Raw genomic sequence first — 55,838 nt, 5'->3', positions numbered from 1 at the left:
AGATTCCGGAGGAAGGTCTGGCGCGTGAGCGCCGCATCATCCTCGAAGAGTGGCGGACCAAGCTGGGCCTTACCGAACGCATGGAGCGCCAGCGCCGTGCCCTGCTGCGCGCGGGCTCGCTCTACCCGGAGCGGCCCACCATCGGCAATGACGAAAGCATCCGCACCCAACCGGCCGGCACGCTGCGTGCGTTCTATTCGGACTGGTACCGGCCGGGCAACATGGCCCTGGTGATCGTGGGGGATGTGGAGCCTGCGCAGCTCGTGCCACAGATCCGGACGCACTTTGGCGCACTGGTTCCGGCAGCACTGCCGGTGCGCAACCCGGCCTCACCGGCGCTCTCGGCGCAGCTGCGCATCGCCCGCATCCAGGATGCCGAGAGCGGAACCAGCCAGGTCGGCTGGGTCTTCCGTTTCGCCAGCGATGAAGCGCAGGACCGCGCCGGATTCCGCAACCGCCTGATCGACCGTCTGGCCGAGCGTGCGGTGCGCCAGCGGGTGCGCAGCCGTGCGGCCGGCCTGCCGGCCGAGGTGGAATCCCTCAGCAGCACGCGCGGCGAGCTGGGCGGCAATGTGGCCTCGCTCGGCTTTGCCAGCAGCGTGTCGGTGAGCGGTCATCAGGAAGGCCTGCGCCAGATCCTGCTCGCGCAGGAAAGTCTGCGTCGGGAAGGCGTCGACCGCCAGGCGCTGGCCGCAGAGATCGCCGAAATCCATCGCCTCAATGACCGCTCGCTCGAAGTGCATGACAAACGGGAGGCCGCGAGCTGGCAGCAGCTGCTGGTGAATGCGGTGGTCGAGGGGCGCATCCTGCAGGATCCGAAGCAGAAGCAGGCCGAGGTGCGGGCCATCATGGCGAGCATCACGCCAGCCGATGTGGAGGCACGCGTGCGCGAATGGCTCGCCAGCCCGGACCAGCTGCTCTTCCTGCTGGCCCCCGGTCTCAGCCCGCTGCGCCTGCCCACCCAGGCCGAGGTGGAAGCGCTGCGCGCACGCATTGCGGCCGAGCCCCTGCCGGCTCCGCTGCTCGCCGCGCCGGAAGCACCGGCCCGCGCACCCGAGCCGGGCCCGGCAGGTCAGCTCGTGACCGAGGAGAAGGACGAAAAGAACCATGTCATACGCTGGAAGCTTTCAAACGGCGATGAGTTCGTCTGGCATCGCACGTCTGACGCGCAGCTCCGCTTTGCTGCCCGCTCGGCAGCCGGCTATCGCCAGCCGGGTGCACCGGCCTGGCAGTGGCAGATCGCGGCCCAGCTTGCACGCGAGGCCGAGCCGGCCACCCAGCCGCCGGGCAGCCTGAGCCGCTGGGCAAGCGAAGAGAAGCTGAACCTCAATCAGGAACAGCGCGAGGACAGCCTGAGCTGGAGTGCGCAGACGACGGCGGCCCGGCTGGAAGATCTGCTGCGGCTCTACGCGGCGCGGCAGACCGCCAGCCTGATCGATGCCCAGGCGCTGGGCGGCAGCCTGCGCCAGCTCGCACGCCAGATCGCGCGGCAGCCGGCCAGTGTGAGTGCCGCGCTGGCACGCGAGATGGCCACGTTGCGTTTCGCAGCTACCGAGCTCGACGCTTCCCCCACCGCCGAGGCGCTGCTGGCGCTGCAAGGCGAGGCGGGGCAGGCGCAGATCGAGGCGCTGGTGCGGCAATTGTCTGCCGCGCCGGTGCGCTACTTCCTGGCTGGCGAGATCGAGCCGGGCGTGCTGCGCGAGCTGCTGGTCCGGCATCTCGCGGGCATTCCGCGCGACCCCGCGGCGGTGGCGGCCGAGCCGCTGCTGCAGCGCGCCGGCCGGCATGAGTCCCGGCTGGCCATCGGCATCGAGCCGCAGGCCAGTGTGCGGGCCATCGGCAGTCAGCCGATGAGCTGGTCACCGGAACGGGCCGCCGGTGTGGCCATGCTCTCGCGGGCGGCCTACCGCCTGCTGCGCAACGAGCTGCGCGAGGCGCAGAACGGCATCTATCGCCTGAACTTCACGATGACGCTGGACCCCGCAAGCGGGCGTCTGGCCAGCGAGCTGTATTTCACCACCGACCCGGCGCGCATCGACGAGCTCTGGGGCCGTGCGCAGCGCGTGCTGGCGACGCTGCCGGCAAGGCTCGACGATGCACTGCTCGAGACCGAGATCCGGAACATGAAGGCCGCTGAAGCACGCCGGCGCGACGATGCGGCCTCGCGCTTTGCCCGCCTGCAGCTGAGCCATGCGCGCTGGGGGGATGCCCGCTATCTGGCAGACAGCCAGCACCTGCTCGACGGCGTCGATGTACGCAGCCTGCGCGCACTGGCCGCCGAGCTCGCCCTCACGCGGGACATGGCCAGCGTGATCCTGCTGCCTGCCGCCGCAGGCAAGGGGGCTGGCCAATGAGCGTGCTGCGCGACTTCTGGGTGCTGGCGCGCCCGTTCTGGGGCACGCGGCACAGCCGCATCGCCTGGCTGCTGCTGGCGAGCGTGATCGGCATCGGCGTGCTGCTGGTGCAGCTCAATGTGTGGTTCAGCTACTGGAACAAGGATTTCTACGATGCGCTGGCGGTGGTCGACACTGCGCGCATCTATCCGCTGCTGGGCACATACTGCGGTCTGGTCGCGGCTGCGGTGGTGATGTCGGTCTATCTCGACTGGCTGCGCAAGCTGCTGATCCTGAAGTGGCGGGCCTTCATGACCGAGCAGCTGATGGCGGACTGGCTGCGCGACAACGCCTTCTACCGTCTGGGCCTTGCCGGCGAGCCGGACAACCCCGATCAGCGCATCGCCGAAGACGTGAATCTGCTGGTGACCGACAGCCTCGACATCCTGCGCTCCTTCATCAGCGCGGTGACACGCATCGTGTCTTTTGCCGGCATGCTGTGGGGGCTCTCCAGCGCACTGGTGCTGCCTTTCGTGGATCAGACCCTGCGCATTCCGGGCTACCTCGTGTGGTTTGCGATCCTCTACGCCATCTTCGGCAGCTTCGTCGCCGAGCGCATCGGCCATGTGCTGCAGTCGCTCAACTACGCGCAGCAGCGCCGCGAGGCCGATCTGCGTGCGGAGCTCCTGCGCCGGCGCGATCATGCCGAGCAGATCGCTTTCTACGGCGGTGCCGCGAACGAGCATCAGCGGCTGATGCAGCGCTTCGGCGAAATCGCCGCCAACTGGCGTGCGCTGATGGATCGCGAACGCGCGCTGGGCTTCTTCTCGGTGAGCTACAACCGCATCAACGGCCTGGTGCCGACCTTCGCCGCGCTGCCTTCCTTCATGGCGAAATCGATCACCCTGGGCGGCCTCATGCAGATCAGCACCGCCTTCACCCAGACGGCCTCCGCGCTGAGCTGGTTCATCCACGCCTATGACGAGATCGCCAAGTGGAAAGCCACCGTCGCGCGGCTGACCCAGTTCAGTCAGGCCATCGAAGCCACCCGTCATGGCCGTCAGGCGCTGCCGCAGGCCGCACAGCTGGAAGCCCGCGGGCTGTCACTGCAGCGGCCGGATGGCCAGACGCTCCTGCCCGCGCTGGACTTCAGCGTGAAGCCGGGCCAGTGGGTGCGGATCGCCGGTCGCAGCGGGCTGGGCAAGTCCACGCTGCTGCGCTGCCTGGCCGGCCTGTGGCCGTTTCATCAGGGCGCGCTGAGCCTGCAGCGCGGGCGCAGTCTCTTCCTGCCGCAGCAGCCTTACCTTGCCAGTGGCAGTCTGGCGGCGCTGCTCTCCTATCCGGACCCTGCGCTGCAGCCGGAGGCGGCCATGCGCCGCGCGCTGACGCTGTGCGGCCTGCCGGCGCTGGCCTCCTGCCTCGCGCAGGAGGCGGAATGGTCAAGGGTGCTCTCCGGTGGCGAGCAGCAGCGGGTCTCGCTCGCCCGCGCGCTGCTGCAGGCGCCGGACTGTCTCTTTCTGGACGAAGCCACCAGCCAGCTTGACGAGGCGGCCGCCGTGGCGCTGCTCGACGTGCTCCGCCGCGAATTGCCGCAGGTCACGCTGGTCTGCGTCACCCATCAGAGCCGCCTGAGCAGCCTGTTTGATGCGCAAATCGATCTGGCCGCACGTCTTACTCCCGGTCTCGAGCCCGAGCCCGAGGGCGCCTGCGTGCCGGCCTGAGTGGAAGCACGGGCAGGGGCCGCGGCTCGCTGCTGCCCCGCTCCGGCAGGGTGATCCTCATCGGGCAAACAAACGTTCATTCCTGTCTGGCCTGCCGCTCGCCGCCCGGCTGGACCGCAAAATATCCATCTGTCGTGATGCTGCGGGCAAAGCCTTACCCGGTCTTGTTTCAGGCGAGAAACGGAGCGTGGACCTGCAAGGCGTTGAAAATTATTACTAAAGTTTTATAAGGGTTTGTCCGTACTGAAAGCTATGTCCCGTACGGAGCGAATCGTGAAGCTGTCTACCCGCCTGATCCTGTTGGTCCTCACCACCCTTTTCGGCGTGCTGCTTGTCGGCGGCTACGGCGTGATCCAGTTGCGTCAGAGCATGCAGGAAGCGCGGCGCGCGCAGATCGAGAACCTGCTTGGCATGGCGGTCGGCATGCTTGATTCGCTGCACAAGCAGGAAACGGCCGGCAAGCTCAGCACGGCCGACGCCCAGGCGCGCGCGGCTGAAGCCATCGTCGGCCTGCGCCGGGGCGACAACTATCTGTTTGCCCGCGATGCGGAAGACCGCTTCGTCGCACATGTGAATCCCGATCGTGTCGGCAAGCTCGACAAGGGCACGAAGATGCCGGATGGCCGTTATGTGGTGGAGCTCTACCGCGCGGCGCTGGCCAAGCAGGGCAAGACGGCTTTCGTCGAGATCCTCCAGGCCAAGCCCGGCGAGAAGGCGCAGGTCGCCAAGCTCAACGGCGTGACGGTGTACGAGCCCTGGGGCTGGACGCTGGGCACCGGCTTTTTCGTGGATGACATCGAGGCTGCGATCCGTGCCCATGTGCTGCGCATGGCGGGCGTGGCGCTGGCGGTGCTGGTGTTCGCGATTGGCTTTGCGCTGCATTTTTCGCGCTGGATCCGCGCCACGCTGGGCGGCGAGCCGGCCTATGCATCCAGCATGGTGACCGCAGTGGCCCGGGGCGACCTCAGCCAGCATCTGGCGCCTGCGCCGGCGGGCAGCCTGATGGCGGCACTGGGCGCCATGCAGCAATCCCTGCGCAGCATGGTGGGCGAGGTGGTGGAGCAGGTTGGCGAACTCAATGCCTCGGCCCATCGCATTGGCCAGACCATGCAGGACATCGCGCGTGCCTCCGAGACCTCGGCCGAGGCCACCACCGCGACCGCGGCTTCCGTTGAAGAGATGGCCGTCAGTGTTGGTCTCATCGCCGAGAGCGCGATCGAGACCGAAACCCATGCGGGGCGCTCGGTGAGCACCGCCGCACAGGGTGACCGGCAGGTGAGATCCGCCGTCGACGAGATCCGCCAGATCTCGCGTCTGGTGGAGTCCGCTTCCGGGCAGATCGTCGATCTGGCCGGCCGCACGCAGGAGATCGGCAGCGTGGCGCGCGAGATCCGCGAGATCGCGGATCAGACCAATCTGCTGGCCCTCAACGCCGCCATCGAAGCCGCGCGGGCCGGCGAGGTGGGTGCGGGTTTCGCGGTGGTCGCCGACGAGGTGCGCAAACTGGCCGAGCGCACGACGCGCGCCACCCAGTCGATCAGCGAAACCATCCGGGTGATCCAGTCCGATACCGGCGCGATGGTGGAGAGCATCCAGGCCATCGGGCCGCGCGTGAATACCGGGGTGGAGCTCGCGCAGGCGGCTTCGGCCTCGCTGCAGGCCATCAGCGACGTGGCCGAAGCCACGCTGGCCGAGATTCGCGATGTGGCGCAAGCCACCACCGAGCAGCGCACGGCCAGCAACGGGCTGGCGTCGCAGATCGAGCGCATCGCGGCCATGACGGAGGAATCCGACCGCGCCGTGCATGGCGCCAGCCAGGCGGCGGCCTCGCTGGGCAGCATGGCAGACAGCATCAGCGCTTCGGTCGGCCGCTTCAGGCTCTGAGAGGCCGTTCTTCATCCTGCGGCCGGCCTCTCGCCAAGGTTCGTGAGCAGGCTCTGAGTGCCGCGCGGGTCAGGGCCCGCGTGGCTCGTGCCGCTTACTTGCCCAGCGCCTTGCCGAGCGCCTTCTGATCAACGAATTCCTGGAAGGCGCCGCTGGCCTTCTGCACGTCCGGACTGCTCATGATTTCCTGCAGGGCCAGTCGGCCGAGCTGCTCGAAGGCCGGGCGGGTGCCGGCCTCGCCGTCCGCTTCATAGGCCTTCCTGAACAATGTCGCGCAGTCGGTACTGACCAGCCGGGTGAAGAGCGTGCCGACGGCGCGGCTGTCCGCCTCGCGTTCGGCCGCGGTGATTTTTGCTTCACCGGCCAGCCCGGCATGGGTGCCCATGGCGCTGTAGAGCCAGCGCGCCAGGGCGGTGCGATCCTTGTCGGTCGCCTTTTCGGCAAGGCAGCTCGCAAGCGCGTCACTCGCCGGGCCGGCATGAGCGGGCAGGGCGAAGCCCATTGCCAGAATGAAGAACATCGGGCGGGTGAGGTGTTTCAGGTCGTGCATGAATCAGTCCTTGTAGAAAAGAACCGGAAGCGCCGCCCGCAGGCCTGACGCTTCCGGCTGTGGCCGGCAGGGCGGTTGCACCGGCCGGGTGATGCGGGGCTCAGGGCGTGACGGTGTCGCCCAGCACCAGGCCTTCGCGGCGGGGATCGGTGCTGCCGGCCAGCACTGACTGGCCATTTACCGTCATCCGGATGATGCTGCCGATGCCGCTTGCCTGCGCACTGGTCGACACCGTGTGGCCCAGTGCCTTGAGCCCGGTAATGAGGCTGTCATTGGCGCCGCTGTTGCTGGTGTCGAGGTTCGGGTGCTCGCCGCCGAGCGACGTGGTGGCGCTGTTGCTCGCTCCGAAGTCGATCATGTTGGTGCCGCGCTGCGCGTCCAGGCCCCAGTCCAGCGAGGCCACCAGCGTCTTCACGACGTACTGGATGATGGTCGAGCCGCCCGGTGAGCCGGTGGCCATTACGAAGTCACCCATGCCGCCGGCACTTGTCTTGCGGAACACCAGGGTCGGAGACATCGAGCTGCGCGGGCGCTTTCCAGCCGCTACCCGGTTGGCATAGGGTGTGCCGCTGGCGTCAGCCGGTGCCGACGAGAAGTCGGTCAGCTGGTTGTTGAGGATGAAGCCCTTGGTGAAGTGGAAGGAGCCCAGGCTCGACTCCACCGTGGTCGTCATCGTCACCACATTGCCCTGCTTGTCGACAATGGTCAGGTGGCTCGTGCCCTGTTCCGGCGTGTGGTCAGCCGCCAGTACCGAACTGCTCGGGAAGCTGCCGGCGGAAGCGGTATGCATGCTGGCGCTGAGGCTGATCAGGTTTGCGCGGTTCTTGAGATAGGTCTTGTCCAGCATCGCGCTCCAGCTGCCCCCGGGCAGGGCGACGAAATCGGTGTCGGCCACATACTGATCGCGGTCGGCATAGGCCAGGCGCTCCGCTTCCGAGATCAGATGCACGCCCTGCACCGAAGGCCGGCCGCCTTCCACGTCGTAGCTGGTCGGCAGATTCGCTGCGGCGCCGAGATCGAAGTTCTCCAGGATGCCCAGTGTCTGTGCCACCGCGATGCCGCCGGAGGAGGGCGGCGGCATGCCGCAGATGTAATAGTCGCGATAGGTCGAGCAGACCGCCGTGCGACGTTTGGCCTCGTAGCCGGCCAGGTCAGCCAGCGTGGTCTTGCCCGGCGTCATCACCGAGCCGTCTTCGCCGGTGCTTTGCGCCACCTTGTCGACGATGGCCTGGGCAATGCTGCCGGTATAGAAGGCATCCACTCCGCTGTTTGCGATGGCGCTCAGGGTGGCTGCGTAGTCGGGGTTTTTCAGTGTCGTGCCCTGAGCTTTGCCGCTTCCATCCGCGTTCAGGAAGTAGGCCTTGGCTTCGGCATCCCGGCTCAGCGAGCTGGAGGCGCCCGAGATGGCCGAGGCCAGACGCGAGCTGATCTGGAAACCCTCTGTCGAGAGCGTGATGGCGTTCGAGAACAGCCCCTTCCAGGGCTTGGCACCATGATCCTGCCAGGCCGCATCCAGCATGCGCAGCACGCCCGGCGTGCCGATCGAGCGACCGCTGGCGCGCGCACTCGGCTTGGGCGTGGTCTGGTCGCTGGCGTCGTCGATGTAGCGCAGGTAATTCTCGGTTGCAGCAGCCGGCGCGGTCTCGCGTCCGTCATAGGCTTGCACCGTTTTGTTCGTTGCATCGTAGTAGAGCATGAAGGCGCCGCCGCCGATGCCGGTGGCTTCCGGCACGGTGAGGCCCAGCACTGCCTGCACGGCGACCGCGGCATCCACCGCATTGCCGCCTGCGGCCAGAATCTCGCAGCCGGCCTTGCTGGCCAGTGCGCTGGCGCTGGTCACCATGAAGCTGCCGGCGTAGCGCGTGGTTTTGCCGGTGCGGTAGCCCGAAGCGGCTTCAGGTGCGGCCGGGTCTCCGGCCAGACCTGAGCCCACGACAACCGTGCTGCCGTCGCTGGCGAGCACCGTGCAGGCATTTGCTGCGGTGATCGAGGACGCACTGCTTGATGCAGCGCCCGAGCTGCTGGAAGCCGCGCTTGAAGCACTTGAGGCCGCGCTGGCTACGGAACTGCTGCTGGCGGCGCTGCTGGTGGCACTGCTGGCCGGGCTGCCACTGTTGCTGCTGCCGCCACCACAGGCGCCGAGCAGCGCGAGGGTGAGGGCGGTCAGTGCGAGGGCGCCGGGGGCGGCGCCGATCTTTCTTTTTCTCATTCCCTGGTTCTCCTGATCTGTTGAGGGCTGCGGGCAGGAGGCCCGCCGGACAGCCATAGCAGAAGCCGGGCCAGCTTCATGACGCTTGCCTGAGCGGAGCCGGCGCACGACCTGCCTGTCGGGACAAGGCCCCCTGCTTCCAGCCTGATTGCACCTGCCCTTCCGGGCAGTTCGGCAAGTGAGGGCCCGGACCGGCCGGTGGCCGCAGCAGGAGGATGAACGCAGCCGGCCGGATATCCGGTCAGCATGAAACCGGCACGAAAAGCTGACCGGATGATCCAATCTGATGCGCCGGAAGGCGTGTTGCGCACCAGCGCAGCGCAGGTGCTCCGGGTCCTGGCGTTTGCGCAAACGGCGGTTCCGCGTGGCATCAGCGTTTCAGGGAACTGGCACGGATCTGGCTAACGGGTTGTTCTGAAACCTAACCAAACGGTCAGGATTTGGAGCGCAACCCGCGCTGCTTCCAGACCGCTTCCAGGAGCGCTGTCGATGAACCATCCGGAGCAGGTCCCGACGCTGGGGGCCAGTGTGGCGGGGCTGGAGAACAGCTGGCTGCCCTTCACGCCCAATCGCTATTTCCATGAGCATCCCAAGCTCATGGCGAGCGCGCAGGGCGCGTATTACACCAATGTGCAGGGCCAGAAGCTGTTTGATGCGCTCTCGGGGCTGTGGTGCTGTCCGCTGGGCCATGCGCATGCCGGCATCGCTGCGGCGATCAGCCGTCAGGTGCTGGAGCTCGATTACTCGCCGGCTTTCCAGATCAGCAATCCGCTGACCCTGAACCTGGCCAGGCGCATTGCCGGTCTGGCCCCCGAAGGGCTGGATCGCGTGTTCTTCACCAACTCCGGTTCGGAGGCGGTCGATACCGCACTGAAGATCGCGTATGGCTATCAGCGCCTGCGCGGCGAGGGCAGCCGCACCCGTTTCATCGGTCGCGAAAAGGGCTATCACGGTGTGGGCTTTGGCGGCATGTCGGTCGGCGGCATGCCGGCCAACCGCAAGATGTTCGGCCCGGTGATGGTGCCCGGTGTCGATCATCTGCCGCACACCTACAACCTCTCCGAGATGGCCTTCTCGAAGGGCATGCCGAAGTGGGGCGCGCATCTGGCGGACGAGCTGGAGCGCATTGTGGCCCTGCATGACGCCTCGACCATCGCAGCGGTGATCGTTGAACCCATCCAGGGCTCGGTGGGCGTAGTGGTGCCGCCCGAGGGCTATCTGCAGCGGCTGCGCGAGATCTGTACGAAGCACGGCATCCTGCTGATCTTCGACGAGGTGATCACAGGCTTCGGCCGCATGGGCACGCCTTTCGCCGCACAGTTCTTCGGCGTGACGCCGGACATCCTCTGCTTCGCCAAGGGCGTGACCAACGGGATCATTCCGATGGGCGGGGTGATCGTGCGCGAGGAAATCTTCCAGGCCTTCATGGGCATCAACGCGCCGCAATATGCCGTTGAGCTGTGTCACGGCTTTACCTACTCCGGCCACCCGATGGCGGCGGCCGCCGGCCATGCGGCGCTGGACGCCCTTGAAGGTGGCGCCATCGCGGCGGCTGCCGCGCTGATCCCGGTGCTGGAAGAGACCATTCACAACCTTCGCGGCGAGCCCGGCGTGATCGACATCCGCAACATCGGTCTTGCCGCTGCGGTGGACCTGGAGCCCATCGCCGGCAAGCCCGGCGCGCGGGCGCTCAAGACCTTCGAGGCAGGCATCGAGGAAGGTGTGCTGCTGCGTTTCACCGCCGACACGATTGCCATGGGCCCGCCCTTCATCAGCACGCCGGACGAAATCCGCGCCATGGGCGACATGCTCCGGCGCGCCATCCGCAGTGCGATGGCTGCCTGAGGCTGCTGCACCGATTTCTTCCCTTCCGCACGCCCCGCCCCTCATGACGCACGGAGAGACTGCATGAACCGACCGATTGAAAACCCAGGAGCGATGGACCTGCCCGGCATGGTGGCCGGCCGTCTTTCGCCCGAAGCCTGTGCCGTGAATTTCACGGACGCCCGTCCGCCGCTCAATGCACGGCAGGCGCTGATCGAAGCCGAGCGCTGCTATTACTGCTACAACGCGCCCTGCATCGAAGCCTGCCCGACCGGCATCGACATTCCGCACTTCATCCAGCGCATCGCGCAGGAAAACAACCGCGGCGCGGCCGAGACCATTCTCGAATCCAATGTGCTGGGCGGCATGTGCGCCCGCGTCTGCCCCACCGAGAACTTGTGTGAAGGCGCCTGTGTGCGCCAGACCAACGAGAGCAAGCCGGTCGAGATCGGCCTGTTGCAGCGCTTCGCCACCGATGCCTATTTCGCCGCACCGGGCGCGCCGATGTTCAGCCGCGCCGAAGCCACCGGCCGCCGCATTGCGGTGGTCGGTGCCGGGCCGGCGGGCCTGTCCTGTGCGCATCGCCTTGCCATGCTGGGCCATGAAGTGGTGGTCCATGAAGCCCGCAGCAAGCCCGGTGGCCTCAACGAGTACGGCCTTGCCCGCTACAAGACGCCTGATGGCTTCGCCCAGCGCGAGATCGAATGGCTGCTCTCCATCGGCGGCATCGAAGTGCGCTGCGGCCAGCAGCTCGGGCGGGATTTCACGCTCGCTTCGCTGACAGAGGCTTATGACGCCGTCTTTCTCGGCATGGGCCTGGCCGGCGTGAATGCCCTGGGTGTGAGTGAGCAGTTGCTTGACGGCTTGCGTGCCGCGGTCGACTTCATCGCCGATGTGCGCCAGGCCAGCGATCTCTCGCAGGTGCCGGTAGGCCGCAAGGTGGTGGTGATCGGTGGCGGCATGACGGCGGTGGATGCTGCCGTGCAGGCGAAGAAGCTGGGCGCACGCGAAGTCACCATGGTCTATCGCCGCGGTGCTCGGGCGATGAGTGCTTCCGCCTACGAGCAGCAATGGGCGCAAATCAATGGCGTGACGATCCGCCACTGGGGCGCACCGCGCGAAGTGCTGGGTCAGGATGGTGTGGTGAGCGGCGTGGTGTTTGCCGTGACGCGCGACGAGGACGGTCGTCTGGTCGAGACCGGCGAAACCTTCACCCTGGAAGCCGACATGGTGCTCAAGGCCATCGGCCAGAGCTTCGTGGCCGAGCCGCTGGACATCACGCTCGCGCTGGAGAAGGGCCGCATCGCGACCGACGCGTCAGGCCAGACCTCGCATCCGAAGATCTGGGCGGGCGGTGACTGCCGTGCCGGCGGCCTGGATCTGACGGTGGAAGCCGTCGAACACGGCAAGCAGGCCGCCATCGCAATCGATGCCGCCCTGCGCACCTGAACCGGAACATTCGAGGAGATTTCGCGATGGCTGACCTGAGTACCGATTTCCTGGGCATCAAGAGCCCGAACCCTTTCTGGCTGGCCTCCGCGCCGCCGACCGACAAGGAATACAACGTGGTGCGCGCCTTCGAGGCGGGCTGGGGCGGCGTGGTGTGGAAGACGCTGGGCGAAGACCCGCATGTGGTGAACGTGAGCGGCCCGCGTTATGCCACCTTGATGGGGCCGGATCGCCGCGTGCAGGGCCTCAACAATATCGAGCTGATCACCGACCGCTCGCTGGCGATCAATCTCGAAGAGATCGCCCGTGTGAAGCGCAACTGGCCGGATCGCGCGGTCGTCGTTTCGCTGATGGTGCCCTGCCAGGAGGAATCCTGGAAACGCATCCTGCCGATGGTGGAAGACACCGGGGCAGACGGCATCGAGCTCAACTTCGGCTGCCCGCACGGCATGAGCGAGCGCGGCATGGGTGCGGCGGTGGGCCAGGTGCCGGAATATATCGAGATGGTCACGCGCTGGTGCAAGCAGTATTCGAAGATGCCGGTGATCGTGAAGCTCACCCCCAACATCACCGACATCCGCTTTCCGGCCCGTGCGGCCAAGGCGGGCGGGGCGGATGCGGTGTCGCTGATCAACACCATCAACTCGATCATGGGCGTGGATCTCGACACCATGATCATGAGCCCTTCCACCGGCGGCAAGGGCTCGCACGGTGGCTACTGCGGGCCGGCGGTGAAACCGATTGCGCTCAACATGGTGGCCGAGATCGCGCGTGACCCGCAGACCGCTGGCCTGCCGATCTCCGGCATCGGCGGCATCTCGACCTGGCGCGATGCGGCCGAATACATCGCGCTGGGCTGCGGCACGGTGCAGGTGTGTACCGCCGCGATGGTGTATGGCTTCCGCATCGTGGAAGACATGATCTCCGGCCTCTCGAACTTCATGGACGAGAAGGGCTATCGCTCGATTGCCGACTTCCAGGGCAGCGCGGTGCCGACCGTGTCGGACTGGCGCTACCTGAACCTCAAGCACATCGACAAGGCCGTCATCGATCAGGACAAATGCATTCAGTGCGGCCGCTGCCATGTGGCCTGCGAAGACACCTCCCACCAGGCGATCACCGCCTTCAAGGATGGCCAGCGCCATTACGAGGTGAAGGAAGAGGAATGCGTCGGCTGCAACCTGTGCGTGTCGATCTGCCCGGTGCCCGGCTGCATCACGATGAAGAGCCTCAAGCCGGGTGAAGTCGATACCCGCACCGGCGTCACCGTGACCGGCGAATACCAGAACTGGACCACCCACCCGAACAACCCGATGCGCGAAGTCACTGCCTGAGAGTCGAACGAATGAGCGAACGCTACGAAGTCTGTCACTGGATCAACGGTCAGCGCGTGCAGGGCACGCCAGTGGCCACGCAGGACATTTTCAATCCCGCCACCGGCGCCGTGCAGGGCACGCTGCTGCTGGGCGGCCGCGCCGATCTCGATGCGGCGGTGGCCGCGGCGGCAGCGGCCTTTCCCGCCTGGGCGGCGAAATCCGCATTGGCCCGCGCACGGGTGTTCTACAAGTTCCTCGCCATCGTGCAGGAGCGTTCCGCGGTACTGGCGGATTGCCTGGTCCATGAACACGGCAAGACCTTTCCGGATGCGATGGGCGAAGTCGCACGCGGCATCGAGAACATCGAGTTTGCCACCGGCATTCCGCAACTCCTCAAGGGTGACTACAGCGACCAGATCGCCACCGGCATCGACGCCTGGACGATGCGCCAGCCGCTCGGCGTGGTGGCCGGCATCACGCCTTTCAACTTCCCGGCGATGGTGCCGCTGTGGATGTTCCCCTTGGCGATTGCCTGCGGCAACACCTTCGTGCTGAAGCCCTCCGAGCGCGATCCGTCGGCCAGCCTGCTGCTGGCGGCCTGGCTCAAGGAAGCCGGCCTGCCGGATGGCGTGTTCAACGTGGTGCAGGGCGACCGCAGCATCGTCGAAGCGATCCTCGAACACCCGCAGATCGAGGCGGTGAGCTTCGTGGGCTCCACGCCGGTGGCCGAATCCATCTACCGCGCCGGCACGGCAGCCGGCAAGCGGGTGCAGGCCCTGGGCGGCGCCAAGAACCATCTGGTGGCGATGCCGGATGCCGATGTCGCCATGGCGGCGGACGCACTGATCGGCGCCGCCTTCGGTGCGGCCGGTGAGCGCTGCATGGCGATCTCGGTCGCGGTGGCGGTGGGTGACGTGGCCAGCCCGCTGATCGAGGCGCTCAAGACCCGCATCGCCGCACTCAAAGTGGGCGAAGGTCATCAGGACAAGGTCGACATGGGGCCGGTGATCACGGCCGAAGCCTGTGCCCGCATCAAGCGCCTGATCGGCGAGGGCGTGGCGGCCGGCGCCGAGGCGGTGGTGGACGGCCGCAGCCTCAGCGTGCCCGGTTATGAGTCCGGTTATTTTGTCGGGCCCACGCTGCTTGATGGCGTGACGCCGGACATGGTCGTCTATCGCGAGGAGATCTTCGGCCCGGTGCTGTGCATCGTGCGGGTGCCGGATCTGCCGGCCGCGGTGAAGCTCATCAACGATCACGAGTTTGGCAACGGCGTGGCGATCTTCACGCGTGACGGCGGGGTGGCGCGAGAATTCGTCCGGCATATCCGCGTCGGCATGGTCGGCGTGAACGTGCCGCTGCCGGTGCCGATGGCCTTCTCCAGTTTTGGCGGCTGGAAGCGCAGCCTCTTCGGTGATCACCACGCCTACGGTCCCGAAGGCGTGCGCTTCTACACCCGGCAGAAAGCCGTGATGCAGCGCTGGCCCGACAGCCAGTCAGCCAAGGGCCCGGAATTTGCATTCCCGCAGATGGGTTGAATTTCAGCTTTCAAGGAGACACGCATGAGCCAGAGCATCCTGATCCGTGGCGGCACCGTGGTGAATGCCGACTGTGAAACCCGTGCCGACGTGCTGTGCATCGATGGCGTGATCGCGGCCGTGGGCGAGGGCGCTGCGGCGCTGGCACCGGCCGGCTGTGAAGTGCTGGACGCCAGCGGCCAGTATGTGGTGCCGGGCGGCATCGATCCGCACACCCACATGCAGCTGCCCTTCATGGGCACGGTGACGATGGACGATTTCTATACCGGCACCGCAGCCGCACTCGCCGGTGGCACCACCTCGATCATCGACTTCGTGATCCCGAACCCGCAGCAGCCGCTGATGGAGGCCTACCGCACCTGGCGCGAGTGGGCGGAGAAGTCTGCCTCCGACTACAGCTTCCATGTGGCAATCACCTGGTGGGACGAATCGGTGCGGCATGACATGGGCACATTGGTGCGTGAGGAAGGCGTCAACAGCTTCAAGCACTTCATGGCCTACAAGAACGCCATCATGTGCGACGACGAAACCCTGGTGAACAGCTTCCGGCGCGCGCTGGAACTGGGCGCCATGCCCACCGTGCATGCCGAGAATGGCGAGCTGGTCTATCTGCTGCAGCAGGAAGTGCAGAAGATGGGCATCACCGGGCCGGAAGGCCACCCGCTCTCGCGCCCGCCGATGGTGGAAGGCGAAGCCGCCAACCGGGCGATCGCGATTGCCGATGTGCTGGGCGTGCCGATCTATGTGGTGCATGTCTCCTGCATCGAATCGGCCGAGGCGATTGCCCGCGCCCGCGCACGCGGTCAGCGCGTGTATGGCGAGGTGCTGGCCGGCCATCTGATCGTGGATGACAGCGTCTATCGCGATCCGGATTTCACCAAGGCCGCCGCGCATGTGATGAGCCCGCCTTTCCGCCCGAAGGAACATCAGGAAGCGCTCTGGCGCGGCCTGCAGTCCGGCCAGCTGCACACCACGGCGACGGACCACTGCACCTTCTGCGCCGAGCAGAAACGGGCGGGCGCGGAGAACTTCGCCAAGATTCCGAACGGCACCGGCGGCGTCGAGGAACGCATGGCCGTGCTGTGGACTGCTGGCGTGAATACCGGCCGCCTCACACCCAGCGAATGGGTGGCGATCACCTCGGCCAACGCCGCGAAGCTCTTCAACATCTATCCGAAGAAGGGCTGCATCGCGGTGGGGGCGGACGCTGATCTGGTGCTGTGGGATCCGGCTGGCACAAAGACGCTGTCGGTAAAGACCCAGCACTCCAAGGGCGACTACAACATCTTCGAAGGCATGGCGCTCACCGGCGTGCCCTCTCACACGATCAGCCAGGGCCGCCTCGTGTATGCCAATGGCGATCTGCGTGCGGTGCGCGGCGCGGGCCGCTACATCAAGCGCCCGGCCTTCGGCTCGGGATTTGCGGCAGCCGAAAAGCGCGCCCGGGAACTCGCGCCGACGGCCGTCGTGCGGACTTGAAACAGGATCAGGGGCCAATCATGGACATGAAGACAAGCACGGATAGCACGGAAGTGAGTGACGCACTGCGCATCAACGGCGAGCGCCTGTGGGATTCGCTGATGACGCTGGCGCAGATCGGCGCCACCGAGAAGGGCGGCGTGTGCCGGCTGGCGCTCACCGACCTGGATCGCCAGGGGCGCGATCTGGTCGTGGGCTGGGCGAAGGAAGCCGGCATGAGCGTGACGGTCGACAAGATCGGCAACGTGTTCATGCGCCGCGAAGGCCGCAATCCGGCGCTGCCGCCGGTGATGACAGGCAGCCATATCGACACCCAGCCCACCGGCGGCAAGTTCGATGGCAACTACGGCGTGCTCGCCGGGCTGGAAGTGATCCGCACCCTCAATGACCTCGGCATCGAAACCGAAGCGCCGCTGGAAGTGGCGTTCTGGACCAACGAGGAAGGCTCGCGCTTCGTGCCGGTGATGATGGGCTCGGGCGTGTTCGCCAAGGCCTTCACGCTGGAGCACGCCTATGCCGCGACCGACACCGAGGGCAAAAAGGTCGGCGAGGAGCTCGCCCGCATCGGCTACATCGGCGAAGAAGAGCCTGGCGATCACCCAATCGGCAGCTACTTCGAGACCCACATCGAGCAGGGGCCGGTGCTGGAAGACAATGACAAAGTCATCGGCGTGGTGCAGGCGGTGCTGGGCATCCGCTGGTATGACTGCACCGTGACCGGCATGGAAGCCCACGCCGGCCCTACGCCGATGCCGCTGCGCCGCGATGCGCTGCAGGTCGCCACCCGCCTGATGCAGGAAGTGGTGGCGCTCGCCAATCGCCACGCGCCGCACGGGCGTGGCACGGTGGGCATGGTCCATGTGCATCCGAACAGCCGCAACGTGATTCCGGGCCGGGTGAAGTTCTCCATCGACCTGCGCAACGAGAGCGATGCGGCAGTCGACGCAATGGATGCCGAGATCCGCGCTTACGCCGCCGCGCTGGCGGCCGAAACCGGGCTGGGCATCCAGATCGACCTGGTCTCGCAATACCCGGCCCAGCCCTTCGAGCCGGGCTGCATCGCGGCGGTTGCGAAGGCCGCAGAAAAGCTGGGTTATTCGTCGATGCCGGCGGTGTCCGGCGCCGGTCATGACGCGGTCTACATGGCCCGCCTCGCGCCGGCCGGCATGATCTTCATCCCCTGCAAGGACGGCATCAGCCATAACGAGATTGAAGATGCCAAGCCGGAGCACATCACCGCCGGCTGCAACGTGCTGCTGCATGCCATGCTGGAGCGCGCGGGCGTGGCGGGCTGAAGCGCCTCAGGTGCGGAAACGGCCGACGCTGCCGAGCAGGGCGTCGGCCAGTTCATGCAGCTCGCGCGTGCCGCTGACGACTTCGTCCGCCACCCGGAAGTTGGCTTCGCTGTGGCGGGCGATCCGTTCGATTTCGCCGGCGATTTCCTGACTCGCGGTTTCCTGCTCGCGCAAGGCGTTCGCGATGCGGCCGGACGCTTCCAGCGCCTGGGCGGCGGCACTGCCGATATGCTCGATCGATTCAGTGGCCTGGCGGGCGTGTAGCTGCTGGCTGGCCACATCCTGCACCACGGCCTGCACGTCATGGATCGCCCGCGCCGAGCTTTCCTGGATCAGGCTGACCACCGTATTGATCTCTTCGGTCGAGCGCGTCGTGCCTTCGGCCAGTTTGCGTACTTCATCGGCCACGACCGCGAAGCCGCGCCCCTGCTCACCCGCGCGGGCGGCTTCGATGGCGGCATTGAGCGCGAGCAGATTGGTCTGGTCGGCGATTTCCTTGACCGTCTGCACGATGCCGGCAATCGCTTTCGAGCGCTCGCCCAGCTCACCCAGCACCGAGGCGGTTTCGCCCACCCGGGTGGCGACCTGCTGCAACTGGGCATTGCCCCGGCTCACCGCTTCGCGGGAGCTCTCCGCACCGCTGCGCGAGGCCTCGGCGAGCTTGCGTGATTCGTCGGCCGCGTCGCTGACCTGGCTGACGCTGACCGACATTTCTTCCACCGAGGCCGCCATGCCAGAGGCGGAGCTGCTCTGGCTCGCGGTGGCCTTGCTGATGTCCGCGATGTGGCGGGCGATTTTCTGGCTGTGCGAGCTGAGCGCGTCTGCCCGCTGATGAATGTCCGTCACCACGCTGCTGAAGCGCTCGAACATGGAGTTGAAGGCGGCTCCGCATTGACCGATTTCGTCGCGGCTCACCGCGGCGCGCAGGCTCAGGTCCCAGTTCTGTTCGGCCTGGCGCATGGTTTCGCGCAGCTGGTTGAGCGGACGCATGATCGAGCGCAGCAGATGCGGGCCGGCGAACGCGAAGACCATCAGCAGTGCGAGCGCGCCGCCGAGCATGGTCAGGCTCGCCTGCCGGGCGACGGCCGCCGATTCGGCCGTATGCTGCTCGGCCTGGTCGGCCACGAAGCCGGAGACCTGTTTTTCGAGTGCACCGAGCGCATCGGTCAGCGGCCGGTCCATGCCCTTCACGGCGGCATCGACCTTCTTGCCGGTTTCCGGGTCGGCTGCGTCGAAGCCTTGCAGCGCGTCGCGATAGCGCTTGCCCAGTGTGTCGAGTTCGGACCGGGCCGTGCGCGCCGGCGCGGGATCCATGCCCACCGCCGCCATGCCCTGGGCTGCATGGTCGAGCGCAGCACCGGCTTTCTGCTCCTCGTCGCCGAACTGCTTGAGATATTTGTCGAAGGCGGCCTTGTCGTTGCCGCGGATCAGGATGTTCTTCCACTCCTGCACCTGGGTCTTGAACCGAACCTGTGCTTCGAGCACCGACCCCTGCATCTGGCTGATGGTGATGGTCTGCCTCAGGGCTTCGCCCATTGCGTTGGCCATGCTGCGTGCATGCCAGGCCGCATAGCCGCCGAGTGCCAGCAGCGAGACGCTGGCAAAGAGCAGCAGGGAGATCAGTCGGGAACGAATGCTCATGGGGGGCTCCGGCGGGCAGGGCGGGGAAAGACATTGACTACGACGGCAGGGCCGCCAGGCTTGAGCGCAACGGGACGAACGTCGCGGCGCTCCTGGCGCAGCGCCGCGGCGGCGGAACGGGTCTTTTCGCGTTCTGTCGGTTCTTTGCCTGCCTTCATGCCCTTTCGGGTTTTCTCGCTGCGGACTTCATGGCACATTGGCGGGCATGGCCGCAGCGCGTGTCGCATGACGGCTCCCCCGCAAGACAGGTCGATGAAGCAGGAATAAAACATGAAAAAATTGTTCTCAGTCAGCGTGTTGTGTGCAGCCTTGCCCTTCAGCGTACATGCACAGGAAGCTTCGCCTGCCGCGCAGCCGGAAGCGTCCGCCGCACCGAGCTGGATGCTGGGGGTGGCCGCCAGCGTGCAGAAGAAGCCCTATACCGGCGCCGACACCAGGTACCGCGTGCTGCCCTTCGTGGCCTATGAGAACAGCTGGTTCAAGCTGATCGGGCCCGGCGTGGGCCTCAAGCTGGGCCGCACTGGCGGTTTCAACTATCTGCTCAATGCGCGTTACGGCTTGGGCGAGGGCTACAAGTCGTCCGACGCCTGGGTGCTCGAAGGCATGAACAAGCGCAAGCCCAGCGTCTGGGTCGGGCCGGAGGTGAACTGGGATTCGATGCTGGGCCGCTTGAGCGCCAGCGCTTCTGCCGATGTCGCGCAGGAGAGCAAGGGCTACCAGGCCACGCTCTCGCTCTCGCATGAATACCGCTTCGGCCGCTTCAGCCTCACGCCCACTGCCGGCCTGACCTGGTTCAGTGCCAGCTACATCGACTATTACTATGGCGTGACCGACGCCGAAACCACCAGCTGGCGCCAGCGTTATGACGGCAAGGCCAGCCTGGATCTGGGTATCGGCCTGCGCAGCCGCTACATGATCGACGCGCATCAGTTCCTCTCGCTCGACCTCGGCGTGAAGCGCCTGGGCGCCGGCATTACCGACAGCCCGCTGGTGGATCGCACCTATGTGCCGCAAGTCGGCGTCGGCTATGTCTATCGTTTCTGAGCCCGACAGGGTCGGGCGCCGCCTGGCCCGGCCGAGCCGGGGCGCGGTGCTTCAGGCCAGCTCGACGCGGTTGCGGCCGCCCTGCTTGCCGCGATAGAGCGCTTCATCGGCCCGGGCGACACTGGTCTGCCAGGGCTCGTCGCCCTCGCGCCCGGTGACGCCGAAGGTCATGCTGACTTCGATCAGCCGGTCTTCGTATTCGATCCGGGTTCCGAGTACGGTTTGCCTCACGCGGTCCGCGATCGCCGCGGCGGTGGCCGGTGCCACGTCGGGCAGCACGATCAGGAATTCCTCACCGCCCCAGCGCGCGATGCCGTCATAGCCGCGCAGCACGGATTTGAGCACCGCGGCCACGCGCTTGAGCACCTTGTCTCCGGCGGCATGGCCCCAGGTGTCATTGACGCGCTTGAAGTGGTCCACATCGCAGATCACGAAAGAGAGTTTTTCGCCCTTGCGCAGACAGCGCGCCGCTTCCGAGGCGGCGAAATTGCTGATCGCGCGGCGGTTGAGCAGGCCGGTCAGCACATCGGTAGTGGCTGCACGGCTCAGACTGTCCTGCGCTTCCTGCACGGTCAGCGCCTGGGCATGGGCCAGCCCGGCCAGCATCGCGCAGGTGCCCACCGCATTGACATGCGCAAAGGCCTGCAGCACCCAGGCCGGCTGCGGGTAGAGGCCGATGTCGGTATCCAGCCAGATGTCGCAGGCCAGGAAGAAACCGACGATGACGGACGCCTGCAGGAGTTTCTGCAGCATCGGGCGCTGCAAACTCTGGAAGCCCGCGGGCAGGGTCGCCAGCAGATAGTTCTGGAAGTCGGCCGCCGGCCCGAGCATCAGCACGGCCAGCATCGACTGGATGAAGATCAGCACCCAGCTCCATTGCAGCACCCGGCGGATGTCACCGCCCGGTGTGTTGACCTGCCATGCAACCCAGAGGTGGAAGCCCAGTGCGCCGCACCAGGCGAGCACCAGCGGCCAGACGTGCAGCAGCGCAAAGAGGATGGCAAAGAAGGCGTTGAAAAACAGGGCCAGCGGACGCACCCTGGCGGCGAACCTCCGGGCATGGCCTTCGTCCGCGGACGATGCTTCTTCGAACAGGGCATCGGCCATATTCGTCATTCTCTGTCTTGTTTTGGGGATGCCGGTGTATCGGCCGCGCAAGGCCGATCTTGAGCCGTCTGCCGGGAGGAATACCCACGGGGCCGGCGCCTTCTGCCGTGCGGCAGGAAACAGGGCCGCTCAGGCGGGCGGTGCGGTTGGGGGCAGTGCCGCTGCAGCCGGGTGTTGAATTCGTCACGGCCGGGGCATTTCTTTGCTGCACTGCTCCCCGGAGTACATGGATTCCCCGACAACTGCCTTCTAGACTGAGCCCACAATCCGGAAGGCAGGGGGGCTCAATGCACAAACCGGGAACAGGCGACGCCCTGGGCGGGCGCCTGGCTGACTCGTTTCGCCGGCACGGCAAGCGTGCCGCGCTCGAATGCGGTGACGAACAGCTCAGCTATGACGAACTCGACAGGCGGGCATCCGCACTCGCGGATCTTCTGACCCGGGCCGGCATCGGTCCGGGCGACTGCGTGGCGCTGCTGCTGCCGCGCTCCATCCATCTGGTTGTGGCCGAGCTCGCGTTGCTGCGGCTCGGTGCCATTCATGCTTCGCTCGATCTGGCCTCACCGCCGGCGCGCCACCGGGTCATGCTGGAGACCCTCAGGCCGCGGCTCGTGCTGAGCGACGGGCTGCATGAAGCCGGCATTCCAGAGGGGCTGGCGCGGATGCATCCCGCCGCGACCCGGCCGCCACGGCTGGCGGAAGCCGGGGCCTTCAGCCGCTTCGACACGCGCGGGGCCTGCGTGATGTTCACCTCGGGCAGCACCGGCGCGCCGAAAGCGGCGCTGATTCCGCGCGAGGGCATTGCCCGGCTGGTGCATGGCAAGGATTTCGCGATTCTTGATGCCGATGCACGCTGGGCCTTCATGTCGTCTCCGGCTTTCGACATTTCCATGCTCGAAACCTGGGGCCCGCTGTGTCACGGCGGCTGTTGCGTGATCCAGCCGCGCGAGCTGCCTTCGATCGACGAGCTGGCCGCATTCCTGATCGAGCGCCGGATCAGCGATGCCTGGCTGACCTCCGCCCTGTTCAGCACCTGCGTGGATCTGCGCCCCGACGCCTTCGCGGGTCTGCGCCAGGTGCTCGCCGGCGGCGAGCGGGTGTCGCCCCACCATGCGCGCACGCTGCTCCTGCGCTATCCGGAAATCCGCCTCATCAACGGTTACGGTCCGACGGAGAACACCACCTTCACGACCTGTCATTCCGTCAGTCTGGCTGATACCGGAAATCCCGATGGCATACCGATCGGTCGGCCGATTCGCGGAACGAAACTCCGGATCGAAGGCGTCGGTGATGTCGGCGAGCTGCTGGCCGGCGGCGAAGGCGTGGCGCTGGGCTATCTGAATTCCCCCGAGCAGACGGCGAGGCGTTTCATTTTCGAAGGCGAGGAGCGCTGGTATCGCACCGGCGATCTGGTTCGCCGCCATGAAGATGGCGTGTATGCCTATCTCGGCAGGGCCGATCGCCAGGTCAAGATCCAGGGGCACCGGGTCGAGCTCGATGAAGTGGAGGCCATGCTGCTCCGGTGCCGCGGGGTGACGGATGCGGCGGTCCTGGTGCTGGGCGAGACAGCGGAAACACGCCGCCTGGTGGGCTGCTATGTTGCGCAGCCCGATGCGGATCCGGGGCCGGCCGGCCTGCGCGCCGAGCTGGGCGGGATGCTGCCGCCCGGCGCGATTCCGGGCCTGCTGATGCCGGTGGCGCGGATGCCGCTGACGCTCAACGGCAAGGTCGATCGCCAGACGCTGGCTGTGCTCTGCGAGGCGGGCCGGCAGGCGCCGGCGAACCAGGGCGTAGGCCTCTTCCATTCGGCCAGTGAAGCGCTGCTGGCCCAGGGCTGGAGCGAGTGCCTGCGCTGCCCGGTGAATTCGCGCGAGGCCGATTTCTGGGCGCATGGCGGCACTTCGGTGATGGCCCTGCAGTTGAGCGCCTGGATTGACCGGCAGATGGGCAAGCATTTTTCGCCGGTCGATATCCTGCGCAATCCGATCCTGAAAGAGCAGGCCCACCGACTGGACGCGAGCCCGGGGCTGAGCCGTCCGGCGCCCAGAGAGACCACGCCCGCCATGCCGCTGAGTCTGGCGCAGCAATGGTGGCTCGATTGCGTGGGCGATCGCGACCGGCCTTCGGCTGCCTTGCGCCAGCTCAGTCTGCAGTTTCCCGCTTCGGTCAGCCCGGACGCGGTGTTGGAGGCTTTCTCGACGCTGGCCGCGCGCCATCCGGCCCTGCGCATGAGTGTGCGTCGCCGCGAAGACGAGGGCGGTTTCAAAGCCATGCTGCAGGACACGCTCCCGCCCCACTGCCTGCAGCGGCACCCTGCTTTGCCGGCCGTACCGGCGCCCGATGGCAGGGTCTGGCAGGTGATGCGGGAAGCCTGCCGCAAGCTTGATCCGGCCAGCGATGGCGTCATGCGGGTGGATGTCTGGCCGGTGGAGGAGGGCGCGACCCTGGCGCTCTGGACGCTGCACCGGATCGCTGTCGATGCGCGCAGCATCGACCTGTGCCTCGCGCAACTGCTGGCCATGCTGGATGGAAGTCCGCCGCCTCCCGGAACCCGGGCCGCCGCCTGGCCCGACCGGGAGCAGGCGTGGCTGGATGCCGGGGCGCTGCCGGCGCGCGTTGAAGCCTTGCGTGCGCCGCTGGCCCGGCAGAAATTCCCGGCCGATCTCGTCGCCAGCACCCATGCCCGGCCGAGCGAGGTGCCCGTAGGGCCGAATGCCACGAGCAGCCTGATGAAGACCTGCATCGGCCTGCATGTGGCGCCCGCCCTTGCCATGCTGATTGCATGGGCCGGGGCGATCGAGGAGGTGTTTGGCTGCGAACCGGTGGTGCTGGTGATGCAGTCCAGGCGTCTGGAGCCGGAGTTGTTGCCGCTGGTCGGGCATCTGGTCGAGGCCTGCCCGATGCATGTCAGCACCGGTGGCCAGTCGCTCGCCGAGGCGATTCCCGCGCTGCGCCAGGCCTATGCGGAGCTGGCAGGCCCGCGCGCGTTCGATCTGGCGGGCATGGAGGCGCTACTGGGCGGCAGCCATGCCGGGCTGCGGGCCTTCGCTTTCGAGTGGGAGGACTGGCGCCCGGTGTTCCATGAGTCCGGCGGCGTGTCCTGTGTGTTGCGCGAGCGCGAGGAGGAGGGGATGACGCCGGGCCTCACGCTGCGTGCCGGCTTCTGTCAGGACAGCCTGCGACTGTGCCTGCATGCGGGCGATCTCGTCCGCGAGGCCGGGCTGGTCGCCGCGCTCGAGAATGCTCTGCGACGCAAGCTCGATGAGCTGGCCCATCTGGCGCGCCTGCCTGGTCCGGCTTTTCCGAACCGCAGGCGAGGGCTGGACGAGGCCACCCTCGCGGTGCTCAATCGTGTCTGGCGCAAGCATCTGGGCCCGGTGCGCGGGCGCTCGCGCGGCACCGGGCATTTCATGCTCGATGGCGGCAGCGTCGACTCGGCGCTCTGCATGCTGATGGAATTGCGCCGGCTGCACTGCATGCAGGTCGACCCCGGCCGTTTTCTGGCGAGCCCGGATTTCGCCACGCTGACGGGCTCGCTGGTCTGCCATGCGCCCGAGTCTTCGGTTGTCAGCGAGCTGGTGGGGCCGGCCGATGCCAGCCGGCTGTATGTGATGCTGCCGGGCAAGCATGGCGGCATTCTCAGCCTGTATCGCCTGGCCAGCCTGATCCAGGCTCAGCTCGGCGATGACGCCGCCCTGCTGGTGCTGGATCTCGATGCGCTGCTGGAGGCCTCCGAGGGGCAGGACACGCTGGGTGAGCTCATCCATGCCTGCGAGGAGCGGCTGCGCCTCTATGGCACCCGCCGCATCGCCGGGATGTTCGGCTACTCGCTCGGTGGTCTGCTCGCGCTGCGCCTGGCGGAGCGGATCTCGGACGCCGAGCCGCCGCATGTATGGCTGCTCGATACCTGTGCGCCCAGGCTCTACTCGAAATCGCCCCTGCGCCGGATGGGCTGGATCTGCGCGAACCTGTTTCATGGTCATCCGCAGGTGGTATTCGAGCGGATCGGCGGCCGGGTGCTGCGCCGGCTCGATCCGGTGCTGCGGCGTCTGGACTTGCCGGTGTGGCGCCTGCCGCAGCGGCCGCGCCCGGTCTGGGAGCAATGGGTCAATCCGCACACGCTGGCGGCCTGGGGCCGGCTGCACAAGGCGCTGGCCGGCGGCTTCATCGAGAACCACCATCTGAACGTGACCCTCATCGTCGCCACCCGTTCGCAGCATGAGTCGGGGGTGCTGTGGCGGCGGCCGAGCAATGGTTTTGATCCGCACTGGTTCGGCGGCCTGAGCGTGCGCAGCGTCGACCTGCTGCATGACGCGATCACGCACGACTCGGTGGGCGAGGCCGCCCGGCTGCTGGCTTCTGAGTTCAGTCGCGCGGTCTGAACGGCTGTGCCGCGCGAGGCGGCGCACCGTGCCCCAATCTGTTGCAGCCTGAGCCCGGCAGCGCACCGTTCCTGCGCTGCCGGCTGGCCCGCACGCGCGTGCCGGGCAGTCCTGCAGCCGGTTTGCGGGCTTGCGGCGGAGTGGCACGCCGATTGCTAATGTCATCCTGAATTTCAACCATTTGGTCAAGAAATTGACGATTCAGGACGCCTCTCCGATGAACGCCCCCCAGACCGCCGGATTTTCGTCCGGCAAGGCTCCCGTTTTTGATCCGGCCAGTGCCCGGCCGGCGGTGGTGGCGCGCCGCGCCAGCGTGATCTATCAGGCCGCGGACCAGCCTGTTCACGCGCTGAGCGAGGTGGACCTCACCATCCGGCAGGGCGAGTTCGTGTCGCTGATCGGGCCTTCGGGCTGCGGCAAGACCACGCTGCTGCGCGTAATCGCGGATCTGGAGCCGATCAGCTCCGGCGAGGTACTGGTCAACGAGATGAGCCCCTCCGAGGCGCGTGAGCGCCGCGCCTATGGCTATGTGTTCCAGGCGCCGGCGCTCTTCCCCTGGCGCACGGTGCTGGCCAACGTGATGCTGCCGCTGCAGATCATGGGGCGCGAGCTGTCGCAATGCGAGGCGATTGCGCGCGAGCAGCTGGCGCGCGTGGGGCTGGCAGGTTTCGAGAAGAAGTATCCCTGGCAGTTGTCGGGCGGCATGCAGCAGCGGGTGTCCATCGCGCGTGCGCTCGGCTTCGAACCGAAGATCCTGATGATGGACGAGCCTTTTGGCGCGCTCGACGAAATCACGCGTGACAAGCTCAACGAGCAGTTGCAGCAACTCTGGCTGCGCGAGCAGCGCACGGTAGTGTTCGTGACACACTCGATTGCCGAGGCGGTCTATCTCTCGACTCGCATCGTGGTGATGTCACCACGGCCAGGGCGCATCGTGAAGGTGATCGATTCCCCGTTGCCCTTCGAGCGCGACCTCTCGATGCGTGACACCCCGGAGTTCGCCCGCCTGGCGCAGGAAGTGCGCGAGGCCCTGGCCGAGGGGCATCACTGATGACGGCGAAATTCCGTCAGCATTTTCTGCCGGTGGCCACGGTGCTCGCCGCAGCACTCGTGCTGTGGTACCTGCTCGCGATCTGGCTCAACGCCGCCGGCGCCATCGAGCGCGTGCTCACGCCTCGCGGCCCCTGGGGCTGGCAGGATCTCGTTGGTGCCACCTTCAGCATGCAGCGGCCGGTGCTGCCGGCGCCGCACCAGATCGCGCTGGATCTGTGGTCGTCCATCGTCGATTACCCGATCGATTCGCCCCGCAACCTGCTGCTGCATGCGGGAGTGACGGCGGGGGCCACGCTGACCGGTTTCCTGATGGGCGTCGTGCTCGGCAGTCTGCTGGCAATATGCATCGTGCATTCCCGCACGCTGGATCGCGCACTCATGCCCTGGATCGTGGCAAGTCAGAGCGTACCGGTGCTGGCCATTGCACCCATCGTGCTGATCATCCTGGGCAGCCTCGGCATTACCGGCATGCTGCCCAAGGCCACGATCGCGATGTATCTGTGCTTCTTTCCGGTGACCGTGGCGATGGTGCAGGGCCTGCGCGCGCCGCAGCGGCTCGAGATGGAGCTCGTGCATACCTGGTCGGCTTCCCGCATCCAGACCTTCTTCATGCTGCGTCTGCCGTCGTCCTTGCCCTTTCTCTTCCCGGCGCTGCGGGTGGCGATTGCAGCCGGGCTGGCCGGCACCATCGTCGCCGAGCTGCCGACCGGCGCGCAGGCCGGCCTCGGTGCGCGGCTGCTCACCGGTTCCTACTACGGCAACACGCTGCAGATCTGGTCGGCACTGATCATGGCATCCCTGCTGGGCGTCGCCCTGACCGCGCTGGTCTCGCTGCTGGAATATGGCCTTACCGGGCGGAGGAAGCAGGCATGAGCAGATCGACAATGCCCGGCGCGGTCGGCGCGCTGCTGGCGATCATTCCGGCGGGTCTCGCGCTGAGCCAGGTTTTCTCGCTCAGCGGGTTTGATCCGGTGGTGCCGCTGCATGCGCTGCACAGCCCGGCGCTGCGCATCGCGGCGCTGCAGATCGTGTGCGTGTTGCTGGCGGCCCAGGCGGTGCGCAGTCTGGTCTGCACGCTGCCACTCCTGGTGGGCAGCGTGATCACCGGTGCGCTGCTGCTCTTCGCGGTGCCCGCGGGCGAGTCGGAGCCGGCCGCCGCGTTCTGGCTGCTGGTGCTGGCCCAGGCCCTGCTCGTGCGGACCAGCGTGCAGCGGCTCGCGATGCTGGATTCACCGCGCTGGATCGCCAGTTTCACCGCCGTGATTTTCGGCCTTTGGGCCCTGTATTTCTGGCAGCTGCTCGTGACGGCTTTTGCCGTGCCGCGCGTGCTGATGCCCGCACCGGCTGACATCGTGATGGCGCTCTTCACACAGGCCGACAAGCTGGGCGGTGACTTCGTGCAGACCGTGCTGAAATCGGTGCTGAGCGGTTATCTGCTGGGCAGCGGACTCGGTATTGCCCTTGGCATCGCGATCGAGCGTTCGCCTTTCCTGCAGCGTGGCTTGCTGCCGATCGCGTCGCTTACCAGCACGATCCCGCTGGTCGGTGTCGCACCGATTGCGGTGATGTGGTTCGGATTCGACTGGCCTTCGAAGGTCGCCGTCGTCGTGCTGATGACTTTCTTTCCGGCACTCGTGAGCACGCTGGCCGGGCTGGGCGCCGCAGGCAAGCTCGAGCGCGAGCTGATGCATTCCTATGCCGCGAGCCCGCGCCAGCAATTGCTCGCGCTGCGTCTGCCAGCCGCGATGCCTTTCATCTTCGGCGCCCTGAAGGTGAATGCGAGCCTGGCGCTGATCGGCGCCATCGTGGCCGAGTTCTTCGGCTCGCCGACTGCCGGGCTGGGCTTCAGGATCTCGACCGAAGCCTCCCGCATGCAGATGCCATTGGTATGGGCGGCCATCGTGCTGTCGGCGATTGTCGGCTCCGTACTCTATGCGCTGCTCGTTCGACTGGAGCGGCGCGTGAATTTCTGGCATCCGTCCGTGAGGGCGCTGCAGTCCTGAGTGCCTGTTCGTGATCCTGTTCCGATGCGGGCCTTGTGGCGCCAGTGCTCAAGCCCGCTCATGACGGCATCCTGAACCGGTCCGTTTTTCACCCACTCTTCCACCAACCCTCGCTTCATCCGATCAAGGAGTATCCGATGTCCCCGTTGAGCATGTTCCGGAAGTCTCTTGTTCTCGCCGCCCTGAGTTCTGCTGCCCTCTTCGGTAGCCTGGGCGCGCAGGCGGCCGACAAGGTCACGCTGCAATTGAAGTGGGTGCCGCAGGCCCAGTTTGCCGGTTACTACGTGGCGCAGGCCAAGGGCTATTACAAGGAAGCCGGCCTGGACGTGACCATCAAGCCCGGCGGCCCGGACATTTCGCCGGTGCAGGTGATTGCGGGCAAGTCGGCCGATGTGGTGGTGAACTGGATGCCGGACGCACTCGCGGCGCGGGAAGCTGGCGTGCCGCTGGTCAACATCGCGCAGGTCTTCGACAAGTCCGGCCTGATGCTCACCTGCAAGAAGGCTTCTGGCGTGAGCAGCCCGAAGGATCTCAAGGGCAAGACGCTGGGCGTCTGGTATGGCGGTAACGAGTATCCCTTCCTGAACTGGATGAACAAGCTGGGCTACAAGCCCGGCAAGGACATCACCGTGCTCAAGCAGGGCTTCAATGTTGACCCGCTGCTGCAGAACCAGGCGGCCTGCATCTCGACGATGATCTACAACGAGTACTGGCAAGTCGTGGATGCCGGCGTGAAGGAGTCGGATCTCGTCACCTTCTTCTACCAGGACCAGGGCGTAGCCTCCCTCGAAGATGGCCTCTATGTGCTGGAGTCCAATCTGCGTGACAAGGCCTTCGTCGCCAAGATGGCCAAGTTCCTGAAGGCGAGCTTCAAGGGATGGAACGATGCGGTGAAGAATCCGGAAGAGGCCGCGAAGATCGTCGTGGCACAGGATGCTTCCGGCAGCGCCACGCTGGCGGTGCAGAAGCGCCAGATGGAGAACGTCGCCAAGCTGATCTCCAACGCCGGTACGGCAAAGATCGGTTACCTCGACCCCGCCGCCTACGAGCGCACGGTCAAGGTGCTGATGAGCGGCGGTTCGGATCCGGTCATCAAGAAGGATCCGGGCAAGGCCGCCATGACCCATATGGTGTGGGACGCAGCCGCGAAGTAAGCGGCACGCGGCAGGCAGGGCAGGGGGGCGTGGCCACTTGCCCGGCCTGCGTGTCGTGGAGCCTGGCGCAGCCGCCCGGCTCTGGCGATAGAATGACGGCCCCTGCAGCAGGAACCGCGCTCATGTCCGTGACGCCACGCAAAACCGCCAGTCGTGCCAGACCTGTTCTCGTCGAGGAAGACGAGGGCCCCAAAAGCCGCATCCGGCAACTCAACGAGGCTGCCATCCTGAGCGGCGCCGAGCGCGTCTTTGCGCGAGCCGGCTTCGGTGGTGCCACCATGGCCCAGATTGCCGAGGAAGCCGGGGTGCCGAAACCCAATCTGCATTACTACTTCGGCAACAAGGCAGATCTCTACCGCGCCGTGCTCGATCGCGTGCTGCATGACTGGCTGTCTCCCACCGATGTAATCACCGCCGAGGCTGATCCTAGGGAAGCCATCGAAAGCTACGTTCGCACGAAAATGGCACTGGCATACGAACGGCCGGACGCTTCCCGCGTGTTTGCCAACGAACTGATTCATGGCGCGCCCGTCGTGGGCGAGCTGCTGCGTTCCGAGTTGAGGCGGACAGTGCGTGAGAAAGCCGCGGTGCTCGACGCATGGATCGCCGAGGGGCGCATGGCGCCGCTCGACACCACTCACTTCTTCTTCACCCTCTGGGCCAGTACGCAGACCTATGCCGATTTCGACGTGCAGGTCCGTGCCGTGCTCGGTCACGACAGCGCCAGCCCCCGCGCCCGCAAGCGCGCCATCGAACACGTGCTTGACCTCACGCTGCGCGCGTGCGGGCTCCAGCGAGACTGAGTCGCAGCCTGTCAGACAGCGGATTGGCGGGACAACGCTGTCTGGATTCGGGTCATGTGCTGTGTTGATTGCTGCTTGCCGCGGGCGCGTTCGCCAACTCATGAGTCGATGTTGAGGATTCACCAAGTGCCCAAGCCCAAGTGCCCAAGCCGGTAACCTGGCCAGAGTAGCGGCGGGTGACGGAGAGGGGGGCATCGCGGGCAAGATTTTTTGACACAGACGTTCCGGTTTCATCTCGGACGTGAAGGTCCGGGTCTGGACCGGGTAGCCCTTGCGGCGAATGAGGGCCTGGTACTGGTTTTTGCCGCGTTTGCTGATGCTGGCCATGAGCTGGCTCCTTGGGGTAGAGCCAAGGTATAGCGATCAGTGCTGCAAAATTGCAGCAAAAGGCCGATCCGCAAAGCAACAAGGGCCTACTGCGAACAGTAAGCCCTTGTTTTTATTGGTTGCGGGGACAGGATTCGACATTAATTTCGCGCCTCCCGTCATGCTTGTGTTGCCTGCCAGCAGTGGCACTTTCCGCCGCTAGCAAACCCTCTGCACGACTTCGCCCCTTGGCTTCATTGCGTGCTCCGGACATCGCTTCAGGTCTGTGCCTGGAAGTGTGACACTCGAGCTGTCGCTGAAGCGCAGAGTCAATCGGGATGCTGTGCGCTTGACTTCAGGAATGACGACGAACCTCCGCATTCAGAAGCGTGGCCACTGCGCCGCAGTTCGGCTGCCCACCGTCATGCTTTTCCTGCTCGGCCTTACGGTTGACTGTTCTGTTGCTACGAAATCCGGGTTTTCTCGGTCGCCCCGGTGATCAGATCCTGTCCAGCGGTGACAGCACAGCCAATCCCCCGCGATTGAGCACATGGGTGTAGATCATCGTGGTGCTAACGTCTTTGTGGCCCAAAAGCTCCTGAACCGTGCGGATATCCTGCCCAGCCTCCAGCAGATGTGTCGCAAACGAGTGGCGCAAGGTGTGGGGCGACACAGACTTCAAAATCCCGGCCCCGCGCGCAGCTTTCTTTACAGTGCGTTGTACGCGCTGATCATCCAGATGATGGCGCCGCACCACGCCTGAACGTGGGTCCACCGACAAGCCCGTCGCCGCAAAAATATATTGCCAACCAAAGGCCGTATCCGCCGATGGATACTTCACCGCCAACGCGTGCGGCAGATATACCGAGCCACGCCCGAGCGCCAGGTCTGCCTCGTGCTGCTGCTGGCGCCACTTGATCTTCGCGCGCAAGGGCTCAACAAGGCTCCCCGGCAGCATCGTCACCCGATCCTTGTTGCCCTTGCCCTCGCGCACCACGATCTCGCGCCGCGCAAAATCCACATCCTTTACCCGCAAGCGCACCCCCTCCATTACCCGCATGCCCGTGCCGTAGAGTAAGCGCACCAGCAGCGCCATCTCGGGATCATCCACCGCTGCCATCAAGGCCTGCACCTCCGATACCGACAACACCGTCGGTAAGCGCACCGGCTTCTTCGCCCGCGTCACCTCATCCAGCCAGGGCAGTACCTGGCCCAGCACCTCCTGATACAGGAACAGAATTGCCGAGAGCGCCTGCGATTGCGTAGAGGCCGCGACATTGCGATCCACCGCCAGCGCAGTCAGAAACGCCTCCACCTCATCCTTGCCCATCTCCGCAGGATGCCGCTTGCCGTGAAAAAGAATGAAGCGCTTGACCCAATGCAGATAAGCCTGTTCTGTGCGAATGCTGTAATGCTTCAAACGCAATCGATCCCGAAGCTGATCGAGCAGCTTCGGCGCAGCGCCAGGATCAACGGACTCCGGGGCCGCCGGGCTCGGCACAGTCTTGGCGGCCGTAGTTTTATTTGTCATCATGAGGTCAGTCAAGACGACAAACTCATTAACAACCAGGGACTTGCCCTTGCGGGTTGTCTCGATAAATAAAACATTATTTCCTCATTCTGAGGACTACTTCACGTTAGATTGCTATGAGTCGCCCACTCACAGAAGAAGAACGATCGCTGGCGAAATGGATGCTTGAGAACGGTGCTTCCGAAGGAAAGGCCTTTCTCGTGCAACTGGCAAATGCGCGCGCCACCTCCTGGAAGTGCTCGTGTGGTTGTGCCAGCTACAAATTCAAAGTCGAGGGCATGCCCGAAGCTCCGCCGGGAACACACATCCTAGGTGATTTTTTCTTCGGTTCCGATGCCGAGCTCTCGGGTGCATTTATTTTTGAAAGCGAAGGCATTCTTAGTGGCGTAGAGATTTATGGCCTTTCCGGTGCCGCGCCTTCTGTATTGCCTTTGCCCAGCCAGTTGAGGCCAGTAAATGCATAGAATTGCCGCCCACCGTTGCGCACAGCAACCTAACTCTTCCGTCGAGAGGGACCGCCCACAAGCTGCGCTTGTGGGTTCCCTTCGCGGCTTCGCCGCTACGGCGGCCCCTCACGTCAAACGTTAGCTCTTACCCAAATGCACGCGCTCATTTCCAGAATTGCACTTCTCCTGCTGACACTCGTTGCAGCTTTTAGTATCAACGCCCAAGATGTCGGCGTTCTTCACCTCACTCCTCTCCATCTACAATTGCCTCCAACATGGCAATTTGATGGAAGCAAAAATCCAATCGAAGGAAAAGGAGCGAATGGAGAAAAAATGCTTATCTCAAAAGTCCGTCGCTCAAAGCCGGAGGCGCCGCCAGCCACTATCTATGCAGAGAAAATGGCGGAAACACATATGGCAGCCTACGCCTCAAACAAAGGAAAAGCTGTTATCCGCCCTGTTTCCGAAACTCCTTCACTTCCTGGGAAAAAGCTATTTTCTGCAGCCTCCGAAAAAACGGCGCTCTTCGGCGGAAAGAGCTATTTTATTCAGTACATTTTGGCCAACAATGATTACTCCATCTACATCACAATAGAAGGAAATGGAGGCGTGAGTGAAGTAATTGATGGCTTTGACTCAATCATAAAAACCCAAACTTGGGATGAATGAGCTAACCATTCCGTCGAGAGGGACCGCCCGAAGCTGCGCTTCGGGTTCCCTTCGCGGCTTCGCCGCTACGGCGGCCCCTCACGTCAAACGTTAGAGTTCACATGATCCGGTCCCTTGTTGCCGCGTCAGTCATCTTTATTTCAGCACTATCCAGTGCTTCGGCGGCCCCACAAATAAAAGTAACTGGCGTCTTCTCCGATTTACATTTCGTCGCCCAAGCGGGCGATGTGACTGGCACTGAAATTTTCATTGTCTTTGGCGGCGAGCAAGGCTATTTCGCCATTATTCAGTGCGCGGAGGGTTGGCCAAGCAAGCCCGTAATAGTCCCAGCCATTGTCCACGGCGCTGAGGTTGAATTTGCACCGCACGGTCAAACCGAAAGTCATTGTCCGAACGCAAAATTCAGGGGCACCGTATCCAGCAGTGGGCTTCGTGGAAAGTTTGAAAACACAGACTATCCTGGGTTCCTTAAACGTAAACGGAGCTATTGGCAGTGACCTCTAACCATTCCGTCGAGAGGGACCGCCCACAAGCTGCGCTTGTGGGTTCCCTTCGCGGCTTTGCCGCTGCGGCGGCCCCTCACGTCAAACGTTAGGCCGCACGATGCTTATCAACACTCGCGAGTTATTTACTGCACTGTCTGAGCAGGTGAGTGGCGAAGAGCTCTCTTTGGTCTCTATTCAAGAGGTTGGTGAAAGCGGAGTTCAAATTCGAATCGATGGTTCGCAGTACTTAAGCTCCATCGGTATTTGGCCCAATGGTTGCTGTGATGTCGAGTGCATCTGTATTTCCACAGAAAAGAGTGAGTTTCGTCATGTTCAAGTTGGCGCCACTTCCGAGGCCCTAATGTTGGCCAAGCAGGAAATCCGAGCATTGCTCGCAAAAGGATGAGTCGTGCCACAGCAGCCTAACCCCGCAATCGAGAGGGACGTCCGCAAGCTGGCGCTTGCGGTTCCCTCCGCCTTCGGCTCCGGCCGCCCCTCATCTCCACGTTAGATGTCATGCAGATTGCCAACCTTGCCGATTTGTTTCGCGTCCTAGATGAGTCTGTGCAACCCGAGCACAAGACCGACATCGCGGCACTCGCAGAACAAGACCTCTATCAACTGCATTTGGGTGTGAACGGCGTAATTCGTAGCTTGGCGTACTACAAAAACGACTCAGCCACAGGCAAGCAATATTTTCAGTCGCTGGGTCTTCCGGACGACGGTAGCGCAATACTTGGCCGAATTTACTGGCTTCACTTGCGGGGCGAACAAATCACGGAACAGAAGCTGCTCCACATCATCGAACGAGAAAGTCTGTTTATCTTTGATGAAGAAGCGCGCAATCTCGCGGCCGAACTCAGCGCCAGTTGTGCGAAGTACAAGTCAAGTGTCGGGAAAGCCATCTAACATGGCGCTCAACCTCGCTCACTTCGTTCGCTGGACTCGCCAAAGCTGCGCTTTGGCTCGCCGGTTAGCTCTACGTTAGAGCTCAAATGTCCTGTGACGCATGTAATCCTGGTGGTCATCACGAGACTGGCGGCTTCAGAACCGAAGCCGACTTCATTAAAGAAGAGTCCCGTATTCGTCAGTTGATCTCTGGCGGTAAAGCGTCTTGGTTAGAATCGAAAGGCTGGCAGAGTCAATTTGTCTGTTCGGCATGTGGTCAGCTGTGGGAGCTTTCAATGCCAGATCATGCGTACCGAGGCTTTCTCAAGGCCATTTCTAAAACGTCTCTGCGCATTGCGGAGCTCAAGGAAAATCGCGGTGGTGGCTCTGATCTCTAACAATTCCGTCGAGAGGGACCGCCCACAAGCTGCGCTTGTGGGTTCCCTTCGCGGCTTCGCCGCTACGGCGGCCCCTCACGTCAAACGTTAGATTTCACGATGCCAACTGAACTGCCTGCCTCATTGCACGCCCGCGTTCAACAGTTGTCTGCCGAGGGCGATACCCTCGCAGAGTCCGCAGCTTATGAAGCTGCAATCGCAAAATACAATGAGGCATGGGAGCTTGTGCCTGAGCCCAAGAGTGATTGGGAGGCGAGCACTTGGTTGCTAGCCGCAATCGGTGATGCATGTTTTCTCTCTGGTTACTTCACGTCTGGCATCGAAGCGTTTGATTACGCGCTTACTTGCCCACGCGGTTTCGGCAATCCATTTATTCACTTGCGTCTCGGTCAGTGTCGCTTTGAAAAGAATGAACACCAGGCTGCAGCCGAGCATCTAGGGCGCGCATACATGCTTGAAGGCAAGGAAATCTTCGCGGCCGAGGATTCCAAATACTTCGAGTTTCTGAAAACCAAAATTCAAAAACCAGCGTCGGGGGTATGGTGAAATCTAACCCGGCAGTCAAGCGGACCGCTGCAAGCTGCGCTTGCAGTTCCCTCCGCGCTGCGTGCTCCGGCGGCCCCTTACTTCTACGTTAGCGTTTCATATCCATTGCGCCGCGATCCCTCAGATTGAAACGCGCGCTTCGCTGGCACGAAACGGGGATACAAACCTTGGGGCCGAAACCCCCGAAATGACGTTTTTTCTGCTATTCAGCGAAGCTGATTTAGACAGAGCGCTGCATAAGCGAGCTTGATGCAGACGTCTGCTAAAGCAGCTTCGGTCGAACGCAAAAAACAGCCCTTGGGCTGTTTTGCATTTAAGCTTGTCAGCACCGAATCATTGATCAAACCGAGCCTGGTACAGTGCTCAAGAGAAGTCAGGGCCAGCAATGGACATGAAAGCTAACGACTCGTTAGAGCCTACACCGCACACTACGTGTGCGGCTGCGCCCCACTTGTCAGCTCGCATGACAAGCTCGGCACCCCTCATCGCCTTGCCGCCTCGGGCAGCCCGCTTGTCAAAAGCGCGAGCAGCCTGCGGGGGTGAGGCTCAACTCGGTTCACGTTAGACCGCATCCCAATGGTTACCGTCAAGTTGGCTGATGTACTGTATGGGTTCGAGTTTTCCTGCTTCGATGGGCCGTTTGAAGCAATGGCTTATGTGTGTCGAGAAACGGGGGCCGTTTATTGCACCTCTGAAGATGAAAGTTTCGAATCAGATTTGCCCCCTGATCTTGAAATCTCAGATAGGTACGTTGCCCTACCGAGTAAGAATGATTTAGATCTGGGAAGGAGTCTGGCGCTTTCCTTTATCGAAAAAGCTGCTCCCTCTGATTACGAAGCTGTGCTCGGCTTCTTCCGGAAGCGTGGCGCCTATGCCAAGCTAAAAGAGCTGCTTGAGCGCAAAGGTCTGCTCAATCAGTGGTATGAGTTTGAGCGAGCCTCGATCGAGTCGGCTCTTCGTCAGTGGTGCCAGGAGAATGGCTTTGAAATCGTCACCTGATTGCCCGTCACGGTCTAACCCTGCAATCGAGAGGGACGTCCGCAAGCTGGCGCTTGCGGTTCCCTTCGCCTGCGGCTCCGGCCGCCCCTCATCTCCACGTTAGAGCCCATGATGTCGTCGCAAGCTGAAGCTCTTGTCCCCTTCAAACTTCGAGATGGTCTTCATCTTGAGTCGAAGGGCTTGTTGCTCCCGTGGAATGCCTCTGCCGAAGAGCTGGCGAAGTATGGTTCCCCGCAAGAAGACCGCCATCACATATTTTGGAATGGCGTAACCATCTTCGATGGGCTTGAGGTTGATGTTCTATGTCGTCGCCAATCTCGTAATGTTTTCGAGATTAGCCATCGTCTCCAATCAAATAGTGCCCGCGATGAATTCCTAGCCTTGAAAGATGAGTTAGCTTCTCGTCTCGGCGCCCCTCATGAAAGCGCTTCTCTCGAAGCTGATTACCCAAAGGTTGTCTGGCGCTATGGGCGTGTTCGTGTCAGCCTTCTTATCGCAGATCGGTTTGGTGAGTATGTTTCATTCATGGTCTCAAATAGGCTCTAACCATTCCGTCGAGAGGGACCGCCCACAAGCTGCGCCTGTGGGTTCCCTTCGCGGCTTCGCCGCTACGGCGGCCCCTCACGTCAAACGTTAGGCACTATGAACGCGACCGTACAGCGTATTGCCAAACAGCCACACATTGCTGAAACTTTGGCGACCGAATTCGATATTGATTTTTCTCGCCCTTACGATGCGAATCTTTGGTTTAGCGTACGGTCTGAGGAAGAGTTTTCTCCGTTCGCGGGCGAAGGAGCGGGCGGAGTATTCCTGCTCGGGAATTCTAGCGGGTTCGTTCTCTTTGTCTCTTCCGAAGGGCAGGCCGGGGTAGTGGCCGCATCACTGACTGAGTTCCTTCAGATTGTCCTCGCCTACCCCAACTGGCGTGATCTGCTCAAATTCTCTGGTGGTGGCCAGCTTGCTGAGATGGAGCGAGCAGCTCCGTTCATCAACCAAGAGGCTGCCGATGACATCGTCAATATCGAGGAGTCGCGCCGCACTGTTATTGATGGGCTTTCTCTGTCTCCAGCTCCATCTCCGATTTCAGCACTTCACCATGCCGTCACTGTTCTTGGGAAAGAAATTTCCGTACATGCGCCCGACGGTTCGAAGTGTGAAGGGCTATTTGGCTCATTTGTAGTTGAAAACAATCGGATGTGGCGCGATGCCTAACACTACAGTCGAGAGGGACAGCCAACAAGCTGCGCTTGTTGGTTCCCTCCGTGCTTCGCACTCCGGCTGCCCCTCACTTCCACGTTAGGCGGTTGAGCATATGGACCACCTGAGCCAGCGCATAGATGTACCGGTAGTTAAAGATGAGGAAAACGAAATTCCCGTCCCTTCTATCTGGCGTCCTGTGTTCCGCAATATCGTTAGCGCTTTCGCCAAAGGCGACTACTCGCTTGAAAGTGGAGTTGATTGTGTTTTAGCGATAGCCCCAGACACTGCAAACCAAATTGAAGAGTACATCCACGACTACGGAGAGAATCTCATCGAGTTGCCGGAAGAATCATGGGATACGTCAGTATGTATTTGGATGGGCGAGAGATGGGATGTCCTCGTAGATTTGTGGACAGAAGGAGAAGGCCGCAGTGATTTGGTGCTGAGCGCAAAAGTTTCAGAATCAAAATCTGGCTTTATCTTCGAGGTCTATATGGTCTACGTTCCCTAAACGTAATGCGCAATAGTTCAACACGGCAACCGCCTAACCCTGCAATCGAGAGGGACGCCTGCAAGCTGCGCTTGCAGTTCCCTCGCCTGCGGTTCGGGCGCCCCTCATCTCCACGTTAGACATCATGGCTACGTACGTCCCATTTCTCAGCATTGAAGACGAAGATGACCTCGTCGTGTCCTTCGGCCTTGGAGCCCAAGCACAAACGAGTTTGACTCTTCTTCGCTCCCCACAGCTTGAGTTCGCGCTTCATGAAGAGGATCGAGGCGTATCGGTCGGTGGAGAATCAGAAAATGGCGAACGCGAGCTTTTAAAGGCGATTACCTGGGGGCGCAACACAGTGGAGATCTTGTCTACGATTCGAAGATACGCACTGAATGTAAGCGCGGTCGATCCAATAGAAATACAAGAAGCGAAGAGAGTCCTGCGCAAGATGAACTTCGACAACAGCTTCGAGGTGAAAGATGTCTAACCCTGCAGTCGAGCGGGACAGCCAACAAGCTGCGCTTGTTGGTTCCCTTCGTGCTTCGCACTCCGGCTGCCCCTCACTTCCACGTTAGCTTGCTTGTTCCGCATTTTTGCTTTCAGGGAGACTTTATGCTTCGCTGGTCAGTTTTGAGCAAAAAAAACCGTTTGCTATTTTTTGTCTTTGCAGCTTTCGGCTGTCTTTGTATTGTCGCAGCGTTCGCAGGGCAACAATCTCCCGCTGCTATTCTCCAGCAGCTAACAATTGGACTTGTAATCACTGCTGTGGCTGTCAATCCGGCAAACTATATCAATGGCATCGTTTTCAATTGGTCCACTCAATCCGCCGCCAGCAAATTTCTTATTTTCCTTGCTGGTGCTTGTCTGGTCGTTTCCATGTCGCTCAAGTGGTTTGCATAGCCAAATAATGCGCACATTCTTCAGTCAATCAAATTGCAGCCAAAGAGCGCTAGCTAACACGTCAATCAACCCGACCGCCCAAAGCTGCGCTTTGGGTTCCCTCCGCTCCGCTCCGGCGGCTGGTTATCTCCAACGTTAGGCCTTGCTTCTATGAGCGACATTGCGCAGAGCATCGACGAAGTTATTAAGCTGGGGCTCGCAGACCTCCTGAAAACAAGCGGCTTCAAGAAGTCGGCGAGAAACTGGCACAAAGCCGATGGCGAAAACTGGCTTATTGTTAATGTGCAGGCAAGTAGCTCTAATCTTGGCGGAGAAGGGAAATTTGCAATTAATCTCGGGGTTTATTCGGCGTCGGTTGCTGCACTGGCGGGGCAACAAACTCTGGAGGGAAAGCCCAAAGAGTACGACTCAACAATTCGCGAACGGCTCGGGTTTCTTGCGTACGGCTTTGATCACTGGTGGGTCATTGATCCAACATCAGACTTAGGGTCTGTCTCCAAAGACGTAGTTGAAAAAATGCAATCGGTCGGTTTGCCATGGCTTGAGCTTCATCGAGACATCTCGCAACTTGCGGCCGCCTTAAAAGACAACCCATCTTTGTTGTCCGTCTCCGCGGCTTGGCTGGCAGGCAACAAAGAAGAGGCAACTCAAAGGCTTCAGGCAGCTATCGCCTCTCGGCCGGCAGCGAAAGGCCGCTTCAGTGCGTGGGCGGTCAAGAACGGGGTTGCTCTTTGAGCCATCGGCCTAACACTACAGTCAAGCGGACCGCCACAAGCTGCGCTTGTGGTTCCCTCCGCGCTTCGCGCTCCGGCGTCCGCTTACTTCCACGTTAGGCTTTCTATATGTTCGGATTTTGGCGCAAGCGAACGTATGAAGACCCGAAGCTTGGGCGCTTCGAGCATGCGGGAAGAATGTGGCATCCCAGCGGGCTCTCGAGCGGGTTGGGAGTCTCCCTCGAAGGAGGAGTTGAGCGCCCGGAACAGAAAGCTATTGAGGTTGCTCGCGAGTTAATGCAGTCCCCTGGTCAGTGGATTGGGGCTGCCAAAGATTACGTTTGTGCAAACCCCCATGCATTGAAGTTCATGGATGGCAGTGGAGAATTGATCTGTGATGGATTCACTGTTTATCAGTCGGGTCAATTTGCTGTTGAGTTCTCCCTCACTGATTGGCCGGATGCAATGATTACCGTCCCATTTAAAGATGGCGCCCCATGCGAAGTCCAGCTCGGCGACTGAAGCCTAACCATTCCGTCGAGAGGGACCGCCCACAAGCTGCGCTTGTGGGTTCCCTCCGCGGCTTCGCCGCTCCGGCGGCCCCTCACGTCAAACGTTAGAAATGATCTTCAGAGTCGGTGGGCTATTCATTCTGTGCGTTTTTGGCGCGATCGCGCTTAGCAAAGTCTCGCCTTTTGCCGGCATTGGTTACGAAGCGGGCCTATTACTTACAACCGTTGTGTATGTATCACTGGTTACTCTGTCTCTATGGGGCCGCAGAAAATCACAAGAACCAAGGAGCACAACCCTTCCCCCGTGGCCTCGCCAACCTTGGGGCATGCCAGTGGTAGCTTCAGCAACGCTCATACTTCTCGTCGCCGAGCTATTCAATGAGTCTGTGTGGTCATCTCTACTTCGTTCAACTGGGGCCGCAATATTTGGAGTCGGGATCTTGATGTTTTGCAAGATCGCTTTGCAGCAGGGCTACTTCCCCGGCGGCATTAGTCAATACGGAAAGTATCGTGGTATTTCACGAAAAGAAGATGCCGCGCAGTTTTTTGCCACGATTTCTATTTTCTTTATTATGGCTATTGGCTGTTTCTACGTGGCGTTACTGCCATGCTTGTGAAACTCGTGCCCGTGATCATTCGCCTAACAATTCCGTCGAGAGGGACCGCCTGCAAGCTGCGCTTGCAGGTTCCCTTTGCGGCTTCGCCGCTACGGCGGCCCCTCACGTCAAACGTTAGGCTCTCGCTTCCACATGATCTGCGAACATATATATTACAGCCCACCAAAATCAGGTTCGTTTGGTCACCATACTCGCATACGCAATCAGCAAAAATCGTGGTCATTGATTTATGATTTCTTAAAGTCAAGAACTGACTCAGATTTAAAAATTTCGCAACTGACATGCGTCGGCCCAAGCGAATGGACAGAAAAAATTATTTCGGATGATTGTATTGATAAATCAAAGAGACTCTTTGGTGAGCCAAGAATTGATGTCTCAAGCAGAAAATGGGATTTAAGCCAAGAGCAAGTACAAAGTGCGCTGAATCTCGTTCTTGAAATAGACAAAGGTCCAAAGCAAATACTTGGTCCTATTGAACTGTATTTGCTCTATTCATTTGAATGGAAAGCCAGCCAAATCAAACAAAATCCAATCGGCGGCACACAAACTCCAAAATCTTCCATTGGCGTATATGTCGGCCACCAAACTGTGTTTTTTCAGCCAGACTTCAGGATTTATCTTCCAGAAATATCTTCAGAACTCAAGATGTTTTTATTGGATATTGAGAAATGCCTTCCTTTTAGGTTTCGCGACAATTATTTTAAGAAAATATCTCCTTCCAAAAATGGGAAAAGCATCCGATCGATCAAGCTCGATAAAGGTTGGCTGCATGAAGTCTAACCATTCCGTCGAGAGGGACCGCCCACAAGCTGCGCTTGTGGGTTCCCTTCGCGGCTTCGCCGCTACGGCGGCCCCTCACGTCAAACGTTGGGCGTCATTATCATGGCCATGAATGAACGTGTCGTTGAATTGCTGAATCGCATTAAGAGCTCGCCCGATTTCAGTTACGTGGTCTTCGACTCCATCAATGCAACAAATGCGCTTGGAGACAATGCTCTTCATTCTGTTTGTGTATGGGGCGATCTAGAGTCCGCCCAGCTTCTCGTCTCCAATGGCATTAATATCCATCAGGAGGGTGAGCTTGGCTTTACTCCGTTGAGAGTCGCGGTTGATTTTGGTCACTTCAAAATTGCCGAGTACCTAAAAGCCAATGGGGCTGATCCAGCATCCATTTACGCACCTGAGAGGTTCGACCGTGAGCGGAATGATCTCCATTTAAAAAAGCTCGGGGAAGAAATTGAGGCTCTAGAAAAGCACATCGAAGGAGAGTGCCCGTGACGCCCAACAATTCCGTCGAGAGGGACCGCCCACAAGCTGCGCTTGTGGGTTCCCTTCGCGGCTTCGCCGCTACGGCGGCCCCTCACGTCAAACGTTAGCTTCTTCGCTCGCATGAACGGATACATCGCGACCAAATCAATCAAAATCCTCGGCGCCCCAGTGCACATTCACTGGTCGGTCGTTGTAATAGGCACCGCGCTTTTTGTTGGCGCGATACAAACACCGTTCCTCGCTTTTGAATGGTTGGCCACATACTTGGCCATCATTTTGATACACGAGGCAGGTCACGCATACGTCGCAAAACGCCTTGGCTATCGTAGTCATGCGATTTATCTGACTTTCATTCACGGCCTATGCGTCTTTGAAGCGCCTTATTACGAAAAAGAGGCCAATCAGGTCGCGTGGGGTGGTGTCCTCGCTCAGCTTGCGCTGGCCTTACCACTCGTTGTTCTCTCTTTGATCATTGGGGACGAGCAACCCCCTGCCGTACGCGTTCTTACAACGAATCTTGGCTACTACAATCTTTTCATCGTTGGCTTCAACCTTATCCCAGCAAAGGGGTTTGATGGTGAGAAGGCATGGCGTCTCATCCCCGCTTACATCAATGAGCTTCGAGCACGCAGCGCAGCCAAGAAAGTAACAAAAAGGATCATTCGTCGTGTCAAATGAAGCTAACACTACAGTCGAGCGGGACAGCCACAAGCTGCGCTTGTGGTTCCCTCCGCTTCGCTCCGGCTGCCCCTCACTTCCACGTTAGCCCTCTATGAATGCCGCTCAACAATTAGCCATTACCGGTTTCTTTGATTCAGTTTCGCAGTTGGAGGCTGTTGGAGTCATCCGTTCATCACGTTTCCTCGGAGACATTGGCGAGTTCCTCGCTAAAGAGGGGTTTGGAGTAACGCTGGTAAATCAGCTACGCCAAACGGGCCATGACGGCACGGACCAAGACGGCAAGGTTCAGATTAAATTCAACAACTCGACCGAAGGAAACAACATCAATGTTGGCAACCCCAAAGACTATGAAACGCTAATTGTAGTTATCGGCCCGCAAAGCAAGCTACGTGAAGAAGGTCACGGCCCCAATGAGTTCCGCCTTTACCGTTACTCGAAAAGAGATGTCGAGAGCTGGAGGAGCAAGTCCGGCGGCTATTACTGTGCCAAGGAGAGGCTTGCCAGTTGCGCCACTAAGAAAGTCCTTACGACTCATGAATGCCAATCTGATGCCGAGGGCTAACCAATCATTCCACCGGACCTGCGCGAAAAGCCGCGCAGTCCGGTGAATTCAAACGTTAGGCATTTGATGGTTACTCGCTCTCCGCCAAAGCAAGTCCCGGCAAATCCGCGCGAATGGTCCGTGGAAAGTCAGCGCTCAGTCGCAGCAGAGTTCACTCGGTTTTACACCGACAAACACTACAAATGTCGTCAATGCAAAATTGATTGTGTGTTTTTGGCCGTCGATCAGAAGCGCGTCTACGAAGAGAAAAAGTCAAACATCAATCAACAAAGAATTCTTTGTGAAAAATGCTTCCAAAGAGCATCCGAGATAAACGCATCACTTTTGAAGTTTCAAGAAAGATGGGCGGAAGAGAAATCGTTGCTTGAGAAAAACAAAGAGTTTTTGTCTCAGTGGCAGTCTCTTCTCCTGGAAAAAGATCGCTATATTCGTGGCCACAGTGATGAGGCCAAGAAAAATATGCTTGCGAGGCTAATTAAAAATGCCTAACCATTCCGTCGAGAGGGACCGCCCACAAGCTGCGCTTGTGGGTTCCCTTCGCGGCTTCACCGCTACGGCGGCCCCTCACGTCAAACGTTAGGCAACCATGCTCTCAGCGATCTTCACTGCTTTGGCCGCCTTAGTTGGCTACTTCACTTGGTCTTTGCTTTTCATTTTTATAAAAAGCAATCCGATTGGAGCTGCCGACAGCATTGATTACCTCGTTGTGTATTCGCCGGTTGTGTTTTTCGCGATCCCGCTTTCCATGTGGCTCTACATGTCGGGTCAAATTGCTTCGCCCGCATGGCTTCTCGCTCTCACTCCAGTATTAAGCGCCCTGAATTTTGCAGCAATTGTTTTCTGTTCGGGAATGTTTGGAGTTAAGGCTTTTTATCCATCTCTCGCGGCAGCATGCGTCTGGCTAATATTGTCAATGCCGGTGTTTTTTAAAAAACACGACATCCCGACGAATAACACTATTGGTGAATAACGCAGATCAGTATGGCTCTCTTAAATACGCCTAACCATTCCGTCGAGAGGGACCGCCCACAAGCTGCGCTCGTGGGTTCCCTTCGCGGCTTCGCCGCTACGGCGGCCCCTCACGTCAAACGTTAGCCATTTATGTTCGATTCCGGCGGGCCTTCTTTGCTTCCAGTGTTAGCGCGCGAGATTTCATCTGCGCTCGTTAGCATTGGAAAGCCCGAGCTTGCTGAACAAGCGCTTCGTGTGGTCGTTCCGCTTCAAAGGTTGTCGGGTGAGGAAAGCTGCTTTTCGTTTCTCGCTTACCCTTGGCCACGGCTCACCTATGAAGAGCGCTGCGCCATTGAGCTTCAAGAGCATGAGCCGATTGTTCTGAAGCTCGAAGGAGCATCTATTCAGATTGATCTGGATGATTTTGGGCAAATCAACTGGCTTAAGATCAGCAATGCTTCAGGTTGGTTTCGTGATCTCGATCAGCTCATGAAAGCCAACCAAGAATGAAGGGGTGCGTAAAAATGGCTAACCCTGCAATCGAGAGGGACGTCCGCAAGCTGGCGCTTGCGGTTCCCTCCGCCTTCGGCTCCGGCCGCCCCTCATCTCCACGTTATGCGTCATGATTTCTGAGCCCGAAGTACGTCAGCTACTAATTGATTCCTGTGCGGTCACGTCGGAGGCTGAGCGCCGTATTCTTGCTGAGCTTCAATCGCCCGAGTTCATAACTTTGTTGGTGCACATCGCAGTCGATGCAGATGACTATGAAGGTGATGCACCGATGCAGGCTTCTTACTTCCTGACAAAAGCTCTACCGAGCCTCACTCGGCCTCATGAAGCCGAGTTACTTAAATTGCTTCATACAGCTCAAGGCTATGCTGGCAGCGTTGCTCTTGTACTTGGCCGTATGAAATCGTTAGAGGCCAAGCCGTTCATAGCAAAGGCTGTAGCAGATGGTTGGTGGCCTGAGCATTTCTTTCAAGAAGCGCTCTCGTGCTATGAAAACGCATAACAATTCCGTCGAGAGGGACGGCCACAAGCTGCGCTTGTGGTTCCCTCCGCCTGCGGCTCCGGCCGCCCCTCACGTCAAACGTTAGACAACACTAGATCCAGCTGAGCCATGATCAAAAAAACTGCCTGCATAGCCTTCAGCCTACTCTTGAGTGGTTGCTCATCTTTAGCCGTTCACTCAGACGGCTTTGGTTATCCATACGCAGGCGCTGAAAAATCTATTACCCAGATGCCATGTGCAATAGGCACTAGCGGCGCAGCACTATTTATTCCCGTCCCATTTATTCTTGCTGATCTACCACTGTCCGCAGTACTTGACACACTGCTCCTGCCCTTCGATTTAGTTGTGACCTCAAAGGAAAAAAGGCAAGAGGTGGTCGGATTGAAGGGGTGTAGTTAAATTCCGTCGTGCCTGCTTAGACTCCAAGCTCATAAACAATGCAAAAATCGTCTAACCCTGCAATCGAGAGGGGCGTCCGCAAGCTGGCGCTTGCGGTTCCCTCCGCCTTCGGCTCCGGCCGCCCCTCATCTCCACGTTAGACTTTTGAATCAACAGTCCGGTTCTTCAATGTTATGAATACAATTACTGCATTCCTCTTGGCTTTTGTCTCGGTGCTATGTGCGTCCTGTGGGCTTATGCCCCCTGAGCCGAAGCAAATGTACGCAGGTCCGTCGCAGCCTCTTAGCGATGTGGCGGTAATTTCAGAAGGTTCCAGACAGTGGCGGCATGTATTTCAAATTGATGGGGAATACGTAGTCAATCCGGTCGTCGGTGGGGCACCGTTTACGAAAGGACTTCTCGTTCTGCCGGGAAAACGGATATTAAAAGTAAGATACCTAAACGTTGATAGCTTCGCAGGCGGAGTTGTCACATCATCTAGGGCAGAAGCGGAGATTGAATTGGAAGCAAAGGCCGGCCACACCTACGTTCTTAACGGTAGACGAGGGTCAAGCGTTTTCACATTTTGGTTTGAAGACAAAGGTACAAACTACAATTTGGAATGCCTGGCTCCGGCTCTATATGAAAGAAAATATATAAAAGGAGAGGATGTTCCAGGTTGCTAATCCGAACGTCTAACCCTTCCGTCGAGAGGGACCGCCCAAAGCTGCGCTTTGGGTTCCCTTCGCGGCTTCGCCGCTACGGCGGCCCCTCACGTCAAACGTTAGACTGCTATGGCCGAATTCTTCTACGTTGCCCTTTCAGTAATTGGCTGCTTACTCATTGTCAGCTACGCAACATGGTTTTTGGTTGTGCGGTTGAAGGCGAAAGACAGCCCCGCACAAAGTTTTTGGCAATGGCTAAAGCACCTATTTGAAGGAGTAATGGGGTTATGAGGAAGTCTGTTGAAAAACCATTCTGGCCTACTCTTCCAATACCGCCGTCTAATTCACGTTAGAGCTCTATGCCAGCCTGCCCACAGTGCTCCGAGGTTGTTACGCTTAGCCGTTGGCTTCGCACATGCGGCCAAGGCATGAATTTGTCTACGCGTTGCAATAAATGTGGCTCGAAAATCCGGGCTTATATACCTTGGTATTTCTACATTCCTTGGTTTTTTGGGTCGTTTTTCGTTTTCATTGCGTATTTGAAATACGATCCCAATCTTCCGCTAATTTCTTTCGTCGCAATGCTACTGTGGGGATTTGCCTCCATTCCATTGGGTTATGTCTGGTTCGGGAAGGTGGCGATTGATGATGATTAGTCACCTGCCGGTTCCCACCATCATTCTTAGTGCTACCGAACCGCGTCCTAACTCTTCCGTCGAGAGGGACCGCCCACAAGCTGCGCTTGTGGGTTCCCTTCGCGGCTTCGCTGCTACGGCGGCCCCTCACGTCAAACGTTAGCCGTCATCAATGTTCCATCTCAGCAATCACGAAAATTTCTTCGAAATGTTTGTCGCCGTTGAAGAAGAGTCAAAGCTACCCAGCTTCGGAGACGCTCGCTTGGAGGTCTCTGCAAGTTCGCAAGGCTTTGAAGGCAAAGCCGCCGCTTGGGCACACGCGGAAGAAATGAAAAATTTCTGTTTGGGTTTGGTTACGCTCAACCAAACCCTATCAGGTGAAGCAAAGCTGTCGTCGATGTCACCGAACGAGCTAGAGTTAATAGTGTTTGCCTCCAATTCACGCGGTCATTTGGCCGTCGAAGGATCCATGGGCCATCACTTCATCGCTGAAAATGGAAGCTTCTGGCATTCCGTTTCCTTTGGCTTTGAATTTGAAGCGTCGCAATTAGCATCTGCCGTCAAAAGCCCTTGGGTGCAGCGCTATGTCGGCTAACCCTGCAGTCGAGCGGGACAGCCACAAGCTACGCTTGTGGTTCCCTACGCTTCGCTTCGGCTGCCCCTCACTTCCACGTTAGGCATCACAGTGCACCGCCCGCTCCGACTTCGAGACCTGATTCTCATCCTCGGTTTGTTCGGCCCGCTCATCGGCTACTGCGCTTACGGCGCGCTCACGGGTAGCTTGTACATACCATCACGCCGCGGTCCGGGAGGTGCCTACTTCACCGGGCTGAACGCATGGCTATTCGTAGTCAGCCTCAGCATCATTCTCCTGGCCATCCTAATCCGTGAGCGAGTGCTCGGGCACATGGGTAACCGCGCTCGCACCGCTACAGAACTGCTCTTGCTTGCTGTCGGGGTTGGGCTTCTCTTTGTGCCCCGAGGCGAACACACGGAGTGCGCCAACAAGTCCTACTCGCGCGCCGTTGCTGTCACCAATCCAGCCCCAAGCCCTTGCCGCTAGAAGAATAATGAATTCGTCGTTCTCCGCCCCGCCTAACAATTCCGTCGAGAGGGACGGTTTGCAAGCTGCGCTTGCAAATACCCTCCGCCGCTTCGCGGCTCCGGCCGCCCCTCACGTCAAACTACAAGGGCTTCCCCGTCGTTTGCAATAACCAAATGACGTGATGGTTTTAATACGTTTTCGCAGGGCGACATTGAGTGGCGCGTGACGAAGGAGTGGGACTGCGAAACTACAAACGGTCATGTTGGGCAATCGGTGGCCCGGACCCTGATGAAAGACGCGCGCGAGGGTCTCATTCGTTAGCCGGGATAAAACTTCTCCCCTTGACGTGACCAGACATACCTCGCGCGGGTCCAACCGCTTCGCATCAACGCGATACTCGCCCCTGCATGAACGCTGTTTTACGGCATGGCCGTGAATCCTTTCCGGCTTCTTCCTGCTGACTGCTTTTGAATGGGCGTGGCTCGCCGCTCTCAGCTCCTGGTGAGCCGGAACTCGTCGCCATAGTGCAAGGCCGCCCACGCGAGCCGCGCGTTCTTTGCGGCGATTGCCACGGCCGCTTTCCAGTAACCGCGACGCGCCACCAATTCGCGCACCCAGCGACTGAAGCGATCCTGCTTCTCGCCCACACTTGCCAGGATCGCTCTGGCACCCATGAGCAGCAGGCTGCGAAGATAGGCATCCCCGGCTTTGGTGATCCGCCCCAGCCGGGTCTTGCCGCCGCTGCTGTACTGGCCTGGCACGAGGCCGAGCCAGGCGGCCACCTGTCGTCCGTTCTTGAAGTCGTGGCCCGCGCCAAGACTGGCGACCAGCGCACTGGCGCTGAGGGGGCCTATACCGGGCAGTGCGGCCAGGGCGCGGGCGCGTGAGTCTTCGCGGGAGATCTGGCGGATGGCGTCGTCGTATTCGCTGATGCGCGCATCGAGCAGGCTGGCGTGTGCCAGCAGATCGTTGGCACAGCGGCGCGCCCAGCCCGGCAGGGCTTCCAGGTGCGGGAGGATTTCGCGCCGCAGGCGCTCGACCTTGAGGGGCAGCACGATGCCGAACTCGCTGATAAGACCGCGCAGGCGGTTGTAAGCGGCAGTGCGCTCCTGGACGAATCCTTGCCGGGTGCGGTGAAGGCAGAGCGTGCTTTGCTGGTGCTCGTCCTTGACCGGCACGAAACGCATGGCGGGTCGTGTCACCGCTTCGCAGATCGCGGCCGCATCGTTCGCGTCATTCTTGCCGCGCTTGCCACTGAGCCGGTACGGGGCGACGAACTTCGGCGCCATCAGTCTCACGGTGTGGCCCAGCGCCTGGAACTGACGCGCCCAGTGGTGCGCGCCCGAGCAGGCTTCCATGCCGATGAGGCAGGGCGGAAGACTGGCAATCAGTGGCAGCAGCTGCTCGCGTGACACACGAGGTTTGACCAGTTCCGGCCGGCCTGTCTCATTGACGCCATGCACGGCGAATACGTTCTTGGCGAGATCGATCCCGACGACAATAATGCTCATGGACTTCCCCTTTCGATGCTGTGTTGATGAAGCGTGGAAACTCCATCATGCGGCCTCCGCCGCAGCCTCGGGACGGGGAAGTCCCTTTCATTCGTTAGGCTTGAAAGCGTCCATTTCCGCTGCGGTCACATAAACAGTGACGCGAGACTCTTTCACCATTACCGTGCGCTTGCCTTTGTTCGGCCCGGTCTTGGCTTCACGGAAGATCGCCCCTTTTACTTCCATCACGTCACGCTGGCGGGGGTTGTCGCCAAGCCATCCGGCTTCGTACAGCATGAAACCTTCAGCAACCGGTCCGATCTTTTTCATTGCTGCTTTGCCGAAACTTGTTTCCAGAAAAATGTCTGCTTCCATGGTCCTTCTCCTTGTTTAAATTCAGCCTCTCAAGTCAATCCTTGTAACCATCTGATTCTTAAGGACGGTAAAGATTGACTTCCGGACGATTTGCGGCGCCTTCGGCCGATTACTTCGCTAACTCGTCGCTCCAGCGGGACGCTCGCAAGCTCGCGCCCCTGAGCTATGCGTTAGGCCAAAAATGAATGACGGCGACGATTTCTATCTTCAAGTTGCTTTTGCTCTGTCTGGCTGTCAGCTGGTCGAGCAAGAGTTGAAGTTGTACATAGCACATGCCCTTGAGCTGGTAAAAAAGTGCTTAGGTAGCCGCATGGTTTTCAAAATGAGTGGCGACGACTATGAAGATGCTTCACTAGAAAAGCTGATTGGGGTATGAATCGCCCCGGGTTTGGTGGAGGCCCTAACTCTGGAGAAGATAGGGCCACGAAGAAGTCAGCGAATGTCTTCCCCGACGACGATCAGCGCGCCGTGGCCGACTTTCTGGATGAAGTAGAGGTGGGGCCATTCACCGGACCAGCCTTTGGTGCGCGCTGCGTGAAACAGTGACCAGGATTGTTTGCGCACGCCTGCGAAACCGGGTTGGCGGGCGATGCGCTGGAGTGTGGCCGCCAGGGCGGGGTATTGCTTGCGATTGAGTTGGTCGGCGATGAGCACGTGGAGCGCTTCCATCTCGGCTTTGGTTCGGCGGAACGTCCAGGAGGCTTTGGCGCCTGAGCGGAGCAGCTCGTAACCGAGCCAGACCAGACGATCCTGCCGGAGATCCCGGAGTTGTTCCCGCTCATGCACAGGTCCGGCCCCCTCGGTGACGAGCAACAACCAGCGGACCCGCTCTTCGGCCGGCGTTTCGGTGACAGCGTCGCTTGTTGCGACCTCTGCGCTTGTGCCGTGCTCCTGCTGCTTCACCCTTCCGGGCCAGTACATCACCAGCATCGCATTGGCTTGGCCGCGCTGGCGACGCAGCGTTCTTTGCGCGGGTGAGAGACCGATGCCGTAGCGGGCATGAAACTTCCGCGCCAGCGCTTCGGCCTTTGAGGCGAGACACTCGCCTTGAGTGGCAAAGACATAACCACGGGGCACGAGGTCCACGACCCGGGTAAGGGCCTGGCTGACGGTGCTGGCAATGGGGGTGGTTGCAAGGCGATGGGCAGTCATGACGAACTCCTCGAAGTGGATGAATTCGTATAGCGCGAGGCGCGCAAAAACGCGGATGCAGAGCATGAACGCCTGTGCAGGGGAGGACAGGGGAGGGAAGGGAAGCAAAGGGAAGTGAAAGGGGGCGTCGCGGCGAATCTTCTCGCGAGCGATGGTGCAGGACAGCCTGGCCGCAGGAAAGGGCGCATGCGAGCAGGACAACGTCATCCTGAGCAGCCGCGAGGGGCGTGCTGCGCGCGCTCGCCAACTGGGGCGCAAGGCAGGTGTTTGCAGTGTGATGCGGTGTGGCGCAGCCACACGTATTGATGTTCCTAGAGTTTTGCAGCTTTGCCGAGGCCACAGACTTCGGCTGAGGCGTGAGCCGCAGCCGAAGTTGGTGTGCCGAGCTCACTGACAGTGGCCGTGAGGCCCTCATGTGATCGGATTTCGGGGCGCGCGCAGGAAAGGGGCGGGACGGCCCAGAAGCCGGGAGGACGCGACAGGCTCCTGCCAGTGGTCAGGGCTTAGGCCAGTGGCCAGGGGGTCGGCGCTTCGCCCCTTTGCGCCAGCAAAAAATATTCTCGTGCCGCGGTGTTTACCACCGCAGCGCTATACGTAATTGAGGACACACAGTCGAGACAGCAGGCGGCGCATCGACGCGTCCGCACGGCACGGGCCGGGCAGTCTGCGCCATGAGGATTCAGGGGCTGGAAGAGCGCCCCGCACAGAATGAGTCCTCATCGCGCAGACTGCCAACTGCATTCACACACAGGCCTTGAAGGCCGAGCCGGATGGCCAATCCGGAAGATGCTGGACCTGCCAGGTCCTCCATCGTGCTCCTGCCGAAGCCGTACGCCTCTAATAGGGCTCATACGGTTACGAAGGGCGCTTGGGGGTGAGACTCCCCTCTTCGACCCAATCCATTGGGGGCGGTGCATCCGCTTTCAGTCCGAAAGAGGTTGGGCGACACGGAAACGGCGCACGGCAGGAAATGGCCGTGTGACCTGTCATTTCGTAAAAGTCGGTACTCAGTCCGACACGGGGGGCGTTTCGAGAGAGCGCAACCCGTTCCGCACAGGATGGCTGCTGAGGCCGTGGTGACACGGCAGGGTATCAATGCGAAAGCAGGCGATACCGGCACCTCGGGAAACCGGGGGTCGCTGATAGCTCAACCCTGTAAAAGCACCCAGGCAAGGGTGCGATGCGGAGCAATGTGGGGCCATAGGCACTGAGCCATGGTTCGTCGTCGATGAAGCACCACCCTGGTACCTGAGCCGCTATGGAACATCGGGCCGGGGAAACCTGAGGGAAGCCGGAAGGCAGGGGGTGGGAAGCTGAGACAGTGGCATCACATTGCGCAGTAGCGGATGACTAACGTGGGAAGCTCTCAGTTGTCGTGTCGGGTGGCACCGCGCGGTAGCACAGCTGAGAGTGGGAGACTGACTGAGTAGGGTTTGACCCCTTGGGCGATACGACCGAAGCCCTGGGGAAGTGGTCCGGAGCGTTGCGCTGGCGACATGCGGCGCGAAAGGAAGGATCACGGCACGGCAGGCACCGTGTCCCGAAAGGTTGGGGCAGTGAGCGAAGTGTGTGAGAGGGGCTTGGCAGCCCCGTGCAGGAGAAGTAGGCCATGCGTGCGCCTTGGCCGGCCACGCATGAGCATCGGGGACTGACCTCTTCGGTGGTGCGAAGGGCACAACACCTGTCGAAGCGACAGGCAGGTCACAACTCAAACTCACGGGGGGCTGCAAGCTCGCGGCCCCCCTTTCTCCAGCGCAGGTGTCTTCATGACGCCTGCGCTACCTGGCCTGCGTGGCCCGGCGCAACAGCGCATCGTGCCGGGCCCGTGACGATCCTCAAAGCACAAGGAAACCGTGCGCAAGCCCCGAGGACATTCTATGTTTCCGTGACGATAGCCTCCGTTCCCGGTTTCATGTTCTGCCTCACTTGCGCGCCGGCGCCTCGCTCGCACGCTCAACCCGCCCCCGCCGCACTGACGCCTCCTGAGTCGTCTTCCCCCGCCTATTGCGGCTCTCCAGGGGATTACAAAGTTTTACATGCCGATCTACCCCGCCTTTGCGGTGGTGTACATCGGCATCGCTATACATGGTTCCAACCCGCGCAAATGACTCGCCATGGAACCGCATTACCCACCCGTCGCCTCCGCGCCGCTGCTGCCTGCAGAGCTGCAGCTGATCGGCCTGCTCGCCAGCATTGCCCTGGAGCAGACCGTGAAGAACATGCAGGCCTCCGGCCTTGACCAATTTCCCTACGATGACATCGAGGTGCCCCGTGAAGGCAGCCATCTACACCCGTTACAGCACTGACAAGCAGCGCAAGACCTCTACCGAGGACCAGCGCCGCAACTGTGAGGTCTTCGCGGTACGCGAGCGCATGGTGATCGCGCAGTGCTTCAGTGACGAAGAAATCTCCGGCACGGTGCGGGCACGCCCCGGCTACAGCGCCATGCTCGAAGCGGCTGAAGCCGGCGAGTTCGAAGTCCTGCTGGTCGATGACCTCAGCCGGCTGGCGCGGGATGCCACGGAGCAGTCCTTGACGCTCAAGCGCCTGAAGTTTCTTTCCATCCGGGTCGTCGGCGTCTCGGAGGGGTATGACTCGGATGCGCCCGGCGAAAAGATACATGCTGCCGTCAAAGGGATGCTCAACGAACTCATCGTCGACAACATCCGGTTTCAGACCAAACGGGGGCTGGAAGGGCGGGTGCTCAAAGGCCTGAGTGCCGGGGGCCGGGCCTATGGTTATCGCTCGGTGCCAGTCATCGAAAAAGGGCAGTCCGCCGGCTATGCACTGGTCATCGAAGAAGCGGAAGCGCGCGTCATCCGGCGCATCTGCACGCTGTTTGCAGAGGGCAACTCGCCCCTGAAAATCGCAGCCAGGCTGAACGAGGAAGGCGTGCCTTCCCCGCGGGGCGGCACCTGGGCACGTTCAGCCATCCACGGCGACCCGAAGAAGGGCAGTGGCATCCTGAACAATGTGCTCTACATCGGGCGCTACGTCTGGGACCGGGCGCACTGGGTCACCAACCCGATGACGGGCAAGCGCACGCGCAAACCCAACGACGAGTCGAGCTGGCTGATCGTCGACGTGCCGGAACTGCGGATCGTCCCGGACGAGTTATGGCAGCGGGTCAAGGCCAGGCAGGCCCGCATCGCCGACACCAGCGAGCGCAAGGCCCGGGAATCCGGACCGAAAGCCCGAACCGGCGCCGGGCCCAAGTACCTCTTCAGCAGCCTCCTCACCTGTGCCGAGTGCGGTTCCAACTACGTCATCGTGGATCAGTCGCGCTATGGCTGCGCCCGGCACAAGGACCGTGGCCCCGCCGCGTGTGCCAACGGGCTCAAGGTCGAACGGCAGGTGGTGGAGCAGGGCATCCTTGATGTGCTCAAGGCCCGCTTGCTCACGCCGGAAGCACTGGAGGCGTTCCGCCAGAGCCTGACGACACAAGCCGAGCAGTACCTGGATGAAGCGCGCCACCGCGAGCAGACACGGCAGGACAAGCTCAGCGAGGTTCGGCGGAGCATCGAGCGGCTCGTCGACAGCATTGCGAACGGCATCGATGCGGCACTCGTGTGCGACAAGCTCAATCAGCTGGGCAAAGAGCAGGCTGCACTCGAACAGGCGCACCGCCAGACGACCGACTGCGCGCCGACGGCGGCAAGAGTCATCGAGGCGGCGCTGGCGCGCTATGACGAGATGATCGCCCGTCTTGAGGATGTGCTGATGACGCGGGTACCGCAGGCCCGGGAACTGCTCCGGACGCTGTTTGGTGGCGCCATCGTTCTGGCGCCCATGGAAAACGGGACCCTGGAAACAAAAATGGCCGGCATTGCTGCCGGCCTATTTCCGATTCTTGCTCTCACTCCCGGGCTCGTCTCCGGAAGCGAAATAAATGTGGTTGCGGGGACAGGATTTGAACCTGTGACCTTCGGGTTATGAGCCCGACGAGCTGCCAGACTGCTCCACCCCGCGTCAGAGAGGCCGCACTTTAGCAAATGAATTAAGAAGAGTCCAGTTTTTTTCGTTGGCTGGTGTGGGTGAGTTGTCCGGCGGGGAGGGATCCCGAGTTCGACACTTCACCTCCAAAAACCGCCTTTCTTGACCTCTCGGCAACGTAGCCGTGCGGGTTTGCGGGGTG

Annotated in this window: 52 protein-coding genes and 1 tRNA gene (1 of these 53 running past the window's edge); 44 read left to right on the top strand and 9 right to left on the bottom strand. The window is 61.4% G+C overall.

What is annotated here, in order from left to right:
* The 3 genes from ABDB87_RS12285 to ABDB87_RS12275 form a co-directional block, all read left to right on the top strand.
* Positions 1-2,354, top strand: partial view of a M16 family metallopeptidase gene (locus ABDB87_RS12285; protein WP_345927420.1) — the 3' portion only. Its footprint begins 469 nt before the window's first position; 2,354 of the gene's 2,823 nt are visible here — the last part of the coding sequence; its start codon lies beyond the left edge, outside the window; its stop codon occupies positions 2,352-2,354.
* Positions 2,351-4,054 carry an ABC transporter ATP-binding protein/permease gene (locus ABDB87_RS12280; protein WP_345927419.1) on the top strand — a complete coding sequence of 568 codons (1,704 nt, stop codon included), beginning with the start codon at positions 2,351-2,353 and terminating at the stop codon, positions 4,052-4,054. Before ABDB87_RS12285 ends, ABDB87_RS12280 begins: the two co-directional genes overlap by 4 nt.
* 273 nt (positions 4,055-4,327) lie before the next feature.
* Positions 4,328-5,938: a methyl-accepting chemotaxis protein gene (locus tag ABDB87_RS12275; protein ID WP_345927418.1), complete on the top strand. Its 1,611-nt coding sequence runs from the start codon at positions 4,328-4,330 to the stop codon at positions 5,936-5,938.
* 94 nt (positions 5,939-6,032) lie between these two features.
* On the opposite strand, the gene ABDB87_RS12270 is transcribed toward ABDB87_RS12275, so the two are convergent.
* On the bottom strand, positions 6,033-6,488 hold the full coding sequence (locus ABDB87_RS12270; protein ID WP_345927416.1) for a hypothetical protein: 456 nt from the start codon (positions 6,486-6,488) through the stop codon (positions 6,033-6,035).
* 100 nt (positions 6,489-6,588) lie between these two features.
* A complete protein-coding gene (gene ggt / locus ABDB87_RS12265) occupies positions 6,589-8,697 on the bottom strand; it encodes a gamma-glutamyltransferase (protein WP_345927414.1) in 2,109 nt (702 codons plus the stop codon).
* Positions 8,698-9,186: 489 nt separating this feature from the next.
* Here ggt and aptA point away from each other — a divergent pair, with 489 nt between their 5' ends.
* The 6 genes from aptA (at position 9,187) to ABDB87_RS12235 (ending at position 17,595) form a co-directional block, all read left to right on the top strand.
* Positions 9,187-10,542, top strand: coding sequence for an omega-aminotransferase AptA (gene aptA, locus ABDB87_RS12260; protein ID WP_345927412.1), 1,356 nt, complete (start codon positions 9,187-9,189; stop codon positions 10,540-10,542).
* 63 nt (positions 10,543-10,605) lie between these two features.
* Positions 10,606-11,970, top strand: coding sequence for an NAD(P)-dependent oxidoreductase (locus tag ABDB87_RS12255; protein ID WP_345927410.1), 1,365 nt, complete (start codon positions 10,606-10,608; stop codon positions 11,968-11,970).
* Positions 11,971-11,996: 26 nt separating this feature from the next.
* Entirely contained in the window at positions 11,997-13,304 is a 1,308-nt protein-coding gene (gene preA / locus ABDB87_RS12250; protein WP_345927408.1) for an NAD-dependent dihydropyrimidine dehydrogenase subunit PreA, read from the top strand.
* Between the two features lie 11 nt (positions 13,305-13,315).
* Positions 13,316-14,821, top strand: a complete 1,506-nt coding sequence (locus ABDB87_RS12245) for a CoA-acylating methylmalonate-semialdehyde dehydrogenase (protein WP_345927406.1) — start codon at positions 13,316-13,318, stop codon at positions 14,819-14,821.
* A 24-nt stretch (positions 14,822-14,845) separates the two neighbouring features.
* Positions 14,846-16,300, top strand: coding sequence for a dihydropyrimidinase (gene hydA, locus ABDB87_RS12240; RefSeq protein ID WP_345927404.1), 1,455 nt, complete (start codon positions 14,846-14,848; stop codon positions 16,298-16,300).
* A 20-nt stretch (positions 16,301-16,320) separates the two neighbouring features.
* Positions 16,321-17,595, top strand: a complete 1,275-nt coding sequence (locus ABDB87_RS12235; protein WP_345927402.1) for a Zn-dependent hydrolase — start codon at positions 16,321-16,323, stop codon at positions 17,593-17,595.
* Between the two features lie 6 nt (positions 17,596-17,601).
* On the opposite strand, the gene ABDB87_RS12230 is transcribed toward ABDB87_RS12235, so the two are convergent.
* Entirely contained in the window at positions 17,602-19,236 is a 1,635-nt protein-coding gene (locus ABDB87_RS12230) for a methyl-accepting chemotaxis protein (RefSeq protein ID WP_345927400.1), read from the bottom strand.
* Between the two features lie 270 nt (positions 19,237-19,506).
* On the opposite strand from ABDB87_RS12230, the gene ABDB87_RS12225 reads away from it, so the two are divergent.
* On the top strand, positions 19,507-20,280 hold the full coding sequence (locus ABDB87_RS12225) for a MipA/OmpV family protein (RefSeq protein WP_345927398.1): 774 nt from the start codon (positions 19,507-19,509) through the stop codon (positions 20,278-20,280).
* 51 nt (positions 20,281-20,331) lie between these two features.
* Here ABDB87_RS12225 and ABDB87_RS12220 read toward each other — a convergent pair whose 3' ends face one another.
* Positions 20,332-21,396, bottom strand: coding sequence for a GGDEF domain-containing protein (locus ABDB87_RS12220; RefSeq protein WP_345927396.1), 1,065 nt, complete (start codon positions 21,394-21,396; stop codon positions 20,332-20,334).
* A 278-nt stretch (positions 21,397-21,674) separates the two neighbouring features.
* Between ABDB87_RS12220 and ABDB87_RS12215 the strand changes: the two genes are divergently transcribed.
* The 6 genes from ABDB87_RS12215 (at position 21,675) to ABDB87_RS12190 (ending at position 30,782) form a co-directional block, all read left to right on the top strand.
* The gene (locus ABDB87_RS12215) at positions 21,675-25,769 is read left to right on the top strand and encodes an amino acid adenylation domain-containing protein (RefSeq protein WP_345927394.1); all 4,095 of its coding nucleotides are present in this window, start codon (positions 21,675-21,677) and stop codon (positions 25,767-25,769) included.
* A 217-nt stretch (positions 25,770-25,986) separates the two neighbouring features.
* Positions 25,987-26,820, top strand: a complete 834-nt coding sequence (locus tag ABDB87_RS12210; RefSeq protein WP_345927392.1) for an ABC transporter ATP-binding protein — start codon at positions 25,987-25,989, stop codon at positions 26,818-26,820.
* Positions 26,820-27,695, top strand: a complete 876-nt coding sequence (locus ABDB87_RS12205; protein WP_345927390.1) for an ABC transporter permease — start codon at positions 26,820-26,822, stop codon at positions 27,693-27,695. Before ABDB87_RS12210 ends, ABDB87_RS12205 begins: the two co-directional genes overlap by 1 nt.
* A complete protein-coding gene (locus tag ABDB87_RS12200; protein WP_345927388.1) occupies positions 27,692-28,825 on the top strand; it encodes an ABC transporter permease in 1,134 nt (377 codons plus the stop codon). The genes ABDB87_RS12205 and ABDB87_RS12200 overlap by 4 nt, the downstream gene beginning before the upstream one ends.
* Before the next feature lie 137 nt (positions 28,826-28,962).
* On the top strand, positions 28,963-29,979 hold the full coding sequence (locus tag ABDB87_RS12195) for an ABC transporter substrate-binding protein (RefSeq protein WP_345927386.1): 1,017 nt from the start codon (positions 28,963-28,965) through the stop codon (positions 29,977-29,979).
* Positions 29,980-30,101: 122 nt separating this feature from the next.
* On the top strand, positions 30,102-30,782 hold the full coding sequence (locus ABDB87_RS12190; RefSeq protein WP_345927384.1) for a TetR family transcriptional regulator C-terminal domain-containing protein: 681 nt from the start codon (positions 30,102-30,104) through the stop codon (positions 30,780-30,782).
* A gap of 805 nt (positions 30,783-31,587) precedes the next feature.
* On the opposite strand, the gene ABDB87_RS12185 is transcribed toward ABDB87_RS12190, so the two are convergent.
* Positions 31,588-32,634, bottom strand: a complete 1,047-nt coding sequence (locus tag ABDB87_RS12185) for an integron integrase (protein ID WP_345927381.1) — start codon at positions 32,632-32,634, stop codon at positions 31,588-31,590.
* A 101-nt stretch (positions 32,635-32,735) separates the two neighbouring features.
* Here ABDB87_RS12185 and ABDB87_RS12180 point away from each other — a divergent pair, with 101 nt between their 5' ends.
* The 25 genes from ABDB87_RS12180 to ABDB87_RS12065 all read left to right on the top strand — a co-directional run bounded on the left by ABDB87_RS12180 (position 32,736) and on the right by ABDB87_RS12065 (position 48,236).
* Positions 32,736-33,083: a hypothetical protein gene (locus ABDB87_RS12180; protein ID WP_345927379.1), complete on the top strand. Its 348-nt coding sequence runs from the start codon at positions 32,736-32,738 to the stop codon at positions 33,081-33,083.
* Between the two features lie 135 nt (positions 33,084-33,218).
* Positions 33,219-33,734, top strand: coding sequence for a hypothetical protein (locus ABDB87_RS12175; protein WP_345927377.1), 516 nt, complete (start codon positions 33,219-33,221; stop codon positions 33,732-33,734).
* 101 nt (positions 33,735-33,835) lie between these two features.
* Positions 33,836-34,231, top strand: coding sequence for a hypothetical protein (locus ABDB87_RS12170; protein ID WP_345927375.1), 396 nt, complete (start codon positions 33,836-33,838; stop codon positions 34,229-34,231).
* A 106-nt stretch (positions 34,232-34,337) separates the two neighbouring features.
* On the top strand, positions 34,338-34,625 hold the full coding sequence (locus tag ABDB87_RS12165) for a hypothetical protein (RefSeq protein ID WP_345927373.1): 288 nt from the start codon (positions 34,338-34,340) through the stop codon (positions 34,623-34,625).
* Positions 34,626-34,735: 110 nt separating this feature from the next.
* On the top strand, positions 34,736-35,128 hold the full coding sequence (locus ABDB87_RS12160; RefSeq protein ID WP_345927371.1) for a hypothetical protein: 393 nt from the start codon (positions 34,736-34,738) through the stop codon (positions 35,126-35,128).
* A gap of 476 nt (positions 35,129-35,604) precedes the next feature.
* Positions 35,605-36,051, top strand: coding sequence for a tetratricopeptide repeat protein (locus tag ABDB87_RS12155; RefSeq protein ID WP_345927369.1), 447 nt, complete (start codon positions 35,605-35,607; stop codon positions 36,049-36,051).
* A gap of 576 nt (positions 36,052-36,627) precedes the next feature.
* Positions 36,628-37,050 (top strand): hypothetical protein, encoded by a 423-nt coding sequence (locus ABDB87_RS12150; RefSeq protein ID WP_345927367.1) that lies wholly within the window; start codon positions 36,628-36,630, stop codon positions 37,048-37,050.
* A 108-nt stretch (positions 37,051-37,158) separates the two neighbouring features.
* Positions 37,159-37,596 (top strand): hypothetical protein, encoded by a 438-nt coding sequence (locus tag ABDB87_RS12145; protein WP_345927365.1) that lies wholly within the window; start codon positions 37,159-37,161, stop codon positions 37,594-37,596.
* Between the two features lie 96 nt (positions 37,597-37,692).
* Positions 37,693-38,262, top strand: coding sequence for a hypothetical protein (locus tag ABDB87_RS12140; RefSeq protein WP_345927364.1), 570 nt, complete (start codon positions 37,693-37,695; stop codon positions 38,260-38,262).
* Between the two features lie 100 nt (positions 38,263-38,362).
* Entirely contained in the window at positions 38,363-38,761 is a 399-nt protein-coding gene (locus ABDB87_RS12135) for a DUF7668 domain-containing protein (protein WP_345927362.1), read from the top strand.
* Between the two features lie 124 nt (positions 38,762-38,885).
* Positions 38,886-39,233: a hypothetical protein gene (locus ABDB87_RS12130; protein WP_345927360.1), complete on the top strand. Its 348-nt coding sequence runs from the start codon at positions 38,886-38,888 to the stop codon at positions 39,231-39,233.
* Positions 39,234-39,358: 125 nt separating this feature from the next.
* Entirely contained in the window at positions 39,359-39,646 is a 288-nt protein-coding gene (locus ABDB87_RS12125) for a hypothetical protein (RefSeq protein WP_345927358.1), read from the top strand.
* Positions 39,647-39,796: 150 nt separating this feature from the next.
* Entirely contained in the window at positions 39,797-40,381 is a 585-nt protein-coding gene (locus tag ABDB87_RS12120) for a DUF4304 domain-containing protein (protein WP_345927356.1), read from the top strand.
* A 107-nt stretch (positions 40,382-40,488) separates the two neighbouring features.
* Positions 40,489-40,881: a hypothetical protein gene (locus ABDB87_RS12115; RefSeq protein WP_345927354.1), complete on the top strand. Its 393-nt coding sequence runs from the start codon at positions 40,489-40,491 to the stop codon at positions 40,879-40,881.
* 433 nt (positions 40,882-41,314) lie between these two features.
* Positions 41,315-41,488 carry a hypothetical protein gene (locus ABDB87_RS12110; protein ID WP_345927352.1) on the top strand — a complete coding sequence of 58 codons (174 nt, stop codon included), beginning with the start codon at positions 41,315-41,317 and terminating at the stop codon, positions 41,486-41,488.
* Between the two features lie 132 nt (positions 41,489-41,620).
* Positions 41,621-42,268, top strand: a complete 648-nt coding sequence (locus ABDB87_RS12105; protein WP_345927350.1) for a hypothetical protein — start codon at positions 41,621-41,623, stop codon at positions 42,266-42,268.
* Between the two features lie 102 nt (positions 42,269-42,370).
* The gene (locus tag ABDB87_RS12100; protein ID WP_345927348.1) at positions 42,371-42,766 is read left to right on the top strand and encodes an ankyrin repeat domain-containing protein; all 396 of its coding nucleotides are present in this window, start codon (positions 42,371-42,373) and stop codon (positions 42,764-42,766) included.
* A 111-nt stretch (positions 42,767-42,877) separates the two neighbouring features.
* Complete coding sequence (locus ABDB87_RS12095) at positions 42,878-43,435, top strand: zinc metalloprotease (RefSeq protein ID WP_345927346.1); 558 nt, start codon at positions 42,878-42,880, stop codon at positions 43,433-43,435.
* Between the two features lie 94 nt (positions 43,436-43,529).
* Positions 43,530-44,000 (top strand): DUF6998 domain-containing protein, encoded by a 471-nt coding sequence (locus ABDB87_RS12090; RefSeq protein ID WP_345927344.1) that lies wholly within the window; start codon positions 43,530-43,532, stop codon positions 43,998-44,000.
* A gap of 66 nt (positions 44,001-44,066) precedes the next feature.
* Complete coding sequence (locus ABDB87_RS12085) at positions 44,067-44,489, top strand: zinc-ribbon domain containing protein (protein ID WP_345927342.1); 423 nt, start codon at positions 44,067-44,069, stop codon at positions 44,487-44,489.
* Positions 44,490-44,586: 97 nt separating this feature from the next.
* Positions 44,587-44,970 (top strand): hypothetical protein, encoded by a 384-nt coding sequence (locus ABDB87_RS12080; protein WP_345927340.1) that lies wholly within the window; start codon positions 44,587-44,589, stop codon positions 44,968-44,970.
* 131 nt (positions 44,971-45,101) lie between these two features.
* Positions 45,102-45,461 carry a hypothetical protein gene (locus ABDB87_RS12075; protein ID WP_345927338.1) on the top strand — a complete coding sequence of 120 codons (360 nt, stop codon included), beginning with the start codon at positions 45,102-45,104 and terminating at the stop codon, positions 45,459-45,461.
* Between the two features lie 112 nt (positions 45,462-45,573).
* The gene (locus ABDB87_RS12070) at positions 45,574-45,963 is read left to right on the top strand and encodes a hypothetical protein (RefSeq protein WP_345927336.1); all 390 of its coding nucleotides are present in this window, start codon (positions 45,574-45,576) and stop codon (positions 45,961-45,963) included.
* 108 nt (positions 45,964-46,071) lie between these two features.
* Positions 46,072-46,362: a YceK/YidQ family lipoprotein gene (locus ABDB87_RS20575; protein ID WP_353978513.1), complete on the top strand. Its 291-nt coding sequence runs from the start codon at positions 46,072-46,074 to the stop codon at positions 46,360-46,362.
* 1,451 nt (positions 46,363-47,813) lie between these two features.
* A complete protein-coding gene (locus ABDB87_RS12065; protein ID WP_345927334.1) occupies positions 47,814-48,236 on the top strand; it encodes a WapI family immunity protein in 423 nt (140 codons plus the stop codon).
* Positions 48,237-49,177: 941 nt separating this feature from the next.
* Here ABDB87_RS12065 and ABDB87_RS12060 read toward each other — a convergent pair.
* Together ABDB87_RS12060 and ABDB87_RS12055 are read right to left on the bottom strand one after the other, a co-directional pair.
* Complete coding sequence (locus ABDB87_RS12060; protein WP_345927332.1) at positions 49,178-50,197, bottom strand: IS110 family RNA-guided transposase; 1,020 nt, start codon at positions 50,195-50,197, stop codon at positions 49,178-49,180.
* Positions 50,198-50,284: 87 nt separating this feature from the next.
* Complete coding sequence (locus tag ABDB87_RS12055) at positions 50,285-50,551, bottom strand: hypothetical protein (RefSeq protein ID WP_345927331.1); 267 nt, start codon at positions 50,549-50,551, stop codon at positions 50,285-50,287.
* A gap of 181 nt (positions 50,552-50,732) precedes the next feature.
* Here ABDB87_RS12055 and ABDB87_RS12050 point away from each other — a divergent pair, with 181 nt between their 5' ends.
* Positions 50,733-50,927: a hypothetical protein gene (locus ABDB87_RS12050; protein WP_345927329.1), complete on the top strand. Its 195-nt coding sequence runs from the start codon at positions 50,733-50,735 to the stop codon at positions 50,925-50,927.
* Between the two features lie 56 nt (positions 50,928-50,983).
* On the opposite strand, the gene ABDB87_RS12045 is transcribed toward ABDB87_RS12050, so the two are convergent.
* The gene (locus tag ABDB87_RS12045; protein ID WP_345927327.1) at positions 50,984-51,769 is read right to left on the bottom strand and encodes a hypothetical protein; all 786 of its coding nucleotides are present in this window, start codon (positions 51,767-51,769) and stop codon (positions 50,984-50,986) included.
* A 2,048-nt stretch (positions 51,770-53,817) separates the two neighbouring features.
* Between ABDB87_RS12045 and ABDB87_RS12040 the strand changes: the two genes are divergently transcribed.
* A complete protein-coding gene (locus ABDB87_RS12040) occupies positions 53,818-54,009 on the top strand; it encodes a hypothetical protein (protein ID WP_345927325.1) in 192 nt (63 codons plus the stop codon).
* The gene (locus ABDB87_RS20570; protein WP_385919156.1) at positions 53,957-55,639 is read left to right on the top strand and encodes a recombinase family protein; all 1,683 of its coding nucleotides are present in this window, start codon (positions 53,957-53,959) and stop codon (positions 55,637-55,639) included. Before ABDB87_RS12040 ends, ABDB87_RS20570 begins: the two co-directional genes overlap by 53 nt.
* Here ABDB87_RS20570 and ABDB87_RS12030 read toward each other — a convergent pair.
* Positions 55,596-55,672: transfer RNA gene (locus ABDB87_RS12030), tRNA-Met, on the bottom strand. The genes ABDB87_RS20570 and ABDB87_RS12030 overlap by 44 nt on opposite strands.
* Positions 55,673-55,838: the final 166 nt, after the last annotated feature.

The sequence above is a fragment of the Uliginosibacterium paludis genome, assembly GCF_039631355.1.
In the GTDB taxonomy this organism is placed as follows: domain Bacteria; phylum Pseudomonadota; class Gammaproteobacteria; order Burkholderiales; family Rhodocyclaceae; genus Uliginosibacterium; species Uliginosibacterium paludis.
This window is presented reverse-complemented; position numbering and strand designations above follow the sequence as displayed.

What these genes read in the sequence shown, in the direction of transcription:
- ABDB87_RS12200 (WP_345927388.1), top strand. Translation starts at nt 27,692, where the DNA reads ATGAGCAGATCGACAATGCCCGGCGCGGTCGGCGCGCTGCTGGCGATC.
- ABDB87_RS12060 (WP_345927332.1), bottom strand. Translation starts at nt 50,197, where the DNA reads ATGAGCATTATTGTCGTCGGGATCGATCTCGCCAAGAACGTATTCGCC.
- ABDB87_RS12100 (WP_345927348.1), top strand. Translation starts at nt 42,371, where the DNA reads ATGGCCATGAATGAACGTGTCGTTGAATTGCTGAATCGCATTAAGAGC.
- ABDB87_RS12080 (WP_345927340.1), top strand. Translation starts at nt 44,587, where the DNA reads ATGCTCTCAGCGATCTTCACTGCTTTGGCCGCCTTAGTTGGCTACTTC.
- ABDB87_RS12165 (WP_345927373.1), top strand. Translation starts at nt 34,338, where the DNA reads ATGCTTATCAACACTCGCGAGTTATTTACTGCACTGTCTGAGCAGGTG.
- ABDB87_RS12115 (WP_345927354.1), top strand. Translation starts at nt 40,489, where the DNA reads ATGTTCGGATTTTGGCGCAAGCGAACGTATGAAGACCCGAAGCTTGGG.
- ABDB87_RS12050 (WP_345927329.1), top strand. Translation starts at nt 50,733, where the DNA reads ATGAATGACGGCGACGATTTCTATCTTCAAGTTGCTTTTGCTCTGTCT.
- ABDB87_RS12130 (WP_345927360.1), top strand. Translation starts at nt 38,886, where the DNA reads ATGGCTACGTACGTCCCATTTCTCAGCATTGAAGACGAAGATGACCTC.
- ABDB87_RS20570 (WP_385919156.1), top strand. Translation starts at nt 53,957, where the DNA reads ATGACATCGAGGTGCCCCGTGAAGGCAGCCATCTACACCCGTTACAGC.
- ABDB87_RS12270 (WP_345927416.1), bottom strand. Translation starts at nt 6,488, where the DNA reads ATGCACGACCTGAAACACCTCACCCGCCCGATGTTCTTCATTCTGGCA.
- ABDB87_RS12075 (WP_345927338.1), top strand. Translation starts at nt 45,102, where the DNA reads ATGTTCGATTCCGGCGGGCCTTCTTTGCTTCCAGTGTTAGCGCGCGAG.
- ABDB87_RS12190 (WP_345927384.1), top strand. Translation starts at nt 30,102, where the DNA reads ATGTCCGTGACGCCACGCAAAACCGCCAGTCGTGCCAGACCTGTTCTC.
- ABDB87_RS12235 (WP_345927402.1), top strand. Translation starts at nt 16,321, where the DNA reads ATGGACATGAAGACAAGCACGGATAGCACGGAAGTGAGTGACGCACTG.
- ABDB87_RS12220 (WP_345927396.1), bottom strand. Translation starts at nt 21,396, where the DNA reads ATGACGAATATGGCCGATGCCCTGTTCGAAGAAGCATCGTCCGCGGAC.
- ABDB87_RS12125 (WP_345927358.1), top strand. Translation starts at nt 39,359, where the DNA reads ATGCTTCGCTGGTCAGTTTTGAGCAAAAAAAACCGTTTGCTATTTTTT.
- ABDB87_RS12160 (WP_345927371.1), top strand. Translation starts at nt 34,736, where the DNA reads ATGCAGATTGCCAACCTTGCCGATTTGTTTCGCGTCCTAGATGAGTCT.
- ABDB87_RS12085 (WP_345927342.1), top strand. Translation starts at nt 44,067, where the DNA reads ATGGTTACTCGCTCTCCGCCAAAGCAAGTCCCGGCAAATCCGCGCGAA.
- ABDB87_RS12140 (WP_345927364.1), top strand. Translation starts at nt 37,693, where the DNA reads ATGAACGCGACCGTACAGCGTATTGCCAAACAGCCACACATTGCTGAA.
- ABDB87_RS12180 (WP_345927379.1), top strand. Translation starts at nt 32,736, where the DNA reads ATGAGTCGCCCACTCACAGAAGAAGAACGATCGCTGGCGAAATGGATG.
- ABDB87_RS12145 (WP_345927365.1), top strand. Translation starts at nt 37,159, where the DNA reads ATGATGTCGTCGCAAGCTGAAGCTCTTGTCCCCTTCAAACTTCGAGAT.
- ABDB87_RS12105 (WP_345927350.1), top strand. Translation starts at nt 41,621, where the DNA reads ATGATCTGCGAACATATATATTACAGCCCACCAAAATCAGGTTCGTTT.
- ABDB87_RS12065 (WP_345927334.1), top strand. Translation starts at nt 47,814, where the DNA reads ATGTTCCATCTCAGCAATCACGAAAATTTCTTCGAAATGTTTGTCGCC.
- ABDB87_RS12225 (WP_345927398.1), top strand. Translation starts at nt 19,507, where the DNA reads ATGAAAAAATTGTTCTCAGTCAGCGTGTTGTGTGCAGCCTTGCCCTTC.
- ABDB87_RS12150 (WP_345927367.1), top strand. Translation starts at nt 36,628, where the DNA reads ATGGTTACCGTCAAGTTGGCTGATGTACTGTATGGGTTCGAGTTTTCC.
- ggt (WP_345927414.1), bottom strand. Translation starts at nt 8,697, where the DNA reads ATGAGAAAAAGAAAGATCGGCGCCGCCCCCGGCGCCCTCGCACTGACC.
- ABDB87_RS12135 (WP_345927362.1), top strand. Translation starts at nt 38,363, where the DNA reads ATGGACCACCTGAGCCAGCGCATAGATGTACCGGTAGTTAAAGATGAG.
- preA (WP_345927408.1), top strand. Translation starts at nt 11,997, where the DNA reads ATGGCTGACCTGAGTACCGATTTCCTGGGCATCAAGAGCCCGAACCCT.
- ABDB87_RS12195 (WP_345927386.1), top strand. Translation starts at nt 28,963, where the DNA reads ATGTCCCCGTTGAGCATGTTCCGGAAGTCTCTTGTTCTCGCCGCCCTG.
- ABDB87_RS12245 (WP_345927406.1), top strand. Translation starts at nt 13,316, where the DNA reads ATGAGCGAACGCTACGAAGTCTGTCACTGGATCAACGGTCAGCGCGTG.
- ABDB87_RS12120 (WP_345927356.1), top strand. Translation starts at nt 39,797, where the DNA reads ATGAGCGACATTGCGCAGAGCATCGACGAAGTTATTAAGCTGGGGCTC.
- ABDB87_RS12170 (WP_345927375.1), top strand. Translation starts at nt 33,836, where the DNA reads ATGATCCGGTCCCTTGTTGCCGCGTCAGTCATCTTTATTTCAGCACTA.
- ABDB87_RS12255 (WP_345927410.1), top strand. Translation starts at nt 10,606, where the DNA reads ATGAACCGACCGATTGAAAACCCAGGAGCGATGGACCTGCCCGGCATG.
- ABDB87_RS12155 (WP_345927369.1), top strand. Translation starts at nt 35,605, where the DNA reads ATGCCAACTGAACTGCCTGCCTCATTGCACGCCCGCGTTCAACAGTTG.
- ABDB87_RS12230 (WP_345927400.1), bottom strand. Translation starts at nt 19,236, where the DNA reads ATGAGCATTCGTTCCCGACTGATCTCCCTGCTGCTCTTTGCCAGCGTC.
- ABDB87_RS12110 (WP_345927352.1), top strand. Translation starts at nt 41,315, where the DNA reads ATGTTTTGCAAGATCGCTTTGCAGCAGGGCTACTTCCCCGGCGGCATT.
- ABDB87_RS12210 (WP_345927392.1), top strand. Translation starts at nt 25,987, where the DNA reads ATGAACGCCCCCCAGACCGCCGGATTTTCGTCCGGCAAGGCTCCCGTT.
- ABDB87_RS12215 (WP_345927394.1), top strand. Translation starts at nt 21,675, where the DNA reads ATGCACAAACCGGGAACAGGCGACGCCCTGGGCGGGCGCCTGGCTGAC.
- ABDB87_RS12040 (WP_345927325.1), top strand. Translation starts at nt 53,818, where the DNA reads ATGGAACCGCATTACCCACCCGTCGCCTCCGCGCCGCTGCTGCCTGCA.
- ABDB87_RS12070 (WP_345927336.1), top strand. Translation starts at nt 45,574, where the DNA reads ATGATTTCTGAGCCCGAAGTACGTCAGCTACTAATTGATTCCTGTGCG.
- aptA (WP_345927412.1), top strand. Translation starts at nt 9,187, where the DNA reads ATGAACCATCCGGAGCAGGTCCCGACGCTGGGGGCCAGTGTGGCGGGG.
- hydA (WP_345927404.1), top strand. Translation starts at nt 14,846, where the DNA reads ATGAGCCAGAGCATCCTGATCCGTGGCGGCACCGTGGTGAATGCCGAC.
- ABDB87_RS12280 (WP_345927419.1), top strand. Translation starts at nt 2,351, where the DNA reads ATGAGCGTGCTGCGCGACTTCTGGGTGCTGGCGCGCCCGTTCTGGGGC.
- ABDB87_RS12090 (WP_345927344.1), top strand. Translation starts at nt 43,530, where the DNA reads ATGAATGCCGCTCAACAATTAGCCATTACCGGTTTCTTTGATTCAGTT.
- ABDB87_RS12095 (WP_345927346.1), top strand. Translation starts at nt 42,878, where the DNA reads ATGAACGGATACATCGCGACCAAATCAATCAAAATCCTCGGCGCCCCA.
- ABDB87_RS12045 (WP_345927327.1), bottom strand. Translation starts at nt 51,769, where the DNA reads ATGCTCTGCATCCGCGTTTTTGCGCGCCTCGCGCTATACGAATTCATC.
- ABDB87_RS12175 (WP_345927377.1), top strand. Translation starts at nt 33,219, where the DNA reads ATGCACGCGCTCATTTCCAGAATTGCACTTCTCCTGCTGACACTCGTT.
- ABDB87_RS12055 (WP_345927331.1), bottom strand. Translation starts at nt 50,551, where the DNA reads ATGGAAGCAGACATTTTTCTGGAAACAAGTTTCGGCAAAGCAGCAATG.
- ABDB87_RS12205 (WP_345927390.1), top strand. Translation starts at nt 26,820, where the DNA reads ATGACGGCGAAATTCCGTCAGCATTTTCTGCCGGTGGCCACGGTGCTC.
- ABDB87_RS20575 (WP_353978513.1), top strand. Translation starts at nt 46,072, where the DNA reads ATGATCAAAAAAACTGCCTGCATAGCCTTCAGCCTACTCTTGAGTGGT.